Source organism: Mycobacterium noviomagense (genome assembly GCF_010731635.1).
Lineage (GTDB): Bacteria > Actinomycetota > Actinomycetes > Mycobacteriales > Mycobacteriaceae > Mycobacterium > Mycobacterium noviomagense.
This window is the reverse complement of sequence record NZ_AP022583.1, coordinates 4,272,898-4,330,568: the sequence shown is the minus strand read 5'-3', so window position 1 is coordinate 4,330,568 and position 57,671 is coordinate 4,272,898. Positions and strand designations below refer to the sequence as shown.

Genomic DNA, 57,671 nt, shown 5'->3' with positions numbered 1-57,671 from the left:
AAAGTCGAGTAGATACAGCGGGTTGGTTTTGTGCAGGTCGCAGTCGCGGTCACCGAGCCCGACGTGAAATTGCAGCGGTTTGCCCAGCCGCAGCGCGTGGTGTAGGCCGAAACGCAGCAAGACCCAGTCTTGCAGCCGCACCCCGCCGCTGTCGCGCCAAGTTGCGGCGGCCCCCGCGACCTGCTGCGCGGACGGCTCGCTGAGATCGCCATCGAAGCCGCCCCGGTAGGCCAGGATCGATTTGGTGCCGACCGCCGTGGCGGCGCGTCGGTGCAGAATCTCTTCGAACGCCGACGCGTAGTCGCCGGATGCCTGTGCGGCCTGCTCGGCCACCTGCTCGAGACGGACCACCTCATGTGCGCGCCCACCGGAGAGCTCGGCGAATCCCTGGACGTCGGTGACGCCGTCGGCCAAGCCGGTGTCCACCAGCCAGTCGGTGACGTTGGCTTCGCGCAGGAAAAGGCGGGCCAGCTCGGTCTCGGTGTGCTCGCTGCGACGTTCCCAATAGGTTTCGGCATCAACGTGTTTCGGAAGCCCTAACAGCGGGGCGCAATGTGCACGCACGGCGAACCCGAGTTGCGAGTCGAATCCCGAGTGGGTGATCGGTTCGGTATTGGCCTCGTTGAGCGCGTTTTCGAACCGTTGGCGGTCTCCCGCGCTCAGCCAGCAACCGTGGACATGCTGATCGATCAGCGGCGCGTCGGCGATGTGTTGCGCTAACACGGTAGCCGTCGGCACGCTCAGACGCTCCAGGACATCCGGAACTTTTCGGTCAGTTCTTCGGGACTCAGCTCGCCGTAGTGTTCATGCTCGAAACGGCGCACAGCCACCAGCACGTCGACCGCTGCATCGCCGAGAATGCCGCGTAGTCGCCGAGAACTATCAAGTGCGGCAGTAGCCTTGGCCTGGTCGTCGGTTAGCCGGACGATGCCTGCCCGATCGGACGGGGTTGCCGGGTCTACGGTTGTTTCGGTGGGCAGCTCGGCGTGCTGCTGGATTCCCTCCAGCGCCAGGCCCAGGATCGCGGCCGACGCGAAATACGGGTTCGCCGACGCATCGATCGCCTTGACTTCGACGTTGCCGCCGTACGGGTTGGCGGGCCCACCGCTGACGAACCGCACTGCCGCTTCCCGGTTTTCGGTGCCCCAGCAGGCGTAGGCCCCGGCCCAGTTGCCGGGCCGGGTACGCAACCCCGACACGATCGACCCGCACAGGATGCTCTGAGCCTCGGGCAATCCGCGCAGCAGCCCCGCAACAGCACTTTCGCCGGCTGGGGTCATCCCGCGCACGCCGGTGCCCTCCGAGAACAGTGGTCCGTCCGATGTGGCCAGTGAAAAGTGCTGGTGTGCACCGGATCCGGGACCGTCGACGAACGGCGCCGGCGACAAGCTCACCCGCAGCCCGTAGCGGCGGGCAACGCGGCCCACGATGATCCGGGTCAGCACCAGTTGGTCGGCTGCGGCGACCGGCGTTTGTGGCGTCAACGAGATCTCGAACTGGTTGACCCCGTATTCGGGGTGAAACTGTTCGATCCCCACACCAGATGTGGTGGCCGCAGCGGTGACGTCGCGCACGAACGCCTCGTGTTCGAGCAAGCCGGCCAGGCCGTACTGCGCCCACAGCGTCGACGGCAGTCGGCTGCCGTCGGCATTGACCAACACGAACTCGATTTCGTGGCCGACCACCGCCTTGATATCTGCTTCCTCGAGCGCGGCTTCGATGCGGGCCAGCGTTCCGCGGCTGCAGGCCGGCACCGGTGTGCCGTCCTGCTCGAAGAATGCGCCCGGCGCCCAGGCCAATCCGTCCCCAATGATGCGCAGTGCCGACAGGTCGATGCGGATGCGCTGATCGCCGACCACGCCGATGTTGTCGGTGAACGCGATGCCGGTTTGGTCGATGGCGAAGGCATGCCACACCGGGCTGGCCCCCACCCCGGGGTCGGCGAATGTGTTGGTCCGTCGGATCGGCACAGTTTTGGCGTGGGTGAGCCCGGCCGGATTGACCACGGTGCCGATGACTGCGTCGACCCCTTCTGCTTCGAGTTGAGCGATCGCCGCGGCGGCAAGCGGGGTGGCGGTCACGCCGGGCGTATCACGCGCGGCTGGGCAGCGTGAGCTTGCAGCTCTGCCCGATATCCAAGGTGCGCAGCACGCGTCCCATTCCCAGCCACAGCGCACACGACAACGCCAGGTCCGCCAGCAGCTCGTCGGAGAAGTGTTCGCGGCACCGGGCCCAGAACTCTTCGTCGTCGCGCAGCACGGTGTGTTCGGTGGCGAATCGGTGCGCGAACTCCGCTGCCAGCCGCTCCTGCTCGCTGTAGCCCGGCCAGGTCCGCCACTGCACAGCGTGCTCGTAGAGCTCTTCGTCGACACCTTCCGCGGGCCCGTCAGCGGCACGGGTGTTGACGCAGACCTCGCATTCGTTGTTGTGCGCGGTCACTATTCGCGCCAGTTCGCGGGTGCGCATCGGCAGCCTGCTGTGGTTGTACACCGCGTCGCTGAACGCGGCGATCGCGCCGCCGAGCCGGGGCGATTTCTCGATCCAGCCCGCCAGGTCGTCGTCAGCGAATGTTCCGATTCGGCTCATGGCGCGATGGTACGCCCGACGCTGGTCGCGGAAGTTTTACGGTGGCGGCGCTGGCCAGATCCCGGCGATCCTCATGCCAATCACGTTGCGTGACAATCCGGTGTGCGATGCGGTCGAGGGCGGCTTCGACTTGGGCCCGGTCCGGCCGTCCCTGGTAACTGGGTGAGCGAGATAGCTTGTCCACGATCCACTCCCGGATCAGCGTGGTGACGAACTCGACCTGCCGGGCGCCACGCGGAGTCAGCCAGAGGTGGTCGACGTCTTGCCCTGCGTAGCCGGCGCGTACCAGGCTGCCGAAGGCGGGTTCGATGACTTCGTACGGCACACCGAACTGCTCGCCGATCTCGGTCAGTCGGGCTGTTCCGAAAACCCTTGTATACCTGTGGATTTGCAGCAGCGCCCACAGCTGGGCGACGTCGAGCTGACAATCGGGTCTCATGGCAATGCTGCGCAGGCGCATCCCGGGGTCACCACGTCGCAGCAGTCGCCCAATCGCTGTTTCGAGCATCTCATCCGGTGATTGGGTGGTCGGCATAGCGAACCCGTCGCCGAGGTCGGCGGCGCGGTAGGCGATATCTCTCAGCGGCACCTCTTTGAGGAATAGCGCCAGGATGAAACCAACCGCCGCGACGGGCACCGCCCACAGGAACACCTGGGTGAGCGACTCGGCATATGCGCCCACGATCGGGGAGGCCATCTCCTTGGGCAGCCGGTGCAGAGCCTCCGGTGAGCTTGCCGCGGCGGGCGGTGCATGGCTTGCCGCTAGGGCCGGCCCGAGTCGGCTGTGCAAGAAGTTGGTGAACAGCGAACCGAATATCGCGGCGCCGAACGAACTGCCGATGGTGCGGAAAAATGTCACACCCGACGTGGCCACCCCGAGGTCTTCGAACCGCGACGTGTTCTGCACGATGAGCACCAGCACCTGCATGCACAGGCCGATACCGGCGCCCAAGATGACGAGGTAAAGCGATTGCAGCAGCGCCGATGTCGACGGATCCATCCGCGACATCAGCCAAAACGCGAACCCCATGACGACGCTCCCCGCGACCGGGAAGATCTTGTAGCGGCCGGTCCGGCCGACCAGCACTCCGCTGCCCATCGACGTGGTGAGCATGCCCACCACCATCGGCAGCGTGCGCAGGCCCGATGTCGTCGCTGAGACGCCGTCGACGAACTGCATATACGTCGGAAGGAAGGTCAGCGCCCCCAACATCGCAAACCCGACCACGAACGACAACACGCAGCACACGGTGAACACCGGGCTTGCGAAAAGCCTTGTCGGCAGGATCGGTTGCGGCGTACGGCTTTCCACCCATACGAAGACGCCCAGCAAGACTGTCGAGCCGACGAACAGCCCGATGATCGTCGCCGATCCCCATGGATACGTCGTGCCGCCCCAACTCGTCGCCAAGGTCAGCCCGGCGGCCCCCAACCCGACGAACACAATCCCGGCGTAGTCGATGACCGGCCTGCTGCGCCCCGCCAGTGCCGGAATCGCCGCGGCGGCGACGAAGAACACCACCACCGAGATCGGCACATTGATCCAGAACGCCCACCGCCAGCTCAAATGGTCGGTGAAGTAGCCGCCCAGCAGCGGACCGATCACCGTCGTCACACCGAACACCGCGCCCAAGGCGCCCTGATAGCGACCGCGGTCGCGCAGCGGGATGACCTCACCGATCAACGCGGTAGCGGTCACCGTGAGCCCGCCGCCGCCGATGCCCTGCAGCGCCCGCGCAAGCACCAGCATGATCATCGACTGCGACAGCCCGCACAGCACCGAGCCGGCGACGAAGAACACAACAGCCGCCTGAAAAACCGCCTTGCGGCCGAAGAGGTCGCCGAACTTGCCGACAAGCGCGGTGATGATGGTCGAGGCCAGCAGATAGCTGGTCACCACCCACGACTGGTGGCCCGCCCCGCCCAGGTCGGCGACGATGGTCGGCAACGCGGTCGCGACGATGGTCTGGTCGAGCGCGGCCAGCAGCATCCCCAGCAGGATCGACACGAACACGAAGTTGCGACGCTGCGGGCTGATCTGGGTGCTGGGCGACACCGCATCCGGCCCGGCGGGTGCCGCCGCCGTAGGTGCTGTCATTGCAGCCTCTCAGTTGCCGTGTGCCGACCGGCGTTACCTGGGCCGCAACCGAAGGGAGGGCCGCCGCCGGTCAGGTCGTGGGCGGCCGAGAGACACACTGCGCGGCATAGAGTTGCTCGCCCAGCTTGTCCATCAACTCCAGCTGCGTTTCGAGGTACTCGATGTGGTCTTCCTCGTCGGCCACGATTTTCTCGAAGATATTTGCGGTGGTGCTGTCTTGCTTCTCCCGGCACAGGATGATCGCCGGTTTCAGCCGGTTGATCACGTCGTATTCGAGCGCGAGATCGCTCTCGAACTGTTCGCGCAGCGTCTGGCCGACGCGCAGCGAGCCGATGCGCTGATAGTTGGGCAATCCGTCGAGCAACAGGATGCGGTCGGTGACCAGTTCGGCATGCCGCATTTCGTCGAAGGACTCCGCGCGGGTGCGTGAGGCCAATTCGGTGAAACCCCAGTTCTCCTGCATCTTGGAGTGCAGGAAATACTGATTGATAGCGGTGAGTTCACTGGTCAGCTGCTCGTTGAGCAGGCGCAAGACATCCGGATCACCCTGCATGATCGCTCCCTTATTCCAAGGCGTTCACGTTTCACAGTGCGCACGGCATTTGCCGCGGTGGTGCTGGGCTGTAACACCACTACGCCGTGCCGGGTTCAATGTATCCGGCGACGACGCTCGACGTACGTCGACCCGCGGAGCAGCCGGACAAGCCAGCGGGTGACTTAGGTTAGACTGCACTAACCCACTTAGGTTAGACTCCACTAATATGGACGTCAGCAGTCCGGCGGCGCCGACACGTGAGTTGGTCGGCAGCGAGGTGCGCTGATGTACGTATGCCTGTGCACAGGGGCGACCAGCCAAACCGTGTGCGACCTCGTCGCGCGGGGCGCATCGACGTCCAAGGAGGTAGCTGCCGCGTGCGGGGCAGGCGCCGACTGTGGGCGTTGCCGCCGCACGCTGCGGGCGATCATCGCTTCGGCGAGGCAGCTCGACACCAGCGCCGCCCGCTGACGCACTTTTAGTTGCCGCGCCGACCAGTGAATTCTGCGAGTGCGTCAGCGTTGGCTTGCCCGCCCATCAGTTTGGCGAAGTGAGCGTTCTCCCGGGCGCTGGCCGCCGCAATCTCGGGCCGGATCGGTTCGACGATCGTGTGCTTGACCGCCATCAGGCTCGCGATCGGGCGTGAGGCCAAGATCTCGGCATGCCGCCGGGCTACAGCCATCAGCTCGGAGGGCTCGCAGACTCTCCAGACCAAGCCCATGCGAAGCGCCTCCTCGGCGTCGACCCATTCTGAGGACATCAACAGCCACGCCGCGTTCTGCCGGCCCACCAGCTGCGGCAATAAATAGGACGACGCCGCCTCCGGTGCGACGCCCAAGCTGGTAAAGGGACACTTCAGCTGCGCGGTCGACGACATGAACGCCAGGTCGGCGTAGCCGAGGATGGTGGCGCCGATACCTACCCCGACACCGTTGACCGCACAGATCAGCGGCTTGGGAAACGCACTGAGCGCATCGATCAGCCCGGTGAAGCCGTATTTTCCCGGCGTGAAGTCCGGGTCGGCGACGCGCGCTTGCATTTCGGCAAGGTCCGTGCCGGAGCTGAAGGCGCGCCCAGTGCCGGTGATCAGCACGACGGCGATGTCCGGATCCTCGGCCGCAGCCAGCAGCGCCTCGGCGGCGGCGTCGTAGAGCGCCTCGTTGAACGCGTTGAGTGCTTCGGGCCGGTTCAGGGTGAGGGTGCGCACCCCGTTCTGGTCGTCGATCTGCAGTATCACGGCTGAACTCCTTACCCGAAGGGTGATTTCAGTACGTAGCGGCTGGTGGGCACGGTGTCGAAGTTCTCGTTGGCGCCGAAAGCCGTTGTGCTGGCGACCATCCGGCTGATCCGGTGCTGCAGGTCGGTGTCATCGGCGGCGCCGAAGAACGCCTTCAGGTCGCTGATCGACTCGGCAGGGAACAGCTCTTCGACGATGCCCGCGATCGCTGGCGCATCCGGGGTTAAGGCGCGCACCACCCAGTTCTGCGTGTAGCCGAAGGTCGCCTGGGTTTCGATCGCCACCGGTGTGTGGTCGCGCTGCCATCGGGTCAGCCACGTCTCCGGGTCCATGTTGGCGGGTCGGCGCAGCAGCGCAATGTTCGCCAAACCATCTGTGCGATCGCCGATCTGGAGTGGCGCCGGCAGCGGGGTCGATTCGGTGACCAAGTAGGCGCCGAGCTGATCGCACTCCGCCTGCAGCAGTCTCAGCGCCGCGGCAACCTCATCTCCGTAACACTGCCGGGTCCAGATACTCACCACGGCGGCGACCGGCGGGTCGAGCGTCGTCAGCGTCATCAGCGAGTCGCGCACCGCGCTGTCTCGGACGTTGACGGTCAGTCCAGCAACGCCGAGTCGGAGTATGGCCTCTGCGACGGGGCCTCGTTGCCGGGCGCACCACTCGTCGTCGCGGTCGGCCGCCTGCAGCACAGCAATGACCTTCTCCATGGGCTGAACCTAACGCTGTGCCGGCGGGTCCGGTTGGTCCCGCAGCCATCTGGGCAAGATGAACACACCGTCGGCTTCCACGGTGACGCCTCGGTCGTCGGCGAGATGACCCACCGCGAACGTCTTCGCTCCCTCGACTCGCGTGGTCGTCGCCTCGGCGTGCAGGCGGCCCAGCCGGGTGGCCCGCACATAGCGCAGGCTGATGGTGCCGGTGAACCGCGGATTGACGCCGTCGCTGGCGGCTTCGCCGAGCAGGTGGTCGAGGACCAGGGCGGCCACTCCCCCGTGCACATGGCCCGGCGGGCCCTCGTAGGCCGCGCCGAGGTGAAAATCGCACCACACCTTTCCCGACGGGTCGTGGTGGACCACCAACGGCGGGGCCAGCGGGTTGCAGATGCCGATGACGGCGTTGCCCCAGGCCATCCGCTCGCCGCTGGGCAGGTAGCGCACTCCGAAGGTGCCGTCGAGCTGCTTGTCACGCAATCTCGCTGTGGCCGAGTCGATCTCGGCTTGTGCTGCGGCGACGACCTCAGCGTCGACCTGGGTCCGTACGGTGGCGTCAACCAGCTCGCGGACCGAGCGGGCCAGTGGTTCATAGATCGCACGCAGCCGCTCGAGGTCCTCGGCGCTGATGTTCTCCTGGGTGAAGTCCAGCATGATGCAAACTAGAACACGTTCTTGCCAGGCGTCGAGCAGCGGGTGCCGCCTAGCGGACCAGACGTACGTCCTGGTCGCGGCTGACCAGCTCGCCGATGATGGCTGCCAGCCGGCGGTAGGCCGCGTCGCGGCCACTCGAGGATCGAAAGACCAGCCCGATCCGTCGTCCCGGCCGGGGTGTCGCGAACTGCGCGAGGCCGAGCCGGCTGCGCGCCGCCTCAACGGCGACCGCGCTCTGCGGGATCAACGTCACGCCCAGCCCTCCGGTGACGCACTGCACCGCCGTCGCGAGCGACGCCGCCCGGGTATTGGCCACCTCGGCCTGGATCCCGGCCTTGCGGCACAGGTCCAGGGCCTGATCGCGCAAGCAGTGGCCCTCGTCGAGCAACAGCAACGGCAACTGCGCCAGCGCTGCCGGCGGAACTCGTCGCTTACCGGACAGCGGATGCCCCGGCGGTAGTGCGAGCACGAAGTCCTCGTCGTAGATCGGGATCTCGGTGATACCGCTGGCCTCGGCCGGCAAGGCGATCAGCGCGGCATCCAGTGCGCCTTCGCGCAACGCCGCCAGCAGTCGCTCGGTTTGATCCTCGACCACCCGCAACGTCAGCGCGGGCAGTCGATCGGCAAGCCCGCCCAGGACCGTCGGCAGCACGTACGGGGCTACCGTGGGGATCAGCCCAAGCCGCATGCTGCCTTCCAGCGGATCGGATGCCCCCGCCGCGGCTGCGGTGAACGCGTCCACAGCATCGATCGCCGCCTGGGCGTGTGGTAGCAACTGGCGGCCCTCCGGCGTCAAGAAGACACGCCGGGTCGACCGCTCGATCAACTGGACACCGAGGCCGGTTTCCAACGCCGCCAGCGCCTGCGACAACGTCGACTGGCTGACGCCGAGAGTGGTTGCGGCACTGCCGAAGTGCTGTTTCTCCGCCACCGCCGCGAACGCACGCAGGCCCGCGACCGTCGGTTGATAAGTCTTATCGGTCATACCTATCAATGTAGTGGGATGTATCACCTTTAATTCTAGGTTTGGTTTGGGCAGGATGGTGGTGAGCAAATCCGATCTTGAACTTGAGGAGCGACATGGCCCTGTTGAGCATTGGCGATCAGTTCCCCGCCTACCAGCTCACCGCACTGATCGGTGGTGATCTGTCGAAAGTCGACGCCAAGCAGCCCGGCGACTACTTCACCACCATCTCCAGCGACGACTACCCCGGCAAGTGGCGAGTGATCTTCTTCTGGCCGAAGGACTTCACATTCGTGTGCCCGACCGAGATCGCCGCCTTCGGCAAGCTGAACGACGAGTTCGAAGACCGCGACGCCAAGGTCTTGGGTGTCTCGGTGGACAGCGAGTTCGTCCACTTCAACTGGCGTGTGCAGCACGAGGACCTGAAGAAGCTGCCGTTCCCGATGCTGTCGGACATCAAGCGCGAGCTCGTCACGGCTACCGGAGCGCTGAACGACGACGGCGTCGCCGACCGGGTCACCTTCATCGTCGACCCCAACAACGAGATCCAGTTCGTTTCGGTCACGGCCGGGTCGGTGGGCCGCAACGTCGACGAGGTGCTGCGCGTGCTCGACGCCTTGCAGTCCGACGAGCTGTGCGCCTGCAACTGGCGCAAGGGCGACCCGACGATCGACGCCGGCGAAGAGCTCAAGAAGTCGGCGTAAGGAGCGGCGCATGAGTATCGAGAACCTCAAGTCCGCGCTGCCCGAGTACGCCAAGGACCTCAAGCTCAACCTGGGCTCGATCACGCGCACCACAGCGCTGGGTGAAGAGCAGCTGTGGGGCACGCTGCTGGCGAGCGCGGCCGCGACCCGAACCACGCAGGTGCTGGCCGAGATTGGCGCGGAGGCAGCCGATCACCTGTCGGCTGAGGCTTACCAGGCGGCGCTCGGTGCTGCGGCCATCATGGGGATGAACAACGTGTTCTACCGCGCCCGCGGCTTCCTCGAGGGCCAGTATGACGACCTGCGCGCCGGGCTGCGGATGAACATAATCGCCAATCCCGGTGTGGAGAAGGCCAATTTCGAGCTGTGGTCGTTGGCGGTGTCGTCGATCAACGGCTGCCCGGACTGTCTTACCGCGCACGAGCGCACCTTGCGCGAAGCTGGGGTGGATCGGGAAGCCATCCTGGAGGCGTTGAAGGCAGCAGCGATTGTCGCCGGGGTAGCGCAAGCGATCACCAGCGCCGAGGCGCTGGCGGCTGTCAGCTGACCTTCGTAACGGCCCGTAGACTTCCGGCTGTGCCTTCGTGGGTTGATCACGCGATCTGGTGGCAGGTCTATCCGCTCGGTTTCGCGGGCGCCTTTCCCGCGGAGCAGCCGCCAGGCCCGGGCGAACACCGGCTGCGGCGCATCACCGAGTGGTTCGACCACGCGATTGCGTTGGGGGCATCCGGCATCGCGCTAGGGCCGATCTTCGCCTCCCGCACGCACGGCTACGACACCACCGACCACTACCGCATCGATCCGCGCCTCGGTGACGACGACGACTTCGACTACCTGCTCAGCGAGGCGCACCGGCGCGGCCTGCGGGTGCTGCTCGACGGCGTGTTCAACCACGTCGGCGTTGACTTTCCCCGCTATCGCGAGGTGCTGCAGGACGGTGCCTCGGCGGGCTGGTTTCATGGCCGCCCGGGCCATTTTCACGTCTTCGAAGGCCATGGCGACCTGATCACCTTGAACCACGACAATCCTGAAGTCGCCGACTACACCGTCGACGTGATGCGGTATTGGCTGCGCCGCGGCGCGGACGGCTGGCGCTTGGACGCGGCTTATGCTGTGTCGCCGCGGTTTTGGGCTGGCGTGCTGCCGCGGGTACGTGAGACACATCCGGATGCCTGGTTTCTGGGCGAGCTCATTCACGGGGACTACGCTGCCATGGTCGCTGAGGCACGCTTCGACTCGGCGACGCAATACGAGTTGTGGAAGGCGATTTGGAGCAGCCTCAACGACGGGAATTTCTACGAGCTGGACTGGGCGCTGCAGCGGCACAACACTTTTCTGGCTAGCTTCGCGCCGCTGACCTTCATCGGCAATCACGATGTCACCCGCATCGCCAGCCAGCTTGAGAATCCCGAGCACGTGGCGCTTGCCCTCGCGATTCAGATGACGGTCGGGGGCATTCCCAGCGTCTACGCCGGTGACGAGTTCGGCTATCAGGGGGTCAAGGAGGAGCGGTTCGGCGGCGACGACGCGGTGCGTCCCAAGTTCGGCTCTCCCCCGGTGCCGGTCGATGAGCGCGGGGCACGGCTGTGGTCGCTGCACCAATACCTCATCGGACTGCGCCGCCGCCACCCGTGGCTGCGTGCCGCGTCGACGACCGCGTTGCGGCTCGAGAACCGGCACTACGTCTACCAGACGCGCTGCGGCGACGACGCACTGATCGTGGCTCTCAACATCGACGACATGCCGCTGCAGGTAGATATTTCGCGTGCCGAGGTGATCGCCGGAAGTGGAGCACCTGCGCAAGAAGTCGTCGACGCGGTGGTGGTCGAACCACACGGCTGGCGAATTTTGCGCCCTCTCGAAGGGGCCTAGCGGAGCCGCTTGAGCGTCGACGGGTCTTGTTCGCCGTCGTAGTACTTGTCGAGCAGCTCGACGAAATCCCGGTTGTCGTCGGTGGCATAGGCGAACAGCGTCATCGACGAGCGCACCTTGAGATCGTCGGGTGAGCCGAAGATCTCGTGGATCGAGCGGTCTTCGATGGCGTTGACCAGCCGTGCGCACTCGTGAAGCCGCGGGCCGAGCACGTCGTGCGCAAGGTAGGCTCGGGCCTCGTCCAGCGAAGAGATCGCATACCGCGCGGCCATGGGGCTGCTGCCCAGCCCGGAGACTTGCGGGAAGATGAACCAGATCCAGTGGCTGCGTTTGCGGCCAGCGCGCAGCTCCTCGACGACGGTGGGGTAAACCCGATCCTGCGCGTCGACGAAACGCTGCAGATCGAAGGGATCGCGTCCGGATTTCATGCATCCACGGTGGCACAGTCCCTACGCTATGGGCGATGGCGGTCAAACGACGGGTGCCCAATGCGCGTGACCTCGCGCCGCTGATCCGTTTCCGTAAACCCCAACTGGACCTGGCCCGACGTCGGCTCGAGGGCGCGCTGACCATCGACGACTTGCGGCGCATCGCCAAGCGACGCACCCCGCGGGCGGCGTTCGATTACACCGACGGGGCCGCCGAGGACGAAATCTCGTTGAATCGTGCGCGACAAGCCTTTCGGGACATCGAGTTTCACCCCGCCGTGCTGCGCGACGTCAGCAGCGTTCGGGCCGGCTGGGATGTCCTCGGCCGGCCGGTCGCGTTGCCGTTCGCGATCGCGCCGACCGGGTTTACCCGGTTGATGCACACCGAAGGCGAGATCGCCGGGGCGCGGGCAGCGGCGAGGGCCGGAATCCCATTTTCGCTCTCGACACTGGGCACCGCGTCAATCGAAGACATTGCAGGAGTTATCCCGCAGGGCCGCAAATGGTTTCAGCTGTATATGTGGCGCGACCGGGATCGGTCGATGGCGTTGGTGCGGCGGGCCGCCGAGGCGGCGTTCGACACGTTGCTGGTCACCGTCGACGTGCCGGTCGCCGGTGCGCGGCTGCGCGACACCCGTAACGGGATGACGATCCCACCGTCGTTGACGCTGCGCACCGTGCTCGATACTGTTGTCCGCCCGCGCTGGTGGTTCGACCTTTTGACCACGCAGCCATTGGCGTTCGCGTCGCTGGACCGCTGGCCGGGCACCGTGGCCGAATACCTCGACACCATGTTCGACCCCAGCGTCACGTTCGACGATCTGGCGTGGGTCAAGACCCAGTGGCCTGGCAAGCTCGTCGTCAAGGGAATCCAAAGTCTCGAGGACGCCCGCGCCGCGGTAAAGATCGGTGTCGACGGCATTGTGTTGTCGAATCACGGTGGCCGCCAACTCGATCGGGCCCCTGTTCCGTTCCATCTGTTGCCCTCGGTGGCTCGCGAGTTCGGCGGCGACACCGAGATCCTGCTGGATACGGGCATCATGTCCGGCGCCGACATCGTCGCCGCGATCGCGCTGGGCGCCCGGTGCACGCTGATCGGACGGGCGTATTTGTACGGGTTGATGGCCGGCGGCGAGGCCGGGGTACAGCGCGCCATCGACATTCTGTCCGCTCAGTTGACCCGCACCATGCGGCTGCTGGGTGTCACCTGCCTCGAGGAACTGTCGCCCGCCCATGTCACGCAATTGCGGCGTCTAGGGCCGCTATCCACAGGTTGACGGCCGTAACCGTTCCGTCGACCGCCATTTCAAAGGCAGCGAAACCAGTTACATACGCGGTAGCGGCATTGGTTACTCGGCTGGGCTGTCGTCGGTATTTGCCGCTCCAGCAATGACAGGAGGCAATCGGCAAGGACCCGCTGGGTTCCCAGTGGCATGAGTACTTATCTGGTGCCCGACAAGCACTGCGATCAAATGGGCACTGACCAGTACCCTGGCGATCTCGCCTTCGCCGACCCACGAATGCACATCGACGACTGAGCCCCCGCTTACGGAGCTGGTCATTTCCTAGGCCGGTACCGCGATAAGCCTCGCCGTGCTGTCGACGGCTGGAGCGATGGTGCCGGTCTTGTCCAGCCCGGCCAGATCACGCCAGGAGCGGATCGCCTGGCGGGTGAGCTCGACGACGCGGCCTGCCATCGTCCCTCCGCGTGCCAGTGCGTGGGCGCGCACGGCGTGAGCGGTCACTTCCTCGATGGTGACCCGTAGGTGGCTGTCGACGAGCGCGGTCGACTCGCATGCGGACCGCACGGCATACAGTCCGGGGCCTTGCAGCGACGAGTCGGCCGCGCAGGCGGCGCGTTCGGCGGCGACCCACTCCGCGAACGGCGGCATATGGCCCGACGCAGCAGCTCGGTGCAGTTCGGCGATGTCCACGATCGCTTTGATCGCACTGAGTTTGGCGTACCGAACGACTCCCCAGCTCGGGTTGACCAACAGTTCGGCCAGCCACGCGTGTACGACGCTGCCGGGAGCATCAGCGGTTCCTACTGTCTCCCAAGCAAGATCAAGGGCGAGCACGCTGTTTTCCGGTGACAGATATCCGTCCGGGCCCGCCAGCAGGTCGTTGCAGGACTGGACCAGGACCGCCAGTGGACGGGCCGAGCAGGACGGAAAGTCGGTGATCTGTGCATCGCCGTTGATGTAGGAAATCACGTTCATTGCGCACCCCTTGCCCGATCCGGGCAGATGCGATCCTTTGGCCAACCTCAGCGGATGAGTGATGCGGTCGAGATCCATTGCGGTTGGCTCCTTTCGCCTTCCACTGCCAGATAGACCGGCTGGTTACTTGCTAAGACGGCCGACAGGCGCTTTTCGTTCACACCGCTTGCGGTCTTGGTAGTAACCGTCTTAGACAGTTACAGGTTGCACCCGCGGTTGAAACCTGTCAAGGTGGTTACGTGAAGTTCAGCTTTGTGAGCGGACGCGCCTGCCTTGACTTCGCAGGCACGCTGAAGTTTCGAGAGACTTCAGCGCCCGAAGAGGTGTTGACGCAGCCTGAACTGCTCTCGGAATGGGCCCTTCAGGCGGGATTGATCCATACGGCCATCCACGTCACTGCCGCCGAGCTCGCTGACGCGATCGCACTGCGCGAGGCCATTTATCGGACCGCTACTGCCCGGCTCGAACTCCACCGGCCCAAAGCCGCCGACGTCGACTTGCTCAACGGGCACGCAAGGCAACCCAGGCTGACACCGCGATTGCACCGGAGCGGGTCTGTTCGCCGTGAGGGCACCACGTCGCAACTGCTGGCGACCCTGGCCGCAGACCTACTCGACCTGCTCGCCAGCCCCGACATCGAGAGCGTCAAACGCTGCTCGCACCCCCGCTGCTCACGCCTCTACGTGGACGCGTCTCGAGCGAAGAACCGGCATTGGTGCGGGATGGCCACGTGCGGCAATCGCGCCAAGGTCGAAGCCTTCCGGGCTCGCCAACGCGCCGCCGCCCGCTGATCGGGATCAGGCCCGCGTCACCCGCGAGGAGCAGCGCACCCGGTCCGCGCGGCTGTACACGTTCATCGACGTGCCCCGTAAGAATGCCACCAGTGTCAGCCCCGATTGAGTGGCCAGATCGACTGCCAACGACGACGGCGCCGAAACAGCTGCTAGCACGGGCACGCCGGCCATCACCGTCTTCTGGCTGATCTCGAACGACGCCCGGCCGCTAACCAGCAGCACCGTGGCTGTCAAGGGAATCCGGTCGTTTTCCACGGCCCAGCCGATCACCTTGTCCACGGCGTTGTGACGTCCCACGTCCTCTCGCACCGCCAGCAGCGTGCCGTCCACGGTGAACAGGGCAGCCCCATGCAGGCCACCGGTGCTGGCAAACAGCGCCTGCTCGTCGCGCAGCCGGATAGGCAAGGCCGACAACACTTCTGGGGTGATGGTGGAGGGGTCGTCGCCCGGACAGTAGCGGCTGATCAACTGCACCGCGTCCAGCGATGCCTTGCCGCACACCCCGCACGACGACGTGGTGTAGAAGTTGCGGGTGACGTCTGGCGTCGCGACACCGGGTGCGAGCGACACATCCAGCACGTTGTAGGTGGTGGTTCCGTCTGGGCCGTCGCCGCGGCAATACCGCGCGCTCACGACGTCGTCGCGGTGGGCGATGATTCCCTCGGTCAGCAAAAAGCCTTGCGCCAGTTCGACATCAGAACCCGGCGTGCGCATCGTGACCGCGAGCGGGGTGCCGTTGACGCGAATCTCCAGCGGCTCCTCCACGACCAGCGTCTCGGGGCGGTCGACCGCGTTGTCGGCAGTGACGTGCTGGGCGCGTCGCCGCGCCGTCACCCGGCCCATTGGGCCGGCTCCAACCGGATGACGATCGCCTTGGATACCGGTGTATTCGACTTCACCGCAACATGATCCAGCGCTACCAGTGGATTGGTCTCGGGATAGTAGGCGGCCGCGTTGCCCACGGGCGTCTGGTAGCCCACCACCATGAAGTCCTTCGCCCGCCGCTCCTGCAGCTGTCCGTCCACGCCCATGAACTCGGAAACCAGGTCGACGCGGTCGCCCTCGGTCAGGCCGAACGCCTCCAAGTCGACCGGATTGACGAACACCACCCTGCGGCCGCCTTTGACCCCGCGGTAGCGGTCATCGAGCCCGTAGATCGTGGTGTTGTACTGGTCGTGGCTGCGCAGCGTCTGCAACACCAACCGCCCCGGGGGCACCGGCACCCATTGCAGCGGATTGACGATGAAGTTGGCCTTGCCTGTGCTGGTGGGGAATTCGCGTGCATCCCGGGGCGGATGTGGCAGCTGGAAGCCGTCGGGCCGGCGCACCTTCGTGTTGTAGTCCTCGCAGCCCGGCACCACGTCCGCGATCGCGTCGCGGATGGTGTCGTAGTCGGCGTTGAACGTCTCCCACGGCACTGGGTGGTCCGGCCCGAGCAGCGTGCGGGCCAGCTGACAGACGATGGCCACCTCGCTGCGCACCTGGTCGCTCGGCGGCTGCAGGCTGCCCCGCGACAGATGCACCATTGACATCGAATCTTCAACGGACACCTGCTGTTTCACGCCGTTCTGAATGTCACGGTCGGTGCGGCCCAGTGACGGCAGGATCAGGGCCGTCGCACCGTGGACGACGTGGCTGCGGTTCAGCTTCGTCGAAACCTGGACCGTCAGTGAGCAATTACGCAACGCAGCCTCGGTGACAGCCGTGTCCGGTGTGGCCAGCGCGAAATTGCCGCCCATCCCCATGAACACCTTGGCCCTGCCGTCGCGCATGGCCCTAATTGCATTGACTGTATCGAGGCCATGGTCGCGCGGGCTGACGATCCCGAAGCGGCGGTCCAGCGCCGCCAGGAATGCCTCGGGCATCTGCTCCCAGATGCCCATGGTGCGGTCGCCCTGGACGTTGGAATGTCCGCGCACCGGGCACACCCCGGCCCCCGGCTTGCCGATCATGCCCCGCAGCAGCAGCACGTTGGTGATCTCAGCAATCATCGGCACCGCGTGGCGGTGCTGGGTGAGCCCCATCGCCCAGCACACCACCGTGCGCTGCGATGCGGCCATCATCGCGGCAACCCGCTCCAGCTGCTGACGGTCGACGCCAGTCGCCTCCACCACGGTGTCGAGATCGACTGCGCGGGTATTCGCCTCGTACGCTTCGAAATTCGCGCAGTGCGCGGCGATGAAGTCCCGGTCCACCACGCTGCCCGGCGCCCGGTCGTCGGCCTCCAGCAGCAGCCGACCCAGCCCGGCGAACAGCGCCATGTCGCCGCCGATGCGGATCTGCACGAATTCGTCGGCGATCGGAACGCCATGTCCGAGCAGCCCGTGTACTTTCTGCGGGTCTTTGAACCGGATCAGCCCGGCCTCCGGCAGCGGGTTGACCGCGACGATGCGGGCACCGTTGGCCTTGGCCTTCTCCAGGACCGACAGCATCCGGGGATGGTTGGTGCCCGGATTCTGCCCCGCGATCACGATCAGGTCGGCGTTGGCGACGTCCTCGACGGTCACGGAGCCCTTGCCGATGCCGATCGATTCGCTCAGCGCCGCGCCGGAGGACTCGTGGCACATGTTCGAGCAGTCCGGCAGGTTGTTGGTGCCGAAGCACCGCACCATCAGCTGATAGAGAAACGCGGCCTCGTTGCTGGTTCGCCCCGAGGTGTAGAACACCGCCTGGTTCGGGTCGTCGAGCGCGCGCAGCTCGTCGGCGATCAACTGATAGGCCTGGGGCCAGCTGATCGGGCGGTAGTGGTCGTCGCCCGGACGCAACACCATGGGATGGGTCAGCCGACCCTGCTGCGACAGCCAAAACTCCGGTCGCCCTTCGAGGTCGGCGATCGAGTGCCGCGCGAAGAACTCCGGGGTGACGACGCGCTTGGTGGCCTCCTCGGCGACGGCCTTGGCGCCGTTTTCGCAGAACTCAGCGATTTTGCGGCCACCCGGTTCTTCCGGCCAGGCGCAACCTGGGCAGTCGAACCCCTGACGCTGGTTCAGCCGCAGCAGCGACGCCGCCGTGCGCACCGCGCCCATGGAGGCTAGGCCACGCTGCATGGACACCAACACCGCCTTGAGGCCGGCGGCCTCACGTTCGGGGCCCGTCGTGGCCAGCGCGTGCTCGTCGTAGGTCACGTCGATGTCCCGTTGCCGACGCGTTCGACCCGCCACCTGCGCCTCCTTGCTTGGCCCCGCTCTTCCAGTATGCGGGCCCGGCGTGCCGTAGAGGTCGGCCGTCGCCGGGAACAAACTGGACTCATTCCAGGTTGAGCGCATCAGGCTTAACTTTGGAGGTTTGATGGCTGAAGCCATATCAGTGCCGGTTTTATTTGTCAGCGATCCGATCGTGCTGCCGGGAATGGTTGTGCCGATCGCGCTTGACGACGCCGCGCGGGCGGCGGTCGACGCGGCCCGCGCCAGCGAGTCGGGCAAGCTGCTGATGGCGCCCCGGCTCGACGACCGCTACCCTTCCTACGGGGTGTTGGCGGCGATCCTTCAGGTCGGCCGCATCGCCGGCGGAAATGCCGCGGCGATCGTGCGCGGTGAGCGTCGGGCCCACATCGGCACCGGCAGCAGCGGACCGGGTTCGGCACTGTGGGTCGAGGTGCACGAGGTGGTCGAGCCCGAGCCCACGGAAAAGATCCGCAAGCTGGCCGCCGACTACAAGAAGCTGCTGCTGGCCATGCTGCAACGACGCGAAGCCTGGGAACTGGTCGACATGGTCAACCGGCTGAACGACCCGTCGGCGCTGGCGGACATGGCGGGCTACGCGTCGTATCTGAGCGACGTGCAGAAACGGCAGCTGCTGGAAACCGAAGACGTCGGCGAGCGACTGCAGGTGCTGATCGACTGGACCGGCGAGCACCTGGCCGAGGTCGAGGTCACCGACAAGATCGCCGAAGACGTGCGCGCCGGCGTGGAGAAGCAGCAGAAGGAGTTTCTGCTGCGCCAGCAGCTGGCAGCGATCCGCAAGGAACTGGGCGAAGGTGAGCCCGACGGTTCCGACGACTACCGGGCTCGCATCGAAGCCGCCGATCTGCCGGAGAAGGTGCGCGAGGCCGCGCTGCGCGAGGTCGGCAAGCTCGAGCGTGCCAGCGAGCAGAGCCCGGAGAGCGGCTGGATCCGGACCTGGCTGGACACCGTCTTGGATCTGCCGTGGAACGTGCGCACCGAGGACTCCACGGACCTGAAGGCGGCGCGAGAGATCTTGGACGCCGACCACCACGGTCTGGACGACGTCAAGGACCGCATCGTGGAATACCTCGCGGTGCGGGCGCGTCGCGCCCAGCGCGGGTTGCAGGTCGTCGGCGGTCGCGGCTCGGGTGCGGTGATGGCGCTGGCGGGCCCGCCCGGCGTCGGCAAGACGTCGCTGGGTGAGAGTGTCGCCCGGGCGCTGGGCCGCAAGTTCGTGCGGGTCGCGTTGGGCGGCGTGCGCGACGAGGCCGAGATCCGCGGGCACCGGCGCACCTACGTGGGTGCGCTGCCCGGCCGGATCGTGCGCGCGATCGGCGAGACCAGCTCGATGAATCCCGTTGTGCTGCTTGATGAAATCGACAAGATCGGCTCCGACTTCCGCGGCGATCCCGCCGCGGCGCTGCTGGAGGTGCTCGACCCCGCGCAAAACCACACCTTCCGCGACCACTACCTGGACCTGGATCTGGACCTGTCCGATGTGGTGTTCCTGGCGACCGCCAACGTCGTCGAGAACATCCCGTCGGCACTGCTGGACCGGATGGAGCTGGTGGCTATCGACGGGTACACCGAGGACGACAAGCTGGCGATCGCCCGCGACTTCCTGTTGCCGCGGCAACGCGAGCGGGCGGGTCTGAGCGCCGATGAGGTCAGCGTGACCGAGGCCGCGCTGCGCAAGATCGCCGCCGACTACACGCGCGAGCCGGGTGTGCGGCAGTTCGAGCGGCTGCTGGCCAAGGCGCTGCGCAAGGTGGCGACAAAGCTGGCCGAGGGTAGCGACGCCCCGGTGGTGGTCGACGAGTCGGACCTGGTCGGCTACCTGGGCCGCCCACGGTTCACCTCGGAGTCGGCCGAACGCACGGCGGTGCCTGGCGTGGCGACCGGTCTGGCGGTCACCGGGCTGGGCGGCGATGTGCTCTACATCGAGGCCAGCGCCAACGACGGCGAACCGGGACTGCAGCTGACCGGTCAGCTCGGTGACGTGATGAAGGAGTCCGCGCAGATCGCGCTGTCCTATGTCCGTTCGCACGCCGAGGAATTGGGCGTCGACCCGTCGAAGCTGGACCGGCGCATCCACGTGCACGTGCCGGCGGGCGCGGTGCCCAAGGACGGTCCGTCGGCCGGTGTGACGATGGTGACCGCGTTGGTGTCGATGGCCACCGGACGGCAAGTCCGCGCCGACGTCGGAATGACCGGCGAGGTGACGCTGAACGGGCGCGTGCTGCCGATCGGCGGCGTCAAGCAGAAACTGCTGGCCGCCCAGCGGGCCGGGCTGTCAACGGTGTTTATCCCGGCGCGCAACGAGCCTGACCTCGACGACGTACCCGCTGAAGTGCTCGAGGCGCTGGAGGTCAAGCCGATGACCGACGTCGCCGAAATCGTCGCGCAAGCCCTGGAACCGGCCCGAAAAAAGGCTGAGGTAGCTGCCGCAGCCGCCTAGTTTCTGCCGCGTCGTCGGCGGGATGTCGACAACGTCGAGGAAACCTCGGCATGGCTATGTCCAACTGGGTCGCGGGCCATGCGCTGGCTCACGAAAGACCCTGGAGTGCAGTGGCATTTGAAATTCGGCCGGTCCTCGGCCGGATGAATCAGCCGGCGGGAGCTATCTGGGCGCGCAATCTATCCGCGCGCGAGGCGACATACCGACGGTAGATCACACCAAGGAAAGCCGCGACGGCGTCGGCAACCAGGCGTGAGCGGACAGTAGCGACGATGTCAAAAGCGTGGTGCGCGTTGGGAAGCTCGCCATAGCACACGGTGCGTGTCCCGGCCTCGCGCAGCGCTGCGCAAAAGGCCCGGGCCTGTCTACTGGGAATCACCGAATCGTTCTGGCCGTGCAGCACGAAGAATGGCGGAGCCCCGCTGTGGGCATACGAAATCGGCGACGCCGACTTAAACAGCTCGGGGTTGTCGGCGTAGCGGCGTTGCATGACGAAATGCTCGAGAAACGGCAGCATCGTTGCGTGCATGTTGGTGGCATCGGTGAGGTCGTACACGCCGTAGTACGGCACGGCCGCCTGCACGGTCGTGTCGGCCGCTTCGAAACCCGGCTGGAACCGGGAATGATTCGCGGTGAGCGCGGCCAATGAAGCCAGGTGCCCTCCGGCAGAACCACCGGTGATCGCGATGAAGCCGGGATCACCGCCGTAGTCGGCGATGTTCGCGCGAACCCAGGCGATCGCTCGCTTCACGTCGATGATGTGTGCCGGCCACGCGTTGCGGGGACTCTTGCGGTAATCGATCGACACGCAGATCCAGCCCAGCTCCACCATCCGGCTCATGAGCGGATATGCCTGACCGCGTTTACCGTTGATCACCCACGCGCCGCCTGGGACCTGCACCAGCACCGGTGCCGGACGTTCGCCCGGCTGGGGGTAGCTGGGGTGCCGCCAGATGTCCAGCAGATTGTCGTGACCGGCCGGTCCGTAGGCGATATCCGTTGTCTGCGCGGTGTAGCGGCGGCGGTGCCCGGCCATGTGCAACAGGCCATCCCGGCGGGGACAGCCGTGGTGGTCGCCGAGCGGATGGCAAACCATCTCGCAGTAGTTGGTCCCGAGGCCTTCACCCAGCGCCGCGGTGAGAATTTGTTCCGCCCCCTGCGCCGCCCAGGCGGTCGCCACACGACCTACCGAGAGCGGGGTTATCCCGGACAACGCTTGCCCGGTAAGTACCTGCGGGCCAAACTCCGAAGAAAGCCACCCCGCAAACCAGCCCACCGCGGACGGCGAAGCTCGCAACAGCAGCGCACTGCGCATCGGGTCGGCCGCCAACTGTCCGAGTAGCCGTCGTCCTTCTCGTAGCACTGTCACGTCCGGACGGACGATCGGCGCCTTGCTTGCCCGCGGCGAAGCTAGCGGGCAGGCTCCTGCTCGGCTACGCAATGTTCGCCTCCTCACGCTGCTTGGCCCTTGAGTTGGTGCGAGTCACCAACGAGATGGCCGACTACATCGTTAGGTCGACGACCGTGTCACAACGGGATCAGGGCACGGTATGCCGGCCAGCTTTGCCAGGAATTCCATTTGCCGATCACGGCTGTTGTGCCGTCGATGATCTTCGATCGCCAGCCGGCTCCCAGGCGCGGGCGGCAGGTGATTGCCCCCCGAGTTCGATCCTTGCTTCGAGGGCCCGACATAGGGCTCGTGTGGGAATCGAGCCCACAGCGCCTTGAGCAGACTGTCGACTTCCTCGATGCGGGCGTCGAGCTCCTTGAGCGCCTCGAACGACCGATAGCCACCAGTGTTTCCGCCGGTCCAGCGGGGCATCATGGATTTCGCCAGATTCAGCAGTTCGGTGATCTCGACTCGGAGCATGGCTTCGAAAATCCTTGCCTGGGCCACCTGGGCCGCGTCGGCAGCTGAGGCCACACGGGCCGGTGCGTTCGTCGCTGATCGAATCCGAAAATCGTTGGAGGACTTCGGGGATGACGGGAAGTGATTACGTCGAGGTGACGGCGCGGATCGTTGCCCTCCGCCGATTACACCCCTGAATGGCGAGGTCATCGCCACCGATTCTGAGCGATGCATCACGTGAAGCTCCCTAAGCTGGCAGTCTGCATGGTGGCAGTTTGACTGCGGCGCCTAGCCAAGCGAGGTCGTTGGCGCGGCGCCCATCACAGACACTAGAAACAACCGGAAGTCATGTCAAGATTTGAGCAGAAGAGAATGGAGAGTTCCGGGCTTAGCCTCCGGTATTTCGTACGCTGTCTCCGTCAATAGCCGGTTTTTTCCTGATTGTGGCGGTGGAAACCGGAAAAGTGACTAGAACTTTCCTCGTGATTGCGGCAACATAGTTACCTGTGGCGCATACTCACAGAGGACTCGCCAGGGTGGGCCGCTACGTGGTGAACCGACGTGTCGCGCTGGGTTACAAACACCGCATCAACTTGGCGAATGACCTACCCATAACCGATCGAACGTTAGCCGACATCGAAAACGGCGTCCGCGAAGCCAGCCCGGGAACCTACGCCGTACTGGAAAACAAGCTGGGATGGGGACCCGGCAGCATCGAGGCCATCCGCGCTGGCCGCGAACCGATCGAGCTCACCACGGCATCGCCCACGCCGACTAACCCGTTGAGTTCGGTACCTACCGAGGAGCTGCTACTCGAGTTGCGTCGCCGTATCATCTGGGATCACGTTCGTTTCGACGGTGACGGCAGGGGCTGGGGCGCCCTTGTGCCGCGCGGCGACGGGGGTGAGAACGGCTAGCAAGGCCAGAATTTCCGTCATCGTCAGATCCTCTGGCTCCGTTTGTTGCAACAGCGCGTGCAACTCGTCGAGCAAGGCCCGGCGGTTGTCTTCGCAACATTCTTTGACGTCTTGCGGCAACCGCTCGAGCATGGGATCAAGCATGTAGCCCATGCTCGTCCGGCAGGTATACACGTGCAACGGAAATCCGTGTCTATCCGGTTCTGCAGTGATAATTCACCTAAAGTTCGCCGTCTAGCCCACATGGATTCAGGGCTGACCGGCCACTGCCGAGGACTGCCCGACCAAGTTCATCGTGACGTCCGCGAGCAACCGGTGACTGGCGGCATCGGCGATGGCGCGAGCGGCCCGGCGAATGGGCCTTGCAAGTTCTCGGAGAAAGGGGCCATGGGTCCAGGTCGGTTGTGCACAATCACCGCATGACAGATCGACAAGACCTGAAACGGCGGGTCGTGAGCGCTGGGCAACGTCTGGTCGTCAATCCGGTGGCCAGGCGGCTGCCGCTGACCATGATCGAAACCATCGGCCGCAAGACCGGGCAGCCAAGGCGCACCCCGGTCGGCGGCCGCCTGATCAACAACCAGTTCTGGATCGTGTCCGAGCACGGGGAGCACTCCCAGTACGTCCGCAACATCAAGGCCAACCCCGCGGTGCGGGTGCGGATCAACGGCGACTGGCACACCGGTATCGCGCACTTGCTGCCCGACGACGACCCGATCCAGCGGTTGCGCAACCTGCCGCGGCTCAACAGCGCCGCCGTGCGGGCGATGGGAACCGACCTGCTGACGATTCGCGTGGATTTGGACTGAGGCGTCCATGGCCTACGACACCGAACTTGCCGAGCGGATCCGCGAACTGGTAGACCCGCTACGGGGCGTGGAGGAAAAGCCGATGTTCGGCGGGCTGGCCTTCTTGATCAACGGCAATATGTCCGTGGCCGCCAGCGGTCAGGGCGGGCTGCTGGTGTGGGTGCCGCCGGAAGACGCCGACAAACTGCTCGCCCGGCAGCATGTGAACGCCATGGTCATGCGGGGCCGGGAAGCCCGCGGCTGGCTGCGCGTGGACGCCGACGCCGTGAACACCAAACGTCAGCTGCAGAGCTGGGTTACCCGCGGTACCGATTACGCCCGCAGCCTGCCGCCGAAGTGAGCTGCACGGTTGGTGACCTGGCGCGAGGGGTACGCCGTGGGTTATGGACGAGCGGAAACAGCTGGTGCGCCGGCTGCTGAAGGTCGCCGGCACCACATATGCGGCGGAGGCGGGAGTCCGGCTCAGCGACAAGCCGATGCCGCTGTTTCAGCTTCTGGTGCTGTGCATGCTGGCCAGCAAGCCGATCGACGCGGCGATCGCGATGCGCGCCGGGCGGGAGTTGTTCAAGAAGGGGTTGCGCACACCGAAAGCCGTTCTGGCGGCGGATCGACAGACGATGATCCGCGCGTTCGGCCGCGCCCACTACGTGCGCTACGACGAAAGCTCGGCCACCCGGCTCACCGACATGGCCGAACGACTCCGCGACGAGTACTCGGGGGATCTCCGCGAATTGGCCCGCGCCAGCGACCACGACGTGCGAACGGCCGCCCGACTGCTGAAGAAGTTCAAGGGCATCGGCGACACCGGTGCCGACATCTACCTGCGCGAAATCCAGGACGTGTGGACCTGGGTGCGGCCGTATTTCGACACGCGCGCTACCGGCGCCGCCAAGAAGCTCGGTTTGCCCAGCGATCCAACGGAATTGGGCTCTCTGGCGCCACGTGACAACGCGCGGCTGGCCGCCGCGTTGGTACGGGTATCGCTGGACGACGAACTGCGCCGGCAGGTGACCGGTTGACCCGGCCGTGACCGTGCGGATCGGCACCTCCGGATGGTCCTATGACCACTGGGCCGACGTGCTCTACCCGCCGGGTCTGCCATGCGCACGCCGGCTTGGCCGCTACATCGAAGTATTCGACACCGTCGAGCTCAACGCCAGTTTCTATCGCTGGCCCAAGGATTCGACCTTCGCCGGGTGGCGTGAGCGGTTGCCGGACGGATTCACGATGTCGGTCAAGGCGCATCGCGGACTGACCCACTACCGTCGGCTGGCTGCTCCCGAGCCGTGGATCGAGCGATTCGACCGCTGCTGGAAGGCGCTCGGTGACCGGGCCGGTGTGCTGCTGGTGCAACTGCATCCCGGGCAGCAGCGCGATGACGAGCGCCTCGATTCCTTCCTGGCCAGCGTGCCGACTTCGATACGGGTGGCCCTCGAGCTACGTCACCCGTCGTGGAACGACCCCGCGGTCTACACCCTGCTGGAAAAGCGGCGTGCTGCCTATGTGGTGATGAGCGGCGCCCGGCTAGCGTGCATCCCCAGGGCCACCGCCGATTTCGTCTACGTCCGCATGCACGGCCCCGACCCTGACTCGATGTACTCCGGCTCCTATCCCGACAAGGAGCTGCGACAGTGGGCGAAGCGGATTGCCGACTGGGACGGTGAGGGCCGAGACGTCTGGATGTACTTCAACAACGACCCGCACGGCCACGCCGTGCGCAATGCACTTTTCCTGCGAGGGCTTTTGAGTTGAGCCGGGCCGAGTAGGCTGTAGCCCATGGCCGCACCGCGCACCTTTGCCATTGTCGGAGGCGGGCTTGCCGGGGCGAAAGCAGCAGAAGCATTGCGGGACAAAGGTTTTGATGGTCAAATTGTCTTGTTCTGCGAAGAGCAGTATCTGCCCTATGAGCGCCCGCCGCTGTCCAAGGAGTTTCTGGCCGGCAAGAAGTCGCTGAGCGACTTCACCGTGCACGACGACTCCTGGTACCGCGACCACGAGGTCGACCTGCGGCTGGGTACCCGCGTCTCGTCGCTGGATCCGGCGTCCCACTCCGTCGGGCTGCCCGACGGCAGCACCGTCGGGTGCGACAAGCTGCTGCTGGCCACCGGATCACGCTCGCGGCGCCTGCCGATACCCGGTTCCGATGCTGGCGGTGTGTACTATTTGCGCACGTTCGACGACGGGGCGGCATTGAATTCTGTTTTGGCTGAGGGGTCTTCGCTCGCCGTTGTCGGTGCCGGCTGGATCGGTCTGGAGGTGGCCGCCAGTGCGCGCCAGCGTGGCGTGAACGTCACCGTCGTCGAGACCGCCAAGCAGCCACTGATGGGCGCGCTCGGCGCGGAGGCGGGTGAGGTCTTCGCCACCTTGCATCGTGACCACGGTGTCGACCTTCGGCTGCAGGCGCAGGTGGAAGAGATCTCCACGGCCGGGGGCGCGCCCATCGGGCTGCGGCTGCGCGACGGGTCGACGATCAGCGCCGACGCGGTGCTGGTGGCTGTCGGGGCACAGCCCAACATCGAGTTGGCGGAGCAGTGCGGGCTCGCGATGGGTGAGGGCGGTGTGCTGGTCGATGCGTCCCTGCAGACCAGCGATCCCGACATCTACGCGGTCGGCGACATCGCCGCCGCCGAACATCCGTTGTTCCACACCCGGATCCGCACCGAGCACTGGGCCAATGCGCTCAAACAGCCGGCGGTCGCCGCGGCCGGCATGCTGGGCGAGCCGACCGAATACAGTGAACTGCCCTACTTCTTCACCGATCAGTACGACTTGGGCATGGAGTATGTCGGCCACGCTCCCGACTACCAACGGGTAGTGTTCCGCGGCGACGTCAAGGGCCGCGAGTTCGTCACCTTCTGGCTCGACGGCAGCGGCCGGGTGCTGGCCGGGATGAACGTGAACGTCTGGGATGTGCTCGACGACATCAAGGCCTTGGTCCGGTCCAGGACGCCCATCGACATCGCGAAACTGACCGATCCGCAGGCCGCGTTGGCTGACTTGGTGAGCTGACTCGAGTTCGCGGGCCGCGCTACCGCAGTGTCGCAGTGCCGTCGGCGTGCACGGTCACCTTGGCCCCGGCGATGTCCTCCCGCACTGTCGCTGCCGCTTCGGCCGGGTCGGTGATTAGGGCCAAGCTGCGCGACTCCTCAGGTGTGCGCACCGCCACGAAGGCCTTCTCGGGCTGCCCGTCCCGGTCGAACGGTGTGGTCCACGATTCGATCGTCCCCACGCCTTCCCACTCGACCGCCGCCCGGCAGGTGGGTTCCTGGTCGATCACGGATTGCACGTCTTTCCAACGGAATTCGGTGGTCGGCGGCTCGGTTCCGTACACACCGAAACTGTGCTTGGTCAAGTAGCCGCCGTTGGCGGTGATCAGGCCGCGGCGCCCCGGGTTGGCCACCAGCAGCTCAGCCATGGTGGCGATCGAGTGGGTGACGTAGTTGCTCCACGGGCCGCCGGCGAACGTCAGCCCGCCCGTCACGGTCAGGGGCCGAGCGGGGTCGTCGGCCGGCAGTCCCAGTTCGGCCGCAGCGATCTGGACCGCGGAGGGAAAGCAGGAGTACAGGTCGACATAGTCGATGGCGTCGATGCCCACGCCGGCCAGTTCGAGCGCCCTGGCGCCGGCGATCCGGATGGCCGGTGACCGGTGCAGCTCGGCGCGTTCGGAGATCGCGTAGGTGTCGTGGGCGTCGGTGCCGGCATACGGGTAAACCCAGCGCTCGGCCGGTATTTTCAGCCGGGTCGCCGTCTCGGCGGAGGCGAAGACCAGTGCGGCTCCCTGGTCGACCATATTGTTGGAGTTCATCAGCTTGGTGTAGGGCCAGCTGATCATCCGGTTGTCCGGGCTCGGCTGCCAGATATCTTCGGCGGCAAGCGGTTTGCGGATCCAGGCATGCGAATTGTCGACCGCGACGGCATTGAACCGCGCCCACAGCTCACCGATGCGCCGGCGGTGCTCGGGTATCGGTTCACCGTTGCTGATCCGCAGCGCCTGCTCAAACAACGGATACACATAGGCCGGTCGGTCCAGTCGGATCCGCTCCTCCGCCTGCCCGGCCATCGGCACGTGGTCGTCGGCGCCCTCCGGAATCGGGACCGACTCGTCCTGTTGGGTCCAGACAAGTCTGCGGCCCGCGGCCTTCAGTTGGGTTCTGGTGCGCCAGGTTTCGGCGCCGGCGATCAGCACGAGGCCGGCACGTCCGCGCTGGATGTCCAGGCAGGCCTGATTGACCAGTGACTGGGGCACGTTGCCGCCTACACCGCTGTAGCGGGTCGCGGCGTTGTCGGCGCCGATGCGCGCAGCGAGCACCAGCCCGGGATCGCGGTAGCGCGCCGACAGCAGATTCACCACACGGATGGAGTCGACGGCTTGAAGAACGCGAGGACCGGCCGCCTCGCGCGCCGCGGCGACCATCAAATCGGCCGGTTCGATATCGGGGGTGTCCTCGCGGTGGTTGACCTGGCCGTAGCCGATCAGCACCGGTGTCCGGGGGTCGACGGGCAACTGAACAGCCTTTCGCATTTGGCGCGAGCGTGCGTGTCTGTACGGCGACACGCCGCGACGACCGCGCATCTGTGCGCGCTCGCCGAGAGGTTATCCCACCACTACCGCATGGCGCGTTCACCGACAGTCCGGACAATCGACGGATGACCTCCCAAACCGAGACACCCGCCCGCCTGTCCGACGACGAAGTTGCGCTCATCGACGCCTACTGGCGCGCCGCCAACTACCTGTCCGTCGGCCAGATCTACCTGTTGGACAACCCGCTGCTGGCCGAACCGCTCACACCCGATCACATCAAGCCGCGGCTGCTGGGGCACTGGGGCACCACGCCGGGACTGAACCTGATCTACGCACATCTGAACCGGATCATCCGCAACCGCGACGCCAACCTGATCTACGTCACCGGCCCAGGTCACGGCGGTCCTGGCCTGGTCGCCAACGCCTACCTGGAAGGCACCTACAGCGAGGTGTACACCGGCATCGAGCAGGATGCTGAAGGGCTGCGAAAGCTGTTCCGGCAGTTCTCGTTTCCAGGCGGCATCCCCAGCCACGTGGCCGCACAGACACCCGGCTCCATCCACGAAGGCGGCGAACTCGGCTATGCGTTGGTCCACGCCTACGGCGCGGCGTTCGACAACCCGGATTTGGTGGTGGCGTGTGTGGTCGGCGACGGTGAAGCCGAAACCGGGCCGCTGGCTGCCAGCTGGCACTCAAACAAGTTCCTCAACCCTGTCTGCGACGGCGCGGTGTTGCCGATCCTGCATCTCAACGGCTACAAGATCGCCAACCCGACGGTGCTGGCCCGCCTGCCGCATACCGAGCTGGAGTCGCTGCTGCGCGGCTACGGCTACCGGCCCATCACCGTCGCTGGTGACGAGCCGGTCAACGTGCACCAGCAGCTGGCGGCCGCGCTCGACGAGGCGTTCGACGACCTCGCGGCCATCCAGCGGGCGGCACGCAGCGGCGGAGACACCGGGCGACCGGTGTGGCCGATGATCGTCCTGCGCAGCCCCAAGGGATGGACTGGGCCGAGGACCGTCGACGGCCAGCAGGTCGAGGGCACCTGGCGTTCGCACCAGGTTCCGCTGGCCGAGACACACGACAACCCCGAGCATCGCGCGCAGCTGGAGGAATGGCTGCGCAGCTACCGTCCGGCGGAGCTGTTCGACGCCGACGGCGGGCTGCGGCCCGAACTGCGGGCGCTCGCCCCCATCGGGGAGCGGCGGATGAGCGCCAACCCGCACGCGAACGGTGGCTCGCTGCTGCGCGACTTGGACTTGCCCGACTTCCGCGGCTACGCGGTGGACGTCGCGCAGCCGGCGACCCAAACCCATGAAGCGACCCGCGTGCTCGGCACTTTCCTACGTGACGTGATCGCGCGTAACCCCGACCGGTTCCGGCTGATGGGCCCCGACGAGACGGCGTCCAACCGGCTATCCGCCGTCTACGAGCGCACCGACAAGGTCTGGCTGTCGGAGATCCTCCCGGTCGACGAACACCTCGCCGCCGAGGGCCGCGTCATGGAGGTGCTGTCCGAGCATCTGTGCCAGGGCTGGCTGGAAGGCTATCTGCTGACCGGTCGACACGGGCTGTTCAACTGCTATGAGGCGTTCGTGCACATCGTCGACTCGATGTTCAACCAGCACGCGAAATGGCTGTCGACCAGCCGCGAGCTGCCGTGGCGGCGGCCGATTGCGTCGCTGAACTATCTGCTGACCTCGCATGTGTGGCGCCAGGACCACAACGGCGCGTCGCACCAAGATCCCGGGTTCATCGACCTGGTCGCCAACAAGCGGCCCGAGGTGGTGCGGGTCTACTTGCCGCCGGACGGCAACACGCTGCTGTCGGTCGCCGACCACTGCCTGCGCAGTCGCGACTACGTCAACGTCATCGTCGCCGGCAAGCAGCCCGCACTGGCCTATCTCGACATGGACTCCGCTATCGAGCATTGCACTCGGGGGCTTGGCATTTGGCAGTGGGCCAGCACCGCGACGGGTGAACCGGACGTGGTGCTGGCCTGCGCCGGCGACGTCCCGACGCTGGAGACCCTGGCCGCTGCAGACATCTTGCGCCGGGAACTGCCCGAGCTGGCGGTGCGGGTGATCAATGTAGTCGACATCATGCGGCTGCAGCCGGAGACCGAGCACCCGCATGGCTTGCCGGACAAGGAGTTTGACGCGTTGTTCACTCGCGACAAACCCGTCATCTTCGCCTACCACGGCTACTCGTGGCTGATCCACCGGCTCACCTATCGCCGCACCAATCACGCACACATGCACGTGCGGGGCTACAAGGAGCGCGGCACCACGACGACGCCGTTCGACATGGTGATGCTCAACGACTTGGACCGGTTCCATCTGGTGATGGACGTGATCGACCGCGTCGACGGGCTGGGCACTCGCGCCGCCGTACTGCGGCAGCGCATGGCCGACGCGCGCCTGGCTGCCCGCCGCTACACCCGCGAGCACGGCGAGGATGACCCGCAGATTGCAGGGTGGGCCTGGGGAGGCTGACGGGCTGACGCGAGATTGCGGTGAGGTCTGTACTTCGACGGCCAACCACGACCGTGGCTGCAATCTCGCGGAACAGTCGGGAGGTGCGGCGGGGATAAACTTGCTTAGTGCTCGACGCAACCGCTGCCGCCGGCACCCACCCGCTGTTGTCACAGCTTTCGGCGCTGCACCGCTTCCGCGCCTACGTCGACGTCGCCGTCGTCGTAGTGGTGTTGGCACTGACCAACCTGGTCGCGCATTTCACCACCCGCTGGGCGAGTGTCGCGACCGTTCCCGCCGCGGCCGTCGGACTCGTGATCGTGTTGCGCGCAAACGGACTCGGTTGGTCCGAGCTGGGGCTGGGCCGCGAGCACTGGAAATCCGGGCTCGGGTACGCGCTGGCCGCGGTGGGCGTCGTGGTGTCGGTGATCGGCGTGGGCGCGCTCATACCGGCGACTCGGCCGATGTTCATGAACAATCACTACGCGACGGTCTCCGGCGCGTTGCTTGCGTCGATGGTCATCATCCCGCTGCAGACCGTCATCCCCGAGGAGTTGGCCTTTCGCGGTGTGCTGCACGGGGCGCTGAACCGAGCCTGGGGGTTCCGCGGCGTGGCCGTGGTGGGGTCCTTGCTATTCGGTCTGTGGCATATCGCGACGTCGTTGGGACTGACTAGCAGCAATGTCGGGTTCACCCGGCTGTTCGGCGGCGGACTCGGCGGCATGCTGGCCGGGGTGAGCTTGGCGGTGGTCGTCACCGCGGTCGCGGGGTTCGTGTTCAGTTGGCTGCGCCGACGCAGCGGCAGCTTGATCGCACCGATCGCTCTGCACTGGTCCTGCAACGGGTTAGGCGCCTTGGCCGCCGCCCTGGTCTGGCACCTGTCCACCTAGACGAGCAATACCGCGGCGCCGGCGATGCGGCCGGCGCTGAGGTCCGACAACGCTCGATCCGCTTGTGCGAGTGGATATTCCGGCGTGGTGACCGTGATGTGATGGCGGCCCGCGAAATCGAGGAAGGCGCGCGCGTCGGCGCGGGTGTTGGACGTGACGGAACGGACCTGGCGCTCCTGGAACAGATGGCGCTGGTAGTTGAGCGCGGGAATGTCGCTGAGGTGGATGCCGGCGATCGCCAGCGTGCCGCCGCGATCCAACGCCGCCAGGGCCGGCAGCACCAGATCGCCGACCGGGGCGAACAGAATCGCCGCGTCCAGCGGCACGGGTGGCGGGTCGGCGGCGTCCTGCGCCGACGCGGCGCCCAACGCCAGCGCCAGTTCCCTGGCCGCCGCGCCGCGCGTCATCACATGTACTTCGGCGCCCTGCGCCAGCGCCACCTGCGCCGTGATGTGGGCGCTGCCACCGAAACCGTAGAGGCCGAGCCGACCACCGGGCGGCAGCTCGGCGCGCAGCAGAGCGCGATAGCCGATGATGCCGGCACATAGCAGCGGCGCAAGCTCGCTGTCGCTGTAGCCGCTCGGCAGCGGGTGGGCATAATCGGCTGGCACAGTGGCGAATTCGGCGTAACCGCCGTCGGCGTCCCAGCCTGTGTAGCGCGACTCCGGGCACAAGTTCTCGTTGGCCCGCCGACAGTACTTGCACACCCCGCAGGTGTGACGCAGCCAGGCGATCCCGACCCGGTCCCCCACGGCGAACGTGTCGCCGGCGTCCGGACCGACTCCGATAACCTCCCCCACTACCTCGTGCCCCGGCGTCACGTGCTCGCGGTGCACAGGCAGGTCCCCCTCGGCGACGTGGAGGTCGGTGCGACAGACGCCGCACGCATGCACGGCCACCAGTAGTTCCGACGGCCCGGGACGCGGTAGCCCGGTGGTAACGCGCTCCAACGGGTGGCTTTCCATTGGCCCGGGTCGGCGAACCCGCCAGGCGCTCATTGTCGCTGTGGTGGGCGCTGACGCCATCACTCCATCATCCCGCGACGCGCGGACCACCCGACGAGCCGGCGGCGCAAATGTCAGGCGCCGCTACAAGGTTCGTGTAGGTCGTCGTGATGTGAAGGCCCTATAGATCAGCAACAGGATCACCGCGCCGACCAGTGCACCCAAGAAGGAGTGGTGAATCGGGGGATGAATATCGAATTTATGCGGCGGGAAGACCAGGCTGCCCAGCGTGCCGCCGACCCAGGCTCCGGCGATCCCGAGCAGCACCGTTGCAATCAAACCGATGTGCTGCCTGCCAGGAACGATGAGACGCGCGATCAAGCCAACGATGAGGCCAAGGATGATCATCCAGATGATGTTGTACCAGACCACGACCCGCTCCTTCGTAGTGACGGGTAACGAGACCGCCAAGAGTAGCCCGAAGCACGCCCCGGTACACCCCGGCAGGGTAACGATTTGGCACCGAGTCGGATTGTGTCGCGATGACGGCGCAGTGGCGCTCAGGTGGAGAGCGTCGATCCGGGAGCCGACGCACCGGCGGGAGAGCCGGCCGGTGCCGGCGCATTAGGCGCGGGCGCCGGAGCAGCCGGTGCTGGAGCTCCCGGAGCTGCCGGGGCGGGTGGCGGAGCTCCCGGGGCCGCCGGTGGCGGAGCTGCCGGGGCGGCCGGTGCTGGAGCCCCGGGGGCGGCCGGCGCCGGAGCTGCCGGAGCGGGCGGCGGGGTCCATGAGCGGATCGACTCGGCGAGCGTCTTGGCGGCCGCCTTGTCGACGGGGTCGTTCGCGGTCCCAAGCCACACCACGAACCAGCGCTGGTTCTGTGCACCCTGCGCACCCTGGCGTGCATTCGACGCGGTGGGACCGATGACACCGGTCCAGATCTGGCCGTTCGGTTTGCTGGTGTCGGAGAACTTCACCTCGTAATACGACGCGCTGCCCGACATGCCGTTGGCGCTAAGCGGGGTGCTGTCCTGGTTGATTCGCGTCCCGGGATAGGGCATGAAGAACTCGCCCATGTCCGAGCCGAGCCGGGTCGCGGCCTTGGTGTTGTCGGGTTCGGCACTGGCGTAGAGCTTTTGATCCAACCTGCCCAGCACGATGCGGGTGTCATTGGCGACGGCCGGCGCTTGGCCTGGCGCGGGCGGTGGCCCCGTCTCCTTGCTGAGCAGTGCCGACCCATAGTCGAGGTGGGTGGCGTCCGACTCCACCCAGCCGGCGGGAATGACGTAGCTGAATCCACCCGCGGCGTTGTTGACTCGGCCGGGTTCAGGTGCGTTCGGGTCGGCCACGGGAGGTGGGGCGTTGGGATCGGTTCCCGGCGGCCCTGCGACCGGGTCGGCCGTCGGCGGTGCAGCGTTGGGACCAGCCGGACCCGGTGCGGCATCTGTTGCCGGGTTCGTACCGGCCGGCGGCGGTGCCGCAGCGGTGGTGCTCGGTGGGGCGGGCGCCGGATCGGCGATCGCCGTTGCTGTGGGCACGGTAAGTGAGATGGCGCCGGCACCGGTCATCGCGGCGATCGCCAGCGTCGCCGCGACGCCCCTGCGGCGTGTTTGGTTAGCGTCCCCCTGCTTCATGGCGAAAAACCTACCGTGTTACCTCCGTGACGCAAGTACGTTCGGCTGAGAAATGTAATCTCGCGTTGCATTGCGACAAGGGATGAGGTGTCAGCTATCCGCTGCTCAGGTCGGCGCCGGGCGCGTCGGGTGCAGTGCCACCTCCTGCGCCTTGACCGAAAACCAGACCCGCTGTCCCGGCGTCAGCGAGAGCTCCGCAGCGGCGTCGACGGTGATGTCGGCGGCCAACCCCGGCGCGCCGTCGGGCTGTTCAGCTCCGCGCACGCGCACCGCCGGGCCGCGCGAATCCAGCTCTGCCACAGTCACGGCAACCGTATTGCGGGGGCTGCCATGCGGCGCTTCTCGATACACCGCCACCGCCGTCGGCGCGAACACGGCAACTGCCTGTTGGCCAGTGGTCAAGTCATCGCTTACGGCGCCGTGCCAGACCGCACCGGAGCTCGCATGCAGCGCGCCCTCGGGGCCGAGCGTGCCGTTCACCAGGTTCACGCCGGCGATGCGGGCGCCGAAATGGCTGCGCGGCGCGGCCAGTACTTCGGCCACCGGGCCGACTTCGGCCACTCTGCCCGATTCGAGAATCAACACCCGGTCGGCCAGCGTGTACACGTCCAGGAGGTCATGGGTTATCAGCACGGTGCTTCGCGCATTGCGCGTGACTACGTTGCGCAGCACCGCGCGCACCGCAGCCGCCGCCGCGACATCGAGCCCGGCGAGCGGCTCGTCGAGAAGCAGCGCGTCCGGTTCGGCGGCGAGCGCACGTGCGATCGCGACACGCTGGGCCTGGCCTCCCGAGAGTTGCCGCGGCTTGCGGTCGGCCAACTCTTCGGCGTCGACTGCGCGCAGCCAGCGCAGCGCCGACGCCTTGTCCCGCGCGTCCCACAACAGTCCGCGACGGCTACGCGGCCCGAACGCCACGTTGGCGGCCACGCTCATGTGCGGGAAAAGCAGCGGATCCTGCAGCAGCAGCCCGACCCGCCGGTCGTGTGTCGCGACGTGGATGCCGGCAGCGGTGTCGGTGAGCACCCGCTCCCCGAGGCGCACCAACCCCGCGTCGGGGCGGACCAGCCCGGCGATGACATGCAGCGCGGTGGACTTGCCCGCGCCGTTTGCGCCGAGCACGGCCAGCACCTCGCCGGCCGAGACGGAAAACTGCACGTCCAGGCCCCGAGCGGCCACCGCTGCGCGCAACTGCAACTCGCTCATGCCGCCGCGCTGGCTCCCGTCAGCCTGCGCGTGCCGACACCCAGCACCACCAGCGCCGCCACCACCACCAGGAGAAGCGACAACGCCACCGCCGCGTCGGCGTCGGTCACCCGCTGCAAGTAGATCTCCAACGGCAGCGTGCGGGTGACACCTTGCCGCGAACCGGCGAAGGTCAACGTCGCACCGAACTCCCCCAATGAACGGGCGAACGCGAGCACCGCTCCAGAAACCAGACCGGGCACCAAGAGCGGCAGCGTCACCCGCCACCACACCGCGCTCGGCCGCGCGCCTAACGTCGCCGCCACCACCTCGTAGTCGGCGCCCGCGGTGCGGGCCGCGCCCTCCAGGGCAATGACCAGAAACGGCAGCGCCACAAAGGTTTGCGCCAACACCACAGCGGTGGTGGTGAACGCAATATGGACCCCGGCCGTCTCCAGATAGCGCCCGAGCAGCCCGAGCCGGCCGAACGCGTAGAGCAACGCGATGCCGCCGACCACCGGCGGCAACACCAGCGGCAACAACACCAGCGGCCGCAGCAGCCGCACCAGCCGCGCGGTACTGCGGGCCAGCACCAGGGCCATCGGCACGCCCAACACGATGCACAGTGCAGTGCTGGCGGCCGCGGTCTTGATACTCAACACAAGCGCTGTCGTCGACGCATGACTGGTGATAAGCGACCAGAAGTGAGGCCAGTCGACCTTGGCCGCGACCGCCACCAGCGGCAGCACCACGAACACCGTCCCCGCCGCGGCGGGCACATAGACCCAGCGGGGCACGCCGACAGCCGTGTTCAATGCCGACCGTCAGGGCTTGGCGAAGCCGGTCTGCTGCAGAGTTTTCTGACCTGTCTCACTGGTCACCGCGTCGACGAACTTCTGAGCCAGCTGCGGCTGAGGCGATTTCTTCAGCACCGCAATGGGATAGACGTTGCGTGCGGCCGCTGCTTCGGGGAAGTTGACCGTTGCCACTTTCGGGCCGGCGTTGGTCGCATCCGTGACGTAGACCAGCCCGGCGTCGGCCTGGCCGCTGGTGACCTTGTTGAGTACATCGGTCACGCTGGGCTCCTCGCTGGCCGGGCTGATACGCACGCCGGTCTTGTCCTCGATGCGGTGAGTCGCCGCACCGCAGGGCACCGGCTGCTGGCAGACCACCACGGCGAGCCCACCCTTGCCGAGGTCGGCGAAGGACTGGACGTGCTTCGGATTGCCGGGGGCGGTGACGATGACCAGCGTGTTCGAGGCGAAATTGACCGGCTTGCCGGCCAGCAGCCCGGCCTTGGCGACTTTGTCCATCTGCGCGGTGTCGGCCGAGGCGAAGACGTCGGCGGTGGCACCCTGGGTCAACTGGGTGGCCAGCTCAGACGATCCGGCGTAGTTGATGTCGACGCTGGCGCCGGGATTGTCGGTCTTGAACTGCGCACTGATGGTGTCGAACGTCGGTCTGAGCGAGGCGGCGGCGAAGACCAGCAAGGGTTTCGGCGCCGGCGACGACGACTGGGTGGTCGGTGAGGTGGACGCCTGCTGCGACGGGGACTTCGAGCTGCATCCAGTCAGGCCTGCTACCAGGAGTATTACCAGCCAACCGGTCACCACCCAGATGCGACGCATGGCTGAACCCTAACTCGCCGCCAATGCGGGGTGTGGAGCGGCGGGGCGGTCAAATAGTTATGCAAATGGTGCGTGCGCCCCGCGAGCCGGGATTTTCACCACTAGCTACTGTCCAGTAACATTTACCGAAACGCCATCACATGCGGGCGCTGTTCAGCGTCGAACACAAGGAGGTCATGGCAGTGGAGGTGCTGGTCACCGGCGGCGACACCGAGCTGGGTCGCACAGTTGCCGAAGGCTTTCGCGACGCCGGCCACAAAGTGACGCTCGCCGGCGCACGCCGCGACGACCTCGAAGTCGCCGCCAAGGAACTTGAAGCAGACGCCATCGTGTGCGACAACGTCGACCCCGCGAGCCTCGCCGAAGCTCGCGGGCTGTTCCCGCACCACCTCGACACGATCGTCAACGTGCCAGCACCGCGCTGGGACGCCGGCGACCCCCGCGCCTACTCGCTATCCGACCTTGCAGGCGCATGGCGTCACGCCTGGGACATCACCGTGCTGTCTGCGGTACTGACGGTGCAAACCGTGGGAGATCACCTGCGCTCAGGTGGCTCGATCGTCGGCGTGGTGCCGGAAAACCCGCAGCCCGGGAGCGCCGACGCCGCGGTCAAAGCCGCGCTGTCGAACTGGGTCGCCGGCCAGGCCAGTCTGTTCGGGACGCGCGGAATCACCGTCAACGCGGTTGCCTCCGGCCGCGGTGCGCAGCCCGGCTACGAGGGACTGACCCGCACACCGCCCCCGGTTGCCGCTGAAATCGCCCGGCTCGCGGTGTTTCTCACCACCCCTGCGGCTCGTCACATCACCGGCCAGACACTGCACGTCAGCCACGGCGCCCTGGCGCATTTCGACTAGCACGCGCACGGATCGCGCTTGCCCGTTACGGTACAAGCGTGGCTATCCGACTGGGACTGCAGATCCCCAACTTCTCCTACGGCACCGGCGTCGAACAACTCTTCCCGACTGTTATCGCGCAGGCTCAAGAAGCCGAATCAGCCGGTTTTGACGCACTTTTCGTTATGGACCACTTCTACCAACTGCCTGTGTTGGGTTCGCCTGACCAGCCCATGCTGGAGGCCTACACCGCGCTGGGCGCCCTGGCGACCGCGACCAATCGAATCCAATTGGGCGCGTTGGTAACTGGCAACACCTACCGAAACCCGACGCTGCTCGCCAAGGTCATCACCACGCTCGACGTTGTCAGCGCCGGCCGCGCGATCTTGGGAATCGGCACCGGCTGGTTCGAGCTCGAACACACCCAACTCGGTTTCGAGTTCGGCACTTTCACCGATCGGTTCAACCGCCTCGAGGAAGCGCTGCAGATCATCGACCCGATGATCAAAGGCGAGCGGCCGACGTTCTCCGGCCGGTGGTACCACACCGAATCGGCAATGGCCGAACCGCGCTACCGCGACCGCATCCCGATCCTGATCGGCGGCAGCGGCGAGAACAAGACGTTCTCGCTCGCCGCCCGCTACGCGGATCACCTGAACCTCATCGTCGGGTTCGACGAGGTGCCGCGCAAGCTGGAGGCCCTGGCGAAGCGCTGTGACGAGGTCGACCGTGACCGGTCATCGCTGGAGACCAGCATGTTGCTGACCGTGCTGGTTGACGAAAACGCCTCGCCTGACGTCATCCCCGCCGAGATGAGCCAGCGTATGGTGGCCGGCAGCCCCGCACAGATCGCCGAGCAGGTGAAGGCGAAAGCTATCGACGCCGGACTCGACGGGGTCATCATCAACCTACCGTTCTACCGCCCCGGCGTCGTCGCGGCAGCCGCCGAAGCGTTGCGCCCCCTCGTGGATTCGTAACCGTCAGCACTCCGGCCGCCATGTCATGTGGCTGATCACACAGGCGTCGACCCGGTCAGCGGCCCATGACGCCGACTACGGTGTTAATGAATCGCAGTCGCCGTCAGGAGCAACCCAACACCATGAGTGCCCAACCCGAAGCCACTGCTGCGCCCGGTCGTCGCCACCAGGTTGTCATCATCGGATCCGGATTCGGTGGACTCAACGCGGCCAAGAAGCTCAAGAGGGCTCCAAAAGGAACCCAAGTCGACATCAAGCTGATCGCCCGCACGACGCATCACTTGTTCCAGCCGCTGCTGTACCAGGTTGCGACCGGGATCATCTCCGAAGGCGAGATCGCGCCGCCGACGCGGGTGGTGCTGCGCCGGCAGCGCAATGCGCAAGTCCTGCTGGGTGATGTCACGCGCATCGACCTGGCAGGTAAGTACGTCGTCTCGGAGCTGCTCGGCCACAGCTACAAAACGCACTATGACAGCCTGATCGTTGCCGCCGGGGCCGGGCAGTCGTACTTCGGCAACGACCACTTCGCCGAGTTCGCGCCCGGCATGAAGTCGATCGACGATGCGCTGGAGCTGCGTGGCCGGATCATGAGCGCGTTCGAGGCGGCGGAACGGTCCAGCGACCCGGAGCGACGCAAGAAGCTGCTGACGTTCACCGTGATCGGCGCCGGACCCACCGGAGTGGAAATGGCCGGGCAGATCGCCGAATTGGCCGAATACACCCTGAAAGGCGCGTTCCGACACATCGACCCGACCACTGCCCGGGTCATCCTGCTCGACGCCGCTCCGGCGGTCCTGCCTCCCATGGGCGAAAAGCTGGGCAAGAAAGCCGCCGCACGGCTGGAGAAGATGGGCGTGGAAATTCAGCTCGGCGCGATGGTCACCGACGTCGACCGTAACGGCATAACCGTCAAAGACTCCGACGGCCGGATCCGGCGCATCGAATCGTCGTGCAAGGTGTGGTCGGCCGGGGTCTCGGCCAGCCCGCTGGGTCGCGATCTGGCCGAGCAGTCCGGCGTCGAACTCGACCGTGCAGGCCGTGTGAAGGTGCTGCCGGACCTGACGATCCCCGGACATCCGAACGTGTTCGTCGTCGGTGACATGGCTGCGGTGGACGGCGTGCCCGGCGTCGCGCAAGGCGCTATCCAGGGCGGCAAGTACGCGGCCAACACGATCAAAGCCGAACTGGCCGGGGCCGATCCGACGGCGCGCGAGCCGTTCCAGTACTTCGACAAGGGGTCGATGGCCGCCGTGTCACGGTTTTCCGCGGTGGCGAAAATCGGGCCGCTGGAGTTCGGCGGCTTCATCGCCTGGTTGATCTGGCTGGTCCTGCACCTGGCGTACCTGATCGGCTTCAAGTCGAAAATCACCACGCTGCTGTCGTGGACCGTGACGTTCCTTTCCACTCGGCGCGGTCAGCTGACGATCACCGAGCAGCAGGCGTTCGCCCGGACCCGCCTCGAACAGTTGGCGGTGCTGGCCGCTGAGGCGCACCGGGGTGAAACGAAAGTGGCCAGCTAGCTGTCCGGTTGAGCTTCCAGGTTCTGCAGTCGTACGTGCCCGCGGGCGACGATTCGCTCGTCGCCGTCGGTGATGGTGACCAGCCATAGTTGCTGACGTCTGCCGCGGTGTATCGGCGTCGTGGTGCCGTACACCGTCCCCGCGCTGATCGCGCGCAGGAAATCGGTGTTGTTGTTGACGCCCACGACGGAGCCGCCGCCGTGCGCGTTCAGCCAGGTCCAGGCGGAGACACTAGCCATGCTTTCGATCATCGAGCAGTACACCCCGCCGTGCACGATGCCCATCGGTTGCAGAAGCTTCGGCTGAATTTCAAGCTGCGCTCGCGCGCCGTCGGGGCTCAATTCGGTGAACACGAGCCCGATTTCGGTGTCAAACGGCGCGGTGAAATCCGGCGGCAGCACATGGTCCGGCAGCGGTTGCACGCCCTTGTGTCTACACCATGAGATCGCCGATACCGGTGCCCGGATGCCCTGAACACGGGCGAGCCCCGTGCACCGGGCACGGGGCTCGCCGATCGAGTTGACCGGGGGTCACTGCAGCCCTCAGGACACCGCCACGGTCACTGCATCGCTCGACGCAATCAGCATAGGCAAGGCTGCCCTAATTTCGCAAGGTTTCGGCTGGTATGCCGGTGCCGGAACAGCGGACCCCGCACCGGCAGACCGAAGTCGACCAGCGCCTCCAGCACGGCTTGACCGCGCCGCATGCCGGCCACCTCGCAGGTACCGGCCAGTTGCGGCACCTGCGTCGCGGCCGTGACGACCGCCGATCCGACCAGCTGCCACATGGACGCCACCGGCATCGCCCCGCCGCTGACCGCGCGCAATTCGGCGAACAACGGCGCAAGGCTGCGGTGGCAGCGGTGCGCGACCCAGGTTGCCAACGCGGCTTCGCTCGGCAGCCGCACCACCGGCTCATGCAGTTCGGGATCTTCGGGCAAACCCCGCAGCATCGGGTCGACCACCGCGAGCCAGTCGATAGCACCCTCGGCGTCGACGTGCACCCAGAGGTTGTCCAAGCCCGGATCCCAGGCCCGCGCCTCGAGGACCACCAGGGCCACCACCCGTCCGATCACCGTATGTACCAGGGTGGCCGCCACGTCCCGGGCCGCCGCCCGGCGGTCCATTCCGGCGGCGGCATCGTCGAACATCACTTGAAGGCGGTTGGTTGTCAGGGCCGACGCCAGTGGCCACCAGCGGCGCCGCGAGACGTCGGCCAGTACTGCGACGCCGTAGACGCGCGGGCTGGCTGGATATAGCTCGCGCAGCCGTCGACTCGATTGGTGCAGCGGCAGCGGTCGCTCGATAGCCATAGCCGCGATCAGCGGGTCGTCGCTGAGAACAGACACCACACCTCCCGCCCATCGGATCAGGTTAGGCTAACCTAATATGCTACGCAGAGGTAGCGGTGTGAGCGCTGTCACAGGTGCAGACCGATCACCGAGCGCTAGGGCCCGCAACCTGCTCAGTTGATCGACCGGTTGTCACCGTGCGGCCATTTCGGTACGACGGACGGTAGTAAGCGGGAGTACGCTGATTGGGTCGCTTTAGGGAGATGAAACGAATGGCCAAGCTGACGCGCCTGGGAGATCTCGAACGTGCGGTGATGGACCACCTGTGGTCCGAGCCGGAGCCCCAAACCGTTCGCCAAGTGCACGAAGCGTTATCGGCACAGCGCGACCTCGCCTACACCACCGTGATGACAGTGCTGCAACGGTTGGCCAAGAAGAACTTGGTCTCCCAAATCCGCGACGACCGCGCTCACCGCTACGCACCGGTGCACAGCCGCGACGAACTGGTCGCCGGACTGATGGTCGACGCGCTCGACCAGGCGGCGGACTCGGGCAGCCGGCAGGCGGCGCTGGTGCACTTCGTGGAACGCGTCGGCGCCGACGAGGCCGACGCGCTGCGGCGGGCGCTGGGCGAATTAGAGGCCGGCCACCGCAAAACCCCACCTGCTAGCGCAGGCCCCGAGGGCTGAGGGAGACTGGCAGCGTGTCCGCGCTGGCCTTCACCATTCTCGCGGCGCTGCTGGTCGGCCCGGTACCGGCCCTGTTGGCCCGCGCCAGATGGCCGCTGCGGGCCCCGCGGGCCACGGTCGTGCTGTGGCAGGCCATTGCGCTCGCCGCGGTGCTCTCGGCGTTCAGCGCCGGCATCGCAATTGCCAGCCGGCTGCTGATGCCAGGTCCCGACGGGCGGCCGACAGCGAGCATCGTCGGCGATATCGGGCGATTGGGCTGGCCGTTGTGGGCGCTGTACGTCGGGGTCTTCGCGCTTACTGTGCTGGTCGGTGCACGGCTGGCAATTGCGGTGCTGAAAGTCGCGATCGGCACGCGACGACGCCGTGCCCACCACCGAATGCTTGTCGATCTGCTCGGCGCTCGTGCCGGGGCGCCCGCACAGGACGGCCCACGGACGCGCGACCTGCGCATTCTGGGTGTGGCGCAGCCGCTGGCGTACTGCCTGCCCGGGGTGCGTAGCCGCGTGGTGCTCAGCGAAGGGACGCTGGCCGCCCTCAGCGACGCGGAGGTGTCGGCAATACTCAGCCACGAGCGGGCGCACCTGCGGGCGCGGCACGACCTGGTTCTCGAGGGCTTCACCGCGGTACACGCCGCCTTTCCCCGGTTGGTTCGCAGCGCGGGCGCGCTGGATGCGGTGCAGTTGCTGGTCGAGCTGCTTGCCGACGACGCGGCGGTGCGCGCTGCGGGCCGCGCTCCCCTGGCTCGGGCGCTGGTGGCGTGCGCGTCCGGGCGGACACCCTCGGCGGCGCTGGCCGCCGGCGGTCCCAGCACGCTGGTGCGCGTGCGCCGGCTATCCGGGCGCGGCAATAGCCGCATGCTGGCTGCAGCTGTGTATGCCGCCGCAGCAGCGGTGTTGGTGGTGCCGACAATAGCGCTGGCCATACCGTGGCTGATCGAGCTGCAGCGACTGTTCATCGCCTAGCAGGACGTCTAGCCTGACGGCTTGAGGAATACCTCCGCCAGAGCCGAATCCCGCTGTGCCACAGTGTTCGGTGAAAGGCTTGACGAAAGCCCCGAGCCTGAAAGGCAAACAGATGAGCACCGCGCAGATCGGCGTCACCGGCCTAGCCGTGATGGGGTCGAACATCGCCCGCAACTTCGCCCGCCACGGCTACACCGTGGCACTGCACAACCGGACCGTCGCCAAGACCGACGCACTGCTCAAAGAGCACGGCTCCGAGGGCAACTTCGTGCGCACCGAGACGATCCCGGAATTCCTTGCCGCCCTGGAAAAACCGCGCCGTGTGCTGATCATGGTCAAGGCCGGCGACGCCACGGACGCGGTCATCAACGAGCTCGCCGACGCGATGGAAGAAGGCGACATCATCATCGACGGCGGCAACGCGCTCTACACCGACACCATCCGCCGGGAAAAGGCGATGGCCGAGCGCGGGCTGCACTTTGTCGGCGCAGGCATCTCCGGCGGCGAGGAGGGCGCGCTGAACGGGCCGTCGATCATGCCTGGCGGGCCGGCAGAGTCCTACGAATCGCTGGGCCCGCTGCTCGAAGAGATCTCCGCCCACGTCGACGGGGTGCCGTGCTGCACCCACATCGGGCCCGACGGCTCGGGGCATTTCGTCAAGATGGTGCACAACGGCATCGAGTACTCCGACATGCAGCTCATCGGCGAGGCCTATCAGCTGCTGCGTGACGGACTGGGGCTGACCGCGCCGCAGATCGCCGACGTGTTCAGCGAGTGGAACACCGGCGACCTGGACAGCTACCTGGTCGAGATCACCGCAGAAGTGCTGCGGCAGATCGACGCCAAGACGGGCCAACCGCTGGTCGACGTCATCGTCGACGAGGCCGAGCAGAAAGGCACCGGCCGCTGGACCGTCAAGTCCGCCCTGGACCTGGGTGTCCCGGTCACGGGTATCGCCGAAGCGGTGTTCGCCCGCGCACTGTCGGGATCGGTGGCCCAGCGCAAGGCCACCACCGGGCTGGCGTCGGGCCGGCTCGGCGAGCGGCCCAGCGACCCCGACACCTTCACCGAGGACATCCGCCAGGCCCTGTACGCCTCGAAGATCGTCGCGTATTCGCAAGGGTTCAACCAGATTCAGGCGGGCAGCGCCGAATACGGTTGGGACATCACTCCGGGCGACCTGGCGACGATCTGGCGCGGCGGCTGCATCATCAGGGCCAAGTTCCTCAACCGCATCAAAGAAGCCTTCGACGCCGACCCCAATCTGGCCAGCCTGCTCGTCGCGCCGTATTTCCGCAGCGCGGTCGAATCAGCGATCGACGGCTGGCGCCGCGTGGTGTCCACCGCTACCCAATTGGGTATCCCCATTCCCGGGTTCTCCTCGGCGCTGTCGTACTACGACGCATTGCGCACCGAACGGCTGCCGGCGGCGCTCACGCAGGCGCAGCGCGACTTCTTCGGTGCGCACACCTACGCCCGCATCGACGCGCCGGGCAAGTTCCACACGTTGTGGGGCGGGGACCGCAGCGAGGTACCGGCATAACACTTGGGGGCCAAGCGATTCCGATGAGATTTCTCGACGGGCACCGGCCCGGCTACGACTTGACGTACGACGACGTGTTCATCGTGCCGAACCGTTCCGACGTGGCGTCGCGGTTCGACGTCGATCTGTCCACCTACGACGGCTCCGGCACCACGATCCCGGTGGTGGTCGCGAACATGACGGCGGTCGCCGGCCGCCGGATGGCCGAGACGGTGGCCCGCCGCGGCGGCATTGTGATTCTGCCGCAAGACCTTCCGATCACCGCGGTGCAGCAGACGGTGCAATTCGTCAAGAGTCGCGACCGGGTCGTCGACACGCCGGTGATGTTGGCTCCCGACGATTCGGTGTCGGATGCCATGGCGCTGATCCACAAACGCGCCCACGGGGCCGCGGTGGTGGTCTTCGAAGGCCGTCCCATCGGGCTGGTGACCGAATCGGCGTGCGTGGGCGTGGACCGCTTCACCCGCGTGCGTGACGTCGCCACCACCGACTTCGTCACCGCGCCGGTGGGCACCGATCCGCGCAAGTTGTTCGACCTGCTCGAGCACGCGCCGATCGACGTGGCCGTGTTGACAGCAGCCGACGGCACGTTGGTGGGCGTGCTGACCCGCACCGGCGCCCTTCGTGCCGGTATCTATGCCCCGGCCACTGACGCGGCCGGCCGGTTGCGCGTCGGCGCCGCAGTCGGCATCACCGGCGATGTGGGCGCCAAGGCTCAGGCGTTGGTCGAGGCGGGCGTCGACGTGCTGGTCATTGACACCGCACACGGACATCTGGTCAAGGCGCTGGACGCGGTCAAGGCGGTCGCGTCGCTGGACCTCGGCGTGCCGCTGGCCGCGGGCAACGTGGTGTCGGCCGAGGGCACCCGCGATCTGATCGACGCGGGCGCGAGCATCGTCAAGGTCGGCGTGGGTCCCGGTGCCATGTGCACCACCCGGATGATGACCGGTGTGGGCCGCCCGCAATTCTCGGCTGTCCTCGAATGTGCTTGTGCTGCAAGGGAACTAGGTGCCCACGTGTGGGCCGACGGCGGAGTCCGCCACCCGCGGGATGTCGCGCTGGCGCTGGCCGCCGGCGCGGCCAACGTGATGATCGGCTCGTGGTTTGCCGGCACCTACGAATCGCCCGGCGATCTGATGCGCGACCGCGACGACCGGCCCTACAAGGAGAGCTACGGCATGGCCTCCAAGCGGGCGGTGGTGGCCCGCACCGCCGCCGACAGCGCCTTCGACCGGGCCCGCAAAGCGTTGTTCGAGGAAGGCATCTCGACGTCGCGGATGGGCCTGAATCCGGACCGCGGCGGCGTCGAGGACCTCATCGACCACATCACCTCCGGGGTGCGCAGCACGTGCACCTACGTCGGGGCATCGACCCTCGCAGAACTGCACGAGCGGGCGGTGATCGGGGTCCAGTCGGCGGCGGGTTTCGCGGAGGGGCACCCGCTGCCGTTCGGCTGGTGAAAAGACACCATACCGGCGACGGTCTCCCGCACCGCATCATGCAACCCGCGAGCCGCCGATGAGCGTCGTCATCACCGTGCTGAGCCTGCTGGCGATCGTGGCGCTCACCGCCGGCACCGCAGTCTTCGTGGCGGCCGAGTTCTCGTTGACCACGCTGGAACGCAGCACCGTCGACGCCAACGCGCGCGGCGGAGGGCGTCGCGACCACTACGTGCAGCGCGCGCACCGCACCTTGTCGTTCCAACTGTCCGGTGCGCAGCTGGGTATCTCGATCACCACGCTGGTCACGGGTTACCTCACCGAGCCGCTGGTAGCCCGGCTGCCGCATCCGGCACTGGATGCGTTCGGCATACCGGATCGGGTCGCCGACGCGATCATCGCGTTTGTCGCTTTGGTGATCGTCACCTCGCTGTCGATGGTGTTCGGCGAGCTGGTGCCCAAGTATCTGGCGGTGGCGCGCCCGCTGCCGACCGCGGGCGCGGTCGCCGGCCTGCAGCTGCTATTTTCTCTGGTGTTCACTCCCGCGATCCGGCTGACCAACGGCGCGGCGAACTGGGTTTTGCGCAAGCTGGGCGTCGAACCGGCCCAGCGGTTGCGCTCGGCCCGCTCGCCGCAGGAGTTGGTGTCGCTGGTTCGCACGTCGGAGCGCAGCGGGTCGCTGGACCCGGTGACCGCGGCGCTGGTGGGGCGGTCGCTGCAGTTCGGCACCTTGACCGCCGAGGAGCTGATGACGCCGCGCTCGAAGATCGTGGCTTTGCAGACCGACAACACGGTCGCCGACCTGGTTGCCACCGCCACCGAGAGCGGGTTCTCGCGTTTTCCGGTCGTCGACGGCGACCTCGACCAGACCGTCGGCATCGTGCATGTCAAGCAGGTCTTCGAGGTGGCGCCTGCTGACCGCGCGCACACCAGGGTCGCAGCGGTGGCGCAGCCGGTCGCGGTGGTGCCCTCGACGCTGGACGGCGACGGGGTGATGGCCCAGATCCGGGCCAATGGGCTGCAGGCCGCGCTCGTCGTCGACGAGTACGGCGGCACGGCCGGGATAGTCACCGTCGAGGATCTGATCGAGGAGCTCGTCGGCGACGTCCGCGACGAGCACGACGATGCCACCCCGGATGTGGTCGCGGCGGGTAACGGTTGGCGGGTGTCCGGTCTGTTGCGCATCGACGAGGTGGCCGCGGCGACCGGCTACCGTGCACCCGAGGGCCAGTACGAAACGATCGGCGGGCTGGTGCTCCATGAGCTCGGGCACATACCGGCAGCCGGCGAAACGGTCGAGCTGACGGCATTCGAACCGGACGGCCCGTCGCACAATGCAATTCGATGGCAGGCGAAAGTGGTCCGGATGGATGGCCGCCGCATCGACCTGCTGGAGCTGACCGAGTTGGGCCGCCGCAACGGCAAGGGTGAGCGAGACCGCTGATGCGCGACATTCTCGATGTGCTGCTGACCCTGCTTCTGGTCGGCGCCAACGCGTTTTTCGTGGGCGCCGAGTTCTCGCTGATCTCCGTGCGCCGCGACCGGCTCGAAGCGCTCGCCGAGCAAGGCAGGGCAAGCGCGGTCACCGTGATCCGGGCCGGCGAGCGGCTGCCGCTGATGTTCGCCGGCGCACAGTTCGGCATCACGGTGTCATCGATCCTGCTGGGCCGCATTGGCGAACCCGCGGTCGCCGATCTGCTGCAGGCACCGTTCGCGCTGCTGCGGATATCCGGCGCGCTGCTGCACACCGTGTCCTTCGTGGTCGCGTTGGCGATTGTGGTGACGCTGCACGTGCTGCTGGGTGAGATGGTGCCCAAGAACATCGCGATTGCCGGGCCCGAGAAGGCGGCGATGTTGCTGATTCCGCCGTACCTGGTCTATGTGCGGGCCGTGCGTCCGCTGATTGCGTTCTACAACTGGTGCGCCAACGCGGTGCTGCGGGTGCTGCGGGCCCAGCCGAAAGACGAGCTGGACGTCACTGTCTCCACGGTCGAGCTCAGCGAGATGATCGCCGAATCGGTGTCGGAAGGCCTGTTGGATCACGAAGAGCACACCCGGCTGACGCGGGCGCTGCAGATCCGCAATCGCGTGGTCGCCGATGTCGGGGTTCCGATCCAGAATGTTCGCGCGGTGCGGGTGGCTGCGGCGGGCCACGGTCCGACGGTCGGCGCGGTCGAACAGGCGCTGGCCGAAACCGGCTACTCCCGGTTTCCGGTGGTCGACCTCGGTGGCACTTTCATCGGCTACCTGCACATCAAAGACGTGTTGTCGCTGGGCCTTACGGAAAACCCGCAGGCGGTGATCGATCTGGCCACGGTGCGCCCGCTGCCGCGAATGCCGGCGTCGCTGCCGCTGGCCGAGGCGCTGTCGCGGTTGCGACGCAGTAAGAGCCATCTGGCGCTGGCAACCTCCGATGCCGAAGTGGTAGCGATGGTTGCGCTGGAGGACTTGGTGGAAGACCTGGTCGGTACCGTGCGCGACGGAACGCACCGTGTCTGAAGACCCGCACCGTCGAACTGTGCGGCTGGACCCGGATCAGTGGAGGCCGCGCGCCGACGCCTACCGCCGCCGGGTCGAGGAATTCTTGGCCCCGCACGTCAACCGCCGCCGGGTCGGCGAGGCGCATCCGGTGTGGGATTTCTTGTTCAGCTACTACAACCTGCGGCCCGGCCAACTGCGATGTTGGCATCCCGGTTTCGGCGTGGTGCTCGCCGGAGGCGAGGCGCTGCGCCGCTACGGCGGGCGGCGCGGATACGCCGCCGTCGACGGCGGTGTCACGGCCAGCCAGGCGTTTCTGAGCAGCAGGCGGGACATGCTGCGCTTCGTCTCCGAGCTACTGCGAGCCACCGCGCAACGGCCCGCCCAGCTCAACTGCTTCGGCCTACACGAGTGGGCCATGGTGTATCGCAGCGACGCGGTTCGCCACGATCGAGTCCCGCTGCGACTGTCGGCAGCGGCCACCGACGCGATGGTTGAGTCAATGCCGTTGCGCTGCACCCATTTTGACGCGTTCCGGTTCTTCACCGACACGGCGCGGCCCCGCAACGCCGCCCAGCTCAGCCGCGCGTCTCAGGTGGCCAGCGAGCAGCCGGGGTGCCTGCACGCCGCGATGGATCTGTACAAGTGGTGCTACAAGCTGGGCTCGCTGATCGACTCCGAGCTGCTGCTTGACTGCCTGCAACTCGCCGCAACCGCCCGCGAGGTCGACATGCGGGCCAGCCCGTATGATCTCAGCGGCTACGGGTACTCGCCGATCGCGGTTGAGCATGGCGCCGGCCGTGCCGAGTACGTGCGTTGCCAGAGCGCGATCGCGCAGCGCGCCGTGCCGCTGCGGGCGGCGCTGTTGGCCCGGTGTGACCTGCTGTTGCGGGCCGTCGACTGCGGGTAGTCAGGCTGCCGGCCGGTAGGCTGGGCTAGTTGCCAGTGAGGAGGAACGATGACAGATCGCGTGCCGGTGGGGAACCTGCGCGTCGCCAAGGTGCTCTACGACTTCGTCAACACCGAGGCACTGCCGGGCACCGATATCGACCCGGACAGCTTCTGGGCGGGTGTCGACAAGGTCGTCACCGACCTGACCCCGCAGAACCAAGAGCTGCTCAACCGCCGCGACGAACTGCAAGCCCAGATCGACAAATGGCACCGGCATCGTGTCATCGAGCCCCACGACCCCGAGGCCTACCGTCAGTTCCTCACCGACATCGGCTATCTGCTGCCCGAACCCGACGACTTCACCATCACCACCGCCAACGTCGACCCCGAAATCACCACGACGGCCGGGCCGCAGCTGGTGGTGCCGGTCACCAACGCGCGGTTTGCGCTCAACGCCGCCAACGCCCGCTGGGGCTCACTCTATGACGCGCTCTACGGCACCGACGTCATTCCCGAGACCGACGGCGCCGAAAAGGGCACCGGCTACAACAAGGTCCGCGGCGACAAGGTGATCGCGTATGCGCGCAAGTTCCTCGACGAGGCGGTGCCGCTGTCGTCGGGCTCCTGGGCCGACGCCACCGGCTTCAAGGTCGACGACGGGCGCCTGCTGGTCAGCGTCGAGGGCGACGAGGACGACCGGGGCCTGGCCGACCCTGACCAATTCGCCGGCTACACAGGCGAACTCGGCTCTCCCGACTGGTCGGTGCTGCTGGTCAACAACGACCTGCACATTGAAATCCTGATCGACCCGGAGTCGCCGATCGGCAAGACCGACCGCGCCGGCGTCAAGGACGTCGTCCTCGAATCCGCGGTCACCACGATCGTGGACTTCGAGGACGCGGTGGCCGCCGTCGACGCCGACGACAAGACCCGCGCCTACCGCAACTGGCTCGGCCTGAACAAGGGTGACCTGTCCGCCGAGGTGGACAAGGACGGCAAGACATTCACCCGGGTCCTCAACCAAGACCGCACCTACAGCGCGCCCGACGGCAGCGAGTTCACCGTGCCGGGGCGCGCGCTGCTGTTCGTCCGCAACGTCGGTCACCTGATGACCAACGACGCGATCGTCTACAGCGCCGATGGCAACGAAGAACAAGAGGTGTTCGAGGGCATCCAGGACGCGCTCTTCACGGGTCTGTGCGCCATTCACGGGCTGAAGGCCTCCGACGCCAACGGCCCGCTGGTCAACAGCCGCACCGGCTCGATCTACATCGTCAAGCCGAAGATGCACGGCCCCGACGAGGTCGCGTTCACCACCGAGCTGTTCAGCCGCGTCGAAGACGTGCTCGGACTGCCGCAAAACACCCTCAAGGTCGGCGTCATGGACGAGGAGCGGCGCACCACCGTCAACCTCAAGGCCGCCATCTTGGCCGCGGCCGACCGGATCGTCTTCATCAACACCGGTTTCCTGGACCGCACCGGCGACGAGATCCACACCTCGATGGAGGTTGGCCCGATGGTGCGCAAAGGTTCCATGAAGACCCAGCCCTGGATCTTGGCCTACGAGGACAACAACGTCGACGTCGGCCTGGCCGCCGGTTTCGCCGGGCGCGCCCAGATCGGCAAGGGCATGTGGACGATGACCGAGCTGATGGCCGACATGGTCGAGCAGAAGATCGCCCAGCCCCGCGCCGGAGCCAGCACCGCCTGGGTGCCCTCACCCACCGCCGCGACGCTGCACGCGATGCACTACCACCAGGTGGACGTGGTGGCGGTGCAAAAAGAGCTGGAGGGCAAGAAACGCGCCTCGATCGACCAGCTGCTGACCATCCCGCTGGCCAAGGAACTGGCGTGGGAGCAAGACGAGATCCGCGAAGAGGTCGACAACAACTGCCAGTCGATCCTGGGCTACGTGGTGCGCTGGATCGACCAGGGCATCGGCTCGTCGAAGGTGCCCGACATCCACAACATCGACTTGATGGAAGACCGCGCGACGCTGCGGATCTCCAGCCAGTTGCTGGCCAACTGGCTGCGCCACGGCGTGATCACCGCCGAAGATGTGCGGGCCGGTCTGGAACGGATGGCCCCCATGGTTGACCAGCAGAACGCCGGCGATCCGAACTACCGGCCGATGGCGCCCAACTTCGACGACAGCGTCGCGTTCCTCGCCGCACAGGACCTCATCTTGTCCGGCACCCAACAGCCCAACGGCTACACCGAGCCGATCCTGCACCGGCGCCGTCGCGAGTTCAAAGCTCGTGCGAGCGGGTGATTTCCGCTGCGGAAGCAGTCGCTACCGATGAGTAGACTCGGCGCCGAATTGGCAGCAGTACCCCTTGGTCCACGGAAAGGGTGCAGGCACCGGCATGGGTAGGCACAGCATGCCCGAGCCCGAGGATTCCGCCGCTGAACCGTCCGACGACCTGCCGGACGACTACCCGGGCTGGGATGACGACGACGACACGGGCCGCCACCACGTAGGCGGCCCCGCTGTCGGCTACCCGCGGCAGGAGTCCTACCAGGGCTATGCCGGCCACCCGGGCGATCAGGGCCTGGACGACTTCGCCGACGACGACGTCGACCACGACTTCGCCGACGACCTTGACGAGGATGAGCCGGACGACTATCCAGCTTTCTCGCGGAGCGGCCAGCCGCCTGAACTGCCGCCCACCGGCGGAGGTCATCGCATCCAATGGCGCGGCGGGCATCGCAGTGACGGCGGGCCGCGCGGCGTCAGCATCGGCGTGATCGCGGCGCTGGTAGCGGTCGTCGTCGTGGTGGCGGCAGTGATCCTGTGGCGCTTTTTCGGTGACGCGTTGTCCAACCGCTCGCACACCGCCGCGGCGCGCTGCGTGGGGGCCACGGAGACCCTGGCCGTCATCGCGGACTCGACGATCGCCGACCGGGTGCAGCAGTTCGCGGAGCGCTACAACAAGTCGGCAACCCCCGTCGGTGATCACTGCATGAACGTCAGCGTCAAGTCCGCGAGCTCCGACGCCGTCGTCGACGGATTCATCGGCAAGTGGCCGTCACAGCTCGGTGACCGTCCCGCGCTGTGGATACCGGGCAGCTCGGTGTCGGCGGCGCGGCTGTCGGCGGCAGCAGGAAAGCAAACCATCAGCGACAGCCGCTCGCTGGTCAGCTCGCCGGTGGTGCTCGCGGTGCGGCCCGAGCTGCAACGCGCGCTGGGCAACCAGAATTGGGCGTCGCTGCCGGGCTTGCAGACCAAGCCGGACGCGCTGGCAGCGGTCAACCTGCCGGCCTGGGGATCGTTGCGGCTGGCGCTGCCGCTGGCCGGCAACAGTGATGCCGCGTATCTGGCAGGCGAGGCGGTGGCGGCCGCATCCGCGCCGCCCGGCGCCCCACCGACGGCCGGCAGCGGCGCCGTGCGCACGCTGATCGACGCGCAGCCCAAGCTGGCGGACAACTCGCTGACCGAGGCGATGAACGCGTTGCTCAAACCCGGCGATCCGGCCGCGGCGCCGGTGCATGCGGTGGTCACGACCGAGCAGCAGGTGTTCCAGCGCGGGCAATCGAACGATGCCGCCAGCACGCTGAGGTCGTGGCTGCCGCCCGGCCCGGTTGCGGTCGCCGACTATCCGACCGTGCTGCTCAGCGGGTCGTGGCTGTCGCAAGAGCAGGTCAGCGCTGCCAGCGAGTTCGCTCACTTCATGCACAAACCCGACCAGCTGGACGAGCTGGCGAAAGCGGGCTTTCGCGTTCAAGGTGTCAACCCGCCGAAAAGCGACGTCACCAACTTCGCGCCGCTGTCGGCCACCCTGTCGGTGGGCGATGAGTCGATGCGCGCAACGCTGGCCAGCGCGCTGACCACACCGGCCAGCGGACCGGCCGCAATCATCATGCTCGACCAGTCGATGGCCACCGATGAGGGCGGCAAGACCCGGCTGGCCAACGTCGTTGCCGCACTGCAGGACCGGATCCGGGCGCTGCCCGCAAACTCGGCGGTGGGGCTGTGGACCTTCGACGGCAAAGAAGGCCGCAGCGAGGTGTCCAGCGGGCCGCTCGACGAGCCGGTCAACGGTCAGCCCCGCTCCGCGGCGCTGACCGCCACCCTGGACAAGCAGTATTCGACGTCCGGCGGCGCGGTGTCGTTCACCACGCTGCGGCTGGTCTACAAGGACGCCCTCGCGAATTTCCATGCCGGCCAAACGAATTCGGTGCTGGTCATCACAGCGGGGCCGCACACCGACCAGACGCTCGACGGGCCGGGGTTGCAGGACTTCATCCGCCAAAGCGTGGACCCGGCCAAGCCCATCGCGGTGAACGTCATCGACTTCGGCGCCGATCCCGACCGGTCCACCTGGGAAGCCGTCGCGCACCTCAGCGGCGGCAGCTACCAGAACCTGGCCACGTCGGCCTCCCCCGACCTGGCCACCGCGGTCACCACCTTCTTGAGCTGAGCCGCTTACCTGTCGAGCATGGACAGCGCCGCCCGAGTGAAAGCCGGGGGGTCTTCTATCTGCGGGTAGTGGCCCATCCCGGCCAACTCGACAACCGGAGCGTCCGGGCGTAGTGCCCGCAACCCGTCGAGCACATTCGTGGTGGCCACCGGGTCGTCGAGCCCCCATACGAAGCCGAGCGGGTGGGGCCAGTCGCTCACCGCGCCATGCCAGCGGGCGGCGTAACGCACCCGTTCGTCCAGGTAGGAAATCAACAAGTGCGCGATATGGTGTCCCCCGTTGTAGGACAGCAACGCCCACTGGGCGGCAGCTTCCTCGCGTGAGAGCGGGTGCGCCGGCGTGAACAGCCGGGCGAACCCGCGGGTGAACGTGCGCCGGTTCGCGAGCCGGGCCAACACCGGGCCGAGCGGACCGCGCAGCAGCTTCTGGATCGGGCGCAAGCTGGCCCGCTCCAGGATCACGCTGCCGTTGGACAGCACGGCGCGCTGCACGTTGAACGGCAAGGAGCCGTCCAGGTCGCGGGCCAGCAGTTCGGTGGTCACCGACGTCCCCATGTCGTGGGCCAGGATCATCACCGCACCGGTGTCCGTTGCCGCGACCACCTCCTGCACGATGTCGGCCTGCTCGAGCAGGCTGTAGCGATGCGGCCGCGGCTTGTCCGACAACCCAAACCCCAAAAAATCCAGGGTCAGCCAGGGCCGCTGCCCGAGATGTGGGATCACCGAGCGGAAATCGTATGAGCTGGAAGGGAATCCGTGCAGCAGCAATACCGTCGGCCCTTCACCTGCACCTGAGCGGACGAATACCTTGCCCACACGCGTCGACACAAAACGGCCACCGTCGCGCCAGTCCTGAACAGTCTGCGGAAGCACAGTACGGGCTTACCATCTTGTACGGCATCAAAGGAGCGCAATGACTGTCGAGTTCACTCCCGATCCCCAGCTGTACCCGTTCGCGTCGCAATGGTTCGACGGGCCGCGGGGCCGCATGCACTACGTCGACGAGGGCTCCGGGGCGCCGATTATGTTCTGCCACGGCAACCCGACGTGGAGCTTCCTGTACCGCGACATCATCGTGGCGCTGCGCGACCGCTTCCGCTGCATCGCGCCCGACTACCTCGGTTTCGGGCTCTCGGAGCGCCCGTCCGGGTTCGAGTACACGGTCGAACAGCACGCCGACGCCGTCGGCGACTTGGTGGACCACCTCGGTCTGGACGGCTACCTGACGATGGGACAGGACTGGGGCGGCCCGATCAGCATGGCCGTCGACGTGGCCCGCGCAGACCGGGTGCGCGGCGTCGTCTTGGGCAACACCAGGTTCTGGCCCGCCGACGATCTACGGGCCAAGATATTCAGCAAGGTCATGTCGAGCCGTCCGCTGCAATACGCGATCCTGCAGCGCAATTTCTTCGTCGAGCGGCTGATTCCCGCGGGAACAGCGCGGCGGCTAAGCCCAGAAGTTATGGCGCACTACCGGCGAGTGCAGCCCACTCCGGAGGCCCGGTTGGGGGTGGCGCGGATGCCGAGGGAAATCCTGGCCGCCCGCCCATTGCTGGAGCAGCTCGCCAACGAGGTCCCCGCAACGCTGGGTTCGAAACCCGCTGTGCTGGTATGGGGCATGAAGGATCCCGCGTTTCCGCCCGGCCAATCCCTGCCACGGATGCGCGCGGCTTTCCCCGATCACGTCGTCGCCGAGCTACCGAAAGCCAAGCACTTCATCCAGGAAGACGCGCCAGAACGTATCGCGCAGGCGATCATCGAGCGCTTCGGATAGAAAGCTCAGTGCGCGTAGGCCTCCACCGGCGGGCACGAACACACCAGGTTGCGGTCGCCGTAGGCGCCGTCGATGCGGCGTACCGGCGGCCACACTTTGGGCCGGAACGCCTTGCCCAGCGGGTAGGCCGCTTCCTCGCGGCTATAGGGGTGATGCCAATCGGAGACCAGCAGGCACTCGGCGGTGTGCGGGGCGCCGCGCAGCGGATTGTCGTCTGCCGGCCACTGCCCGCCGCGGACCTTGTCGATTTCGCCGCAGATCGCGATCATCGCTTCGCAGAACGCGTCGACTTCGGCGAGACTCTCGCTCTCGGTGGGCTCGACCATCAGCGTCCCGTTCACCGGGAAGCTCATCGTCGGGGCGTGAAAACCGTAGTCCGCCAAGCGTTTTGCGACGTCGTCGACGGTAACGCCGGTGGCCTTGGTGATCGGCCGCAGATCCAGGATGCACTCGTGGGCCACCATGCCGTTCTCGCCGGTGTAGAGCACCGGGTAGTACTCGTCGAGGCGGCGGGCGATGTAGTTGGCCGACGCGATCGCGGTCATCGACGCCCGGCGCAGGCTGGCCGCGCCCATCATCCGGATGTAGGCCCAGGTGATCGGCAGAATCGACGCCGACCCGTACGGCGCCGACGCCACCGGCCGCCCGTCCGGCAGCTCAGGGGCGTACAGGTGGCCGGGCAGGAACGGCGCCAGATGCGAGCGCGCCACGATCGGCCCGACGCCCGGGCCGCCGCCGCCGTGCGGGATGCAGAACGTCTTGTGCAGGTTCAGGTGGCTGACGTCGCCGCCGAACTTCCCCGGCCGGGCCAGGCCGACCAGCGCGTTGAGATTGGCGCCGTCGACGTAGACCTGGCCGCCGGCGTCGTGCACGGCCGCGCAGATCTCGGCGATGTCGTGCTCGTACACGCCGTGGGTGGACGGATATGTGATCATCAGCGCCGCCAGCCGCTCGCCATGCTGGGCTACTTTGGCGCGCAGGTCGTCCAGGTCGACATCGCCGTTGTCGCGGCAGGCCACGACGACTACCCGCATCCCGGCCAGCGCCGCCGATGCGGCGTTGGTGCCGTGCGCACTGGACGGGATCAGGCATACGTCGCGCTGAGGCTCACCGCGGCTGGCGTGGTAGTCGTGGATCGCCAGCAGCCCCGAGTACTCCCCTTGCGAACCGGCGTTGGGTTGCAGCGAGACCGCGTCATAGCCGGTCATCTGGACCAGCCACGTGCCCAGCTGTTCGATCAGCTGCCCGTATCCCGCGGTGTCGGCAGCCGGGGCGAATGGATGCAGACGCGCGAATTCCGGCCAGGTGATCGGCTCCATCTCGGCAGCGGCGTTGAGTTTCATCGTGCAGGAGCCCAGCGGGATCATGCTGCGGTCCAACGCGACGTCCCGGTCGGCCAGCGTGCGCAGGTAGCGCATCATCGACGTCTCGGTGCGGTAACTCGTGAACGCAGGATGGGTTAGGAATTGCGATGTGCGCGTGGCGATGTCGGCGCGCACCGGCTCAGCAGGCGCGACGCCGAAGGCCTCGAGTACCGCGGCCACGTGCGCCTCGGTAGTGGCCTCATCACATGACACTGACACGT

At 66.8% G+C, this 57,671-nt stretch carries 54 protein-coding genes (2 of these 54 only partly in view); 28 read left to right on the top strand and 26 right to left on the bottom strand.

What is annotated here, in order from left to right:
* The 5 genes from G6N15_RS20465 to bfr form a co-directional block, all read right to left on the bottom strand.
* Positions 1–744, bottom strand: the 5' portion of a protein-coding gene (locus tag G6N15_RS20465) for an amidohydrolase family protein (protein WP_083087266.1). It extends 369 nt beyond the left edge of the window; the window shows 744 of its 1,113 coding nt (coding positions 1–744); its start codon is at positions 742–744; the stop codon falls past the left edge of the window.
* Entirely contained in the window at positions 741–2,081 is a 1,341-nt protein-coding gene (locus G6N15_RS20460) for a type I glutamate--ammonia ligase (RefSeq protein WP_083087267.1), read from the bottom strand. The genes G6N15_RS20465 and G6N15_RS20460 overlap by 4 nt, the downstream gene beginning before the upstream one ends.
* Positions 2,082–2,091: 10 nt before the next feature.
* Positions 2,092–2,586, bottom strand: a complete 495-nt coding sequence (locus G6N15_RS20455; RefSeq protein WP_083087268.1) for a carboxymuconolactone decarboxylase family protein — start codon at positions 2,584–2,586, stop codon at positions 2,092–2,094.
* Positions 2,561–4,684, bottom strand: coding sequence for an MDR family MFS transporter (locus tag G6N15_RS20450; protein ID WP_083087269.1), 2,124 nt, complete (start codon positions 4,682–4,684; stop codon positions 2,561–2,563). The genes G6N15_RS20455 and G6N15_RS20450 overlap by 26 nt, the downstream gene beginning before the upstream one ends.
* Before the next feature lie 70 nt (positions 4,685–4,754).
* Positions 4,755–5,237 carry a bacterioferritin gene (gene bfr, locus G6N15_RS20445; protein WP_083087270.1) on the bottom strand — a complete coding sequence of 161 codons (483 nt, stop codon included), beginning with the start codon at positions 5,235–5,237 and terminating at the stop codon, positions 4,755–4,757.
* Between the two features lie 267 nt (positions 5,238–5,504).
* Between bfr and G6N15_RS20440 the strand changes: the two genes are divergently transcribed.
* Positions 5,505–5,690: a (2Fe-2S)-binding protein gene (locus tag G6N15_RS20440; RefSeq protein WP_083087271.1), complete on the top strand. Its 186-nt coding sequence runs from the start codon at positions 5,505–5,507 to the stop codon at positions 5,688–5,690.
* 7 nt (positions 5,691–5,697) lie between these two features.
* On the opposite strand, the gene G6N15_RS20435 is transcribed toward G6N15_RS20440, so the two are convergent.
* From G6N15_RS20435 to G6N15_RS20420, 4 genes are read right to left on the bottom strand one after another with little or no spacing between them, the layout of a single operon-like run.
* A complete protein-coding gene (locus G6N15_RS20435; protein ID WP_083087272.1) occupies positions 5,698–6,456 on the bottom strand; it encodes an enoyl-CoA hydratase/isomerase family protein in 759 nt (252 codons plus the stop codon).
* Between the two features lie 11 nt (positions 6,457–6,467).
* Positions 6,468–7,163, bottom strand: coding sequence for an EthD domain-containing protein (locus G6N15_RS20430; RefSeq protein WP_083087273.1), 696 nt, complete (start codon positions 7,161–7,163; stop codon positions 6,468–6,470).
* Positions 7,164–7,172: 9 nt separating this feature from the next.
* Positions 7,173–7,820, bottom strand: coding sequence for a PaaI family thioesterase (locus tag G6N15_RS20425; RefSeq protein ID WP_083087274.1), 648 nt, complete (start codon positions 7,818–7,820; stop codon positions 7,173–7,175).
* A 49-nt stretch (positions 7,821–7,869) separates the two neighbouring features.
* Positions 7,870–8,805, bottom strand: a complete 936-nt coding sequence (locus G6N15_RS20420) for a hydrogen peroxide-inducible genes activator (protein WP_083087275.1) — start codon at positions 8,803–8,805, stop codon at positions 7,870–7,872.
* A 95-nt stretch (positions 8,806–8,900) separates the two neighbouring features.
* Between G6N15_RS20420 and G6N15_RS20415 the strand changes: the two genes are divergently transcribed.
* From G6N15_RS20415 to G6N15_RS20405, 3 genes are read left to right on the top strand one after another with little or no spacing between them, the layout of a single operon-like run.
* Positions 8,901–9,488, top strand: coding sequence for a peroxiredoxin (locus tag G6N15_RS20415; protein ID WP_083087276.1), 588 nt, complete (start codon positions 8,901–8,903; stop codon positions 9,486–9,488).
* 10 nt (positions 9,489–9,498) lie between these two features.
* Positions 9,499–10,035, top strand: a complete 537-nt coding sequence (locus tag G6N15_RS20410) for a carboxymuconolactone decarboxylase family protein (protein ID WP_083087340.1) — start codon at positions 9,499–9,501, stop codon at positions 10,033–10,035.
* Positions 10,036–10,064: 29 nt separating this feature from the next.
* Positions 10,065–11,360, top strand: a complete 1,296-nt coding sequence (locus G6N15_RS20405; RefSeq protein ID WP_232070287.1) for an alpha-amylase family protein — start codon at positions 10,065–10,067, stop codon at positions 11,358–11,360.
* On the opposite strand, the gene G6N15_RS20400 is transcribed toward G6N15_RS20405, so the two are convergent.
* Positions 11,357–11,788 (bottom strand): DUF1810 domain-containing protein, encoded by a 432-nt coding sequence (locus G6N15_RS20400; RefSeq protein ID WP_083087277.1) that lies wholly within the window; start codon positions 11,786–11,788, stop codon positions 11,357–11,359. The genes G6N15_RS20405 and G6N15_RS20400 overlap by 4 nt on opposite strands.
* 35 nt (positions 11,789–11,823) lie before the next feature.
* Between G6N15_RS20400 and G6N15_RS20395 the strand changes: the two genes are divergently transcribed.
* On the top strand, positions 11,824–13,065 hold the full coding sequence (locus tag G6N15_RS20395; protein ID WP_083087278.1) for an alpha-hydroxy acid oxidase: 1,242 nt from the start codon (positions 11,824–11,826) through the stop codon (positions 13,063–13,065).
* 288 nt (positions 13,066–13,353) lie between these two features.
* Here the strand turns inward: G6N15_RS20395 and G6N15_RS23370 are convergent, their stop codons facing one another.
* A complete protein-coding gene (locus G6N15_RS23370) occupies positions 13,354–14,085 on the bottom strand; it encodes a hypothetical protein (RefSeq protein WP_232070286.1) in 732 nt (243 codons plus the stop codon).
* A 161-nt stretch (positions 14,086–14,246) separates the two neighbouring features.
* On the opposite strand from G6N15_RS23370, the gene G6N15_RS20385 reads away from it, so the two are divergent.
* Entirely contained in the window at positions 14,247–14,798 is a 552-nt protein-coding gene (locus tag G6N15_RS20385) for a CGNR zinc finger domain-containing protein (protein WP_083087279.1), read from the top strand.
* A 6-nt stretch (positions 14,799–14,804) separates the two neighbouring features.
* Here G6N15_RS20385 and fdhD read toward each other — a convergent pair whose 3' ends face one another.
* A complete protein-coding gene (gene fdhD / locus G6N15_RS20380) occupies positions 14,805–15,644 on the bottom strand; it encodes a formate dehydrogenase accessory sulfurtransferase FdhD (protein ID WP_083087280.1) in 840 nt (279 codons plus the stop codon).
* A complete protein-coding gene (locus G6N15_RS20375; protein WP_083087281.1) occupies positions 15,632–17,962 on the bottom strand; it encodes an FdhF/YdeP family oxidoreductase in 2,331 nt (776 codons plus the stop codon). The genes fdhD and G6N15_RS20375 overlap by 13 nt, the downstream gene beginning before the upstream one ends.
* A gap of 127 nt (positions 17,963–18,089) precedes the next feature.
* Between G6N15_RS20375 and lon the strand changes: the two genes are divergently transcribed.
* Complete coding sequence (gene lon, locus G6N15_RS20370) at positions 18,090–20,423, top strand: endopeptidase La (protein ID WP_083087282.1); 2,334 nt, start codon at positions 18,090–18,092, stop codon at positions 20,421–20,423.
* 148 nt (positions 20,424–20,571) lie between these two features.
* On the opposite strand, the gene lipQ is transcribed toward lon, so the two are convergent.
* Positions 20,572–21,786 (bottom strand): esterase LipQ, encoded by a 1,215-nt coding sequence (gene lipQ, locus G6N15_RS20365; RefSeq protein ID WP_232070494.1) that lies wholly within the window; start codon positions 21,784–21,786, stop codon positions 20,572–20,574.
* 147 nt (positions 21,787–21,933) lie between these two features.
* Complete coding sequence (locus tag G6N15_RS20360; RefSeq protein WP_139797798.1) at positions 21,934–22,293, bottom strand: hypothetical protein; 360 nt, start codon at positions 22,291–22,293, stop codon at positions 21,934–21,936.
* A 515-nt stretch (positions 22,294–22,808) separates the two neighbouring features.
* Here G6N15_RS20360 and G6N15_RS20355 point away from each other — a divergent pair.
* The 6 genes from G6N15_RS20355 to G6N15_RS20330 all read left to right on the top strand — a co-directional run bounded on the left by G6N15_RS20355 (position 22,809) and on the right by G6N15_RS20330 (position 27,007).
* Positions 22,809–23,189, top strand: a complete 381-nt coding sequence (locus G6N15_RS20355) for a hypothetical protein (RefSeq protein WP_083087285.1) — start codon at positions 22,809–22,811, stop codon at positions 23,187–23,189.
* A 419-nt stretch (positions 23,190–23,608) separates the two neighbouring features.
* A complete protein-coding gene (locus G6N15_RS20350; RefSeq protein ID WP_083087286.1) occupies positions 23,609–23,998 on the top strand; it encodes a nitroreductase family deazaflavin-dependent oxidoreductase in 390 nt (129 codons plus the stop codon).
* Positions 23,999–24,005: 7 nt separating this feature from the next.
* Positions 24,006–24,338 (top strand): TfoX/Sxy family protein, encoded by a 333-nt coding sequence (locus G6N15_RS20345; protein ID WP_083087287.1) that lies wholly within the window; start codon positions 24,006–24,008, stop codon positions 24,336–24,338.
* A 43-nt stretch (positions 24,339–24,381) separates the two neighbouring features.
* Positions 24,382–25,017: an HhH-GDP family DNA glycosylase gene (locus G6N15_RS20340; RefSeq protein WP_083087288.1), complete on the top strand. Its 636-nt coding sequence runs from the start codon at positions 24,382–24,384 to the stop codon at positions 25,015–25,017.
* Between the two features lie 7 nt (positions 25,018–25,024).
* Positions 25,025–25,750, top strand: a complete 726-nt coding sequence (locus G6N15_RS20335) for a DUF72 domain-containing protein (protein WP_083087289.1) — start codon at positions 25,025–25,027, stop codon at positions 25,748–25,750.
* Positions 25,751–25,774: 24 nt separating this feature from the next.
* Positions 25,775–27,007 carry an NAD(P)/FAD-dependent oxidoreductase gene (locus G6N15_RS20330; protein ID WP_083087290.1) on the top strand — a complete coding sequence of 411 codons (1,233 nt, stop codon included), beginning with the start codon at positions 25,775–25,777 and terminating at the stop codon, positions 27,005–27,007.
* Positions 27,008–27,026: 19 nt separating this feature from the next.
* On the opposite strand, the gene G6N15_RS20325 is transcribed toward G6N15_RS20330, so the two are convergent.
* Positions 27,027–28,502, bottom strand: a complete 1,476-nt coding sequence (locus G6N15_RS20325; RefSeq protein ID WP_139797802.1) for an acetyl-CoA acetyltransferase — start codon at positions 28,500–28,502, stop codon at positions 27,027–27,029.
* A 143-nt stretch (positions 28,503–28,645) separates the two neighbouring features.
* Between G6N15_RS20325 and G6N15_RS20320 the strand changes: the two genes are divergently transcribed.
* Both G6N15_RS20320 and G6N15_RS20315 read left to right on the top strand, forming a co-directional pair.
* Positions 28,646–31,015 (top strand): phosphoketolase family protein, encoded by a 2,370-nt coding sequence (locus tag G6N15_RS20320; RefSeq protein WP_083087292.1) that lies wholly within the window; start codon positions 28,646–28,648, stop codon positions 31,013–31,015.
* 146 nt (positions 31,016–31,161) lie between these two features.
* The gene (locus G6N15_RS20315; RefSeq protein WP_179961842.1) at positions 31,162–31,884 is read left to right on the top strand and encodes a CPBP family intramembrane glutamic endopeptidase; all 723 of its coding nucleotides are present in this window, start codon (positions 31,162–31,164) and stop codon (positions 31,882–31,884) included.
* On the opposite strand, the gene G6N15_RS20310 is transcribed toward G6N15_RS20315, so the two are convergent.
* The 6 genes from G6N15_RS20310 to modA form a co-directional block, all read right to left on the bottom strand.
* Positions 31,881–32,909, bottom strand: a complete 1,029-nt coding sequence (locus G6N15_RS20310) for a zinc-binding alcohol dehydrogenase family protein (RefSeq protein ID WP_083087294.1) — start codon at positions 32,907–32,909, stop codon at positions 31,881–31,883. The two genes, G6N15_RS20315 and G6N15_RS20310, sit on opposite strands and share 4 nt — an antisense overlap.
* A 63-nt stretch (positions 32,910–32,972) precedes the next feature.
* Entirely contained in the window at positions 32,973–33,236 is a 264-nt protein-coding gene (locus G6N15_RS20305; protein WP_083087342.1) for a GlsB/YeaQ/YmgE family stress response membrane protein, read from the bottom strand.
* Positions 33,237–33,388: 152 nt separating this feature from the next.
* Complete coding sequence (locus tag G6N15_RS20300; RefSeq protein WP_083087295.1) at positions 33,389–34,459, bottom strand: alanine and proline-rich secreted protein Apa; 1,071 nt, start codon at positions 34,457–34,459, stop codon at positions 33,389–33,391.
* A gap of 105 nt (positions 34,460–34,564) precedes the next feature.
* Positions 34,565–35,662, bottom strand: coding sequence for a sulfate/molybdate ABC transporter ATP-binding protein (locus G6N15_RS20295; protein ID WP_083087296.1), 1,098 nt, complete (start codon positions 35,660–35,662; stop codon positions 34,565–34,567).
* Positions 35,659–36,456, bottom strand: coding sequence for an ABC transporter permease (locus G6N15_RS20290; RefSeq protein ID WP_179961758.1), 798 nt, complete (start codon positions 36,454–36,456; stop codon positions 35,659–35,661). The genes G6N15_RS20295 and G6N15_RS20290 overlap by 4 nt, the downstream gene beginning before the upstream one ends.
* A 9-nt stretch (positions 36,457–36,465) precedes the next feature.
* On the bottom strand, positions 36,466–37,269 hold the full coding sequence (gene modA, locus G6N15_RS20285) for a molybdate ABC transporter substrate-binding protein (RefSeq protein WP_083087298.1): 804 nt from the start codon (positions 37,267–37,269) through the stop codon (positions 36,466–36,468).
* A gap of 176 nt (positions 37,270–37,445) precedes the next feature.
* Here modA and G6N15_RS20280 point away from each other — a divergent pair, with 176 nt between their 5' ends.
* The 3 genes from G6N15_RS20280 to G6N15_RS20270 all read left to right on the top strand — a co-directional run bounded on the left by G6N15_RS20280 (position 37,446) and on the right by G6N15_RS20270 (position 40,599).
* Entirely contained in the window at positions 37,446–38,123 is a 678-nt protein-coding gene (locus G6N15_RS20280) for an SDR family oxidoreductase (RefSeq protein ID WP_139797799.1), read from the top strand.
* A gap of 38 nt (positions 38,124–38,161) precedes the next feature.
* Complete coding sequence (locus G6N15_RS20275) at positions 38,162–39,079, top strand: LLM class F420-dependent oxidoreductase (RefSeq protein ID WP_083087299.1); 918 nt, start codon at positions 38,162–38,164, stop codon at positions 39,077–39,079.
* 122 nt (positions 39,080–39,201) lie between these two features.
* Positions 39,202–40,599 (top strand): NAD(P)/FAD-dependent oxidoreductase, encoded by a 1,398-nt coding sequence (locus G6N15_RS20270; protein ID WP_083087300.1) that lies wholly within the window; start codon positions 39,202–39,204, stop codon positions 40,597–40,599.
* On the opposite strand, the gene G6N15_RS20265 is transcribed toward G6N15_RS20270, so the two are convergent.
* Positions 40,596–41,021: a PaaI family thioesterase gene (locus G6N15_RS20265; protein WP_083087301.1), complete on the bottom strand. Its 426-nt coding sequence runs from the start codon at positions 41,019–41,021 to the stop codon at positions 40,596–40,598. The genes G6N15_RS20270 and G6N15_RS20265 overlap by 4 nt on opposite strands.
* 158 nt (positions 41,022–41,179) lie before the next feature.
* Entirely contained in the window at positions 41,180–41,947 is a 768-nt protein-coding gene (locus tag G6N15_RS20260; RefSeq protein WP_232070285.1) for an iron reductase, read from the bottom strand.
* Positions 41,948–42,162: 215 nt separating this feature from the next.
* Here G6N15_RS20260 and G6N15_RS20255 point away from each other — a divergent pair, with 215 nt between their 5' ends.
* From G6N15_RS20255 to G6N15_RS20215, 9 genes are all read left to right on the top strand, one after another.
* Positions 42,163–42,579 (top strand): BlaI/MecI/CopY family transcriptional regulator, encoded by a 417-nt coding sequence (locus G6N15_RS20255; protein WP_083087302.1) that lies wholly within the window; start codon positions 42,163–42,165, stop codon positions 42,577–42,579.
* Between the two features lie 14 nt (positions 42,580–42,593).
* Positions 42,594–43,541, top strand: a complete 948-nt coding sequence (locus G6N15_RS20250; protein WP_083087303.1) for a M56 family metallopeptidase — start codon at positions 42,594–42,596, stop codon at positions 43,539–43,541.
* A 112-nt stretch (positions 43,542–43,653) separates the two neighbouring features.
* A complete protein-coding gene (gene gndA, locus G6N15_RS20245) occupies positions 43,654–45,084 on the top strand; it encodes an NADP-dependent phosphogluconate dehydrogenase (protein ID WP_163748180.1) in 1,431 nt (476 codons plus the stop codon).
* A 23-nt stretch (positions 45,085–45,107) separates the two neighbouring features.
* Positions 45,108–46,544 carry a GuaB1 family IMP dehydrogenase-related protein gene (locus G6N15_RS20240; protein WP_083087305.1) on the top strand — a complete coding sequence of 479 codons (1,437 nt, stop codon included), beginning with the start codon at positions 45,108–45,110 and terminating at the stop codon, positions 46,542–46,544.
* A gap of 58 nt (positions 46,545–46,602) precedes the next feature.
* Entirely contained in the window at positions 46,603–47,967 is a 1,365-nt protein-coding gene (locus G6N15_RS20235; RefSeq protein WP_083087306.1) for a hemolysin family protein, read from the top strand.
* Entirely contained in the window at positions 47,967–49,022 is a 1,056-nt protein-coding gene (locus G6N15_RS20230) for a hemolysin family protein (RefSeq protein ID WP_083087307.1), read from the top strand. Before G6N15_RS20235 ends, G6N15_RS20230 begins: the two co-directional genes overlap by 1 nt.
* Positions 49,015–49,911 (top strand): 3-methyladenine DNA glycosylase, encoded by an 897-nt coding sequence (locus G6N15_RS20225; RefSeq protein ID WP_372506477.1) that lies wholly within the window; start codon positions 49,015–49,017, stop codon positions 49,909–49,911. Before G6N15_RS20230 ends, G6N15_RS20225 begins: the two co-directional genes overlap by 8 nt.
* 48 nt (positions 49,912–49,959) lie before the next feature.
* Positions 49,960–52,164, top strand: a complete 2,205-nt coding sequence (locus tag G6N15_RS20220) for a malate synthase G (protein WP_083087309.1) — start codon at positions 49,960–49,962, stop codon at positions 52,162–52,164.
* A gap of 94 nt (positions 52,165–52,258) precedes the next feature.
* Positions 52,259–54,313, top strand: coding sequence for a vWA domain-containing protein (locus G6N15_RS20215; RefSeq protein WP_083087310.1), 2,055 nt, complete (start codon positions 52,259–52,261; stop codon positions 54,311–54,313).
* A 5-nt stretch (positions 54,314–54,318) separates the two neighbouring features.
* On the opposite strand, the gene G6N15_RS20210 is transcribed toward G6N15_RS20215, so the two are convergent.
* Positions 54,319–55,185: an alpha/beta fold hydrolase gene (locus G6N15_RS20210; RefSeq protein ID WP_083087311.1), complete on the bottom strand. Its 867-nt coding sequence runs from the start codon at positions 55,183–55,185 to the stop codon at positions 54,319–54,321.
* A 40-nt stretch (positions 55,186–55,225) separates the two neighbouring features.
* Between G6N15_RS20210 and G6N15_RS20205 the strand changes: the two genes are divergently transcribed.
* The gene (locus tag G6N15_RS20205) at positions 55,226–56,086 is read left to right on the top strand and encodes a haloalkane dehalogenase (protein WP_083087312.1); all 861 of its coding nucleotides are present in this window, start codon (positions 55,226–55,228) and stop codon (positions 56,084–56,086) included.
* Between the two features lie 5 nt (positions 56,087–56,091).
* Here the strand turns inward: G6N15_RS20205 and gcvP are convergent, their stop codons facing one another.
* Positions 56,092–57,671, bottom strand: the 3' portion of a protein-coding gene (gcvP, locus tag G6N15_RS20200) for an aminomethyl-transferring glycine dehydrogenase (RefSeq protein WP_083087313.1). The gene runs 1,267 nt beyond the window's last position; the window shows 1,580 of its 2,847 coding nt (coding positions 1,268–2,847); its start codon lies off the right edge, out of view — the gene reads right to left on this strand; it ends in the stop codon at positions 56,092–56,094.

Coding starts and splice junctions, on each gene's coding strand:
- G6N15_RS20455 (WP_083087268.1), bottom strand. CDS start 2,586: ATGAGCCGAATCGGAACATTCGCTGACGACGACCTGGCGGGCTGGATC.
- G6N15_RS20450 (WP_083087269.1), bottom strand. CDS start 4,684: ATGACAGCACCTACGGCGGCGGCACCCGCCGGGCCGGATGCGGTGTCG.
- bfr (WP_083087270.1), bottom strand. CDS start 5,237: ATGCAGGGTGATCCGGATGTCTTGCGCCTGCTCAACGAGCAGCTGACC.
- G6N15_RS20440 (WP_083087271.1), top strand. CDS start 5,505: ATGTACGTATGCCTGTGCACAGGGGCGACCAGCCAAACCGTGTGCGAC.
- G6N15_RS20430 (WP_083087273.1), bottom strand. CDS start 7,163: ATGGAGAAGGTCATTGCTGTGCTGCAGGCGGCCGACCGCGACGACGAG.
- G6N15_RS20425 (WP_083087274.1), bottom strand. CDS start 7,820: ATGCTGGACTTCACCCAGGAGAACATCAGCGCCGAGGACCTCGAGCGG.
- G6N15_RS20420 (WP_083087275.1), bottom strand. CDS start 8,805: ATGACCGATAAGACTTATCAACCGACGGTCGCGGGCCTGCGTGCGTTC.
- G6N15_RS20415 (WP_083087276.1), top strand. CDS start 8,901: ATGGCCCTGTTGAGCATTGGCGATCAGTTCCCCGCCTACCAGCTCACC.
- G6N15_RS20410 (WP_083087340.1), top strand. CDS start 9,499: ATGAGTATCGAGAACCTCAAGTCCGCGCTGCCCGAGTACGCCAAGGAC.
- G6N15_RS20400 (WP_083087277.1), bottom strand. CDS start 11,788: ATGAAATCCGGACGCGATCCCTTCGATCTGCAGCGTTTCGTCGACGCG.
- G6N15_RS20395 (WP_083087278.1), top strand. CDS start 11,824: ATGGCGGTCAAACGACGGGTGCCCAATGCGCGTGACCTCGCGCCGCTG.
- G6N15_RS23370 (WP_232070286.1), bottom strand. CDS start 14,085: ATGGATCTCGACCGCATCACTCATCCGCTGAGGTTGGCCAAAGGATCG.
- fdhD (WP_083087280.1), bottom strand. CDS start 15,644: ATGGGCCGGGTGACGGCGCGGCGACGCGCCCAGCACGTCACTGCCGAC.
- lon (WP_083087282.1), top strand. CDS start 18,090: ATGGCTGAAGCCATATCAGTGCCGGTTTTATTTGTCAGCGATCCGATC.
- G6N15_RS20360 (WP_139797798.1), bottom strand. CDS start 22,293: ATGCTCCGAGTCGAGATCACCGAACTGCTGAATCTGGCGAAATCCATG.
- G6N15_RS20350 (WP_083087286.1), top strand. CDS start 23,609: ATGACAGATCGACAAGACCTGAAACGGCGGGTCGTGAGCGCTGGGCAA.
- G6N15_RS20345 (WP_083087287.1), top strand. CDS start 24,006: ATGGCCTACGACACCGAACTTGCCGAGCGGATCCGCGAACTGGTAGAC.
- G6N15_RS20340 (WP_083087288.1), top strand. CDS start 24,382: ATGGACGAGCGGAAACAGCTGGTGCGCCGGCTGCTGAAGGTCGCCGGC.
- G6N15_RS20330 (WP_083087290.1), top strand. CDS start 25,775: ATGGCCGCACCGCGCACCTTTGCCATTGTCGGAGGCGGGCTTGCCGGG.
- G6N15_RS20320 (WP_083087292.1), top strand. CDS start 28,646: ATGACCTCCCAAACCGAGACACCCGCCCGCCTGTCCGACGACGAAGTT.
- G6N15_RS20310 (WP_083087294.1), bottom strand. CDS start 32,909: ATGGCGTCAGCGCCCACCACAGCGACAATGAGCGCCTGGCGGGTTCGC.
- G6N15_RS20305 (WP_083087342.1), bottom strand. CDS start 33,236: ATGATCATCCTTGGCCTCATCGTTGGCTTGATCGCGCGTCTCATCGTT.
- G6N15_RS20300 (WP_083087295.1), bottom strand. CDS start 34,459: ATGAAGCAGGGGGACGCTAACCAAACACGCCGCAGGGGCGTCGCGGCG.
- G6N15_RS20295 (WP_083087296.1), bottom strand. CDS start 35,662: ATGAGCGAGTTGCAGTTGCGCGCAGCGGTGGCCGCTCGGGGCCTGGAC.
- modA (WP_083087298.1), bottom strand. CDS start 37,269: ATGCGTCGCATCTGGGTGGTGACCGGTTGGCTGGTAATACTCCTGGTA.
- G6N15_RS20280 (WP_139797799.1), top strand. CDS start 37,446: ATGGCAGTGGAGGTGCTGGTCACCGGCGGCGACACCGAGCTGGGTCGC.
- G6N15_RS20270 (WP_083087300.1), top strand. CDS start 39,202: ATGAGTGCCCAACCCGAAGCCACTGCTGCGCCCGGTCGTCGCCACCAG.
- G6N15_RS20255 (WP_083087302.1), top strand. CDS start 42,163: ATGGCCAAGCTGACGCGCCTGGGAGATCTCGAACGTGCGGTGATGGAC.
- gndA (WP_163748180.1), top strand. CDS start 43,654: ATGAGCACCGCGCAGATCGGCGTCACCGGCCTAGCCGTGATGGGGTCG.
- G6N15_RS20240 (WP_083087305.1), top strand. CDS start 45,108: ATGAGATTTCTCGACGGGCACCGGCCCGGCTACGACTTGACGTACGAC.
- G6N15_RS20235 (WP_083087306.1), top strand. CDS start 46,603: ATGAGCGTCGTCATCACCGTGCTGAGCCTGCTGGCGATCGTGGCGCTC.
- G6N15_RS20230 (WP_083087307.1), top strand. CDS start 47,967: ATGCGCGACATTCTCGATGTGCTGCTGACCCTGCTTCTGGTCGGCGCC.
- G6N15_RS20220 (WP_083087309.1), top strand. CDS start 49,960: ATGACAGATCGCGTGCCGGTGGGGAACCTGCGCGTCGCCAAGGTGCTC.
- G6N15_RS20215 (WP_083087310.1), top strand. CDS start 52,259: ATGGGTAGGCACAGCATGCCCGAGCCCGAGGATTCCGCCGCTGAACCG.
- G6N15_RS20205 (WP_083087312.1), top strand. CDS start 55,226: ATGACTGTCGAGTTCACTCCCGATCCCCAGCTGTACCCGTTCGCGTCG.